This window comes from Amycolatopsis sp. NPDC043889, assembly GCF_056435645.1.
The window spans coordinates 1-54,691 of record NZ_JBWKEC010000039.1 but is presented as its reverse complement, the minus strand read 5'-3'; the positions used below and the strand labels follow the sequence as shown (position 1 = coordinate 54,691).

General features: G+C 68.9%; 60 protein-coding genes and 1 pseudogene (1 of these 61 cut by a window edge). 32 read left to right on the top strand and 29 right to left on the bottom strand.

Going from position 1 to position 54,691, the window contains the following annotated elements; translation table 11 throughout:
• The 3 genes from AC0685_RS39020 to AC0685_RS39010 form a co-directional block, all read left to right on the top strand.
• On the top strand, window positions 1–206 hold the 3' portion of the coding sequence (locus tag AC0685_RS39020) for a plasmid stabilization protein (protein ID WP_478230088.1). The gene continues 127 nt to the left of window position 1, outside the view; the window shows 206 of its 333 coding nt (coding positions 128–333); the start codon falls outside the window, past its left edge; its stop codon occupies window positions 204–206.
• 64 nt (window positions 207–270) lie between these two features.
• Window positions 271–723 carry an ATP-binding protein gene (locus AC0685_RS39015; protein ID WP_478230087.1) on the top strand — a complete coding sequence of 151 codons (453 nt, stop codon included), beginning with the start codon at window positions 271–273 and terminating at the stop codon, window positions 721–723.
• Window positions 720–1,508 (top strand): SigB/SigF/SigG family RNA polymerase sigma factor, encoded by a 789-nt coding sequence (locus AC0685_RS39010; protein ID WP_478230086.1) that lies wholly within the window; start codon window positions 720–722, stop codon window positions 1,506–1,508. The genes AC0685_RS39015 and AC0685_RS39010 overlap by 4 nt, the downstream gene beginning before the upstream one ends.
• 885 nt (window positions 1,509–2,393) lie before the next feature.
• Here the strand turns inward: AC0685_RS39010 and AC0685_RS39005 are convergent.
• The 3 genes from AC0685_RS39005 to AC0685_RS38995 form a co-directional block, all read right to left on the bottom strand.
• The gene (locus AC0685_RS39005; RefSeq protein WP_478230085.1) at window positions 2,394–2,723 is read right to left on the bottom strand and encodes a DUF3140 domain-containing protein; all 330 of its coding nucleotides are present in this window, start codon (window positions 2,721–2,723) and stop codon (window positions 2,394–2,396) included.
• A 30-nt stretch (window positions 2,724–2,753) separates the two neighbouring features.
• Window positions 2,754–3,215: a hypothetical protein gene (locus tag AC0685_RS39000; RefSeq protein ID WP_125674604.1), complete on the bottom strand. Its 462-nt coding sequence runs from the start codon at window positions 3,213–3,215 to the stop codon at window positions 2,754–2,756.
• A 95-nt stretch (window positions 3,216–3,310) separates the two neighbouring features.
• The gene (locus AC0685_RS38995; RefSeq protein ID WP_478230084.1) at window positions 3,311–3,772 is read right to left on the bottom strand and encodes an SRPBCC family protein; all 462 of its coding nucleotides are present in this window, start codon (window positions 3,770–3,772) and stop codon (window positions 3,311–3,313) included.
• Between the two features lie 136 nt (window positions 3,773–3,908).
• Between AC0685_RS38995 and AC0685_RS38990 the strand changes: the two genes are divergently transcribed.
• From AC0685_RS38990 to AC0685_RS38965, 6 genes are read left to right on the top strand one after another with little or no spacing between them, the layout of a single operon-like run.
• Window positions 3,909–4,322 (top strand): phage holin family protein, encoded by a 414-nt coding sequence (locus AC0685_RS38990; RefSeq protein ID WP_478230083.1) that lies wholly within the window; start codon window positions 3,909–3,911, stop codon window positions 4,320–4,322.
• Window positions 4,319–4,624 carry a DUF3618 domain-containing protein gene (locus AC0685_RS38985; protein ID WP_478230082.1) on the top strand — a complete coding sequence of 102 codons (306 nt, stop codon included), beginning with the start codon at window positions 4,319–4,321 and terminating at the stop codon, window positions 4,622–4,624. The genes AC0685_RS38990 and AC0685_RS38985 overlap by 4 nt, the downstream gene beginning before the upstream one ends.
• The gene (locus tag AC0685_RS38980) at window positions 4,621–4,887 is read left to right on the top strand and encodes a DUF4235 domain-containing protein (protein WP_478230081.1); all 267 of its coding nucleotides are present in this window, start codon (window positions 4,621–4,623) and stop codon (window positions 4,885–4,887) included. Before AC0685_RS38985 ends, AC0685_RS38980 begins: the two co-directional genes overlap by 4 nt.
• A 2-nt stretch (window positions 4,888–4,889) precedes the next feature.
• Window positions 4,890–6,185 carry an NAD(P)/FAD-dependent oxidoreductase gene (locus AC0685_RS38975; protein WP_478230080.1) on the top strand — a complete coding sequence of 432 codons (1,296 nt, stop codon included), beginning with the start codon at window positions 4,890–4,892 and terminating at the stop codon, window positions 6,183–6,185.
• Between the two features lie 13 nt (window positions 6,186–6,198).
• Entirely contained in the window at window positions 6,199–6,702 is a 504-nt protein-coding gene (locus AC0685_RS38970; protein WP_478230079.1) for a hypothetical protein, read from the top strand.
• A 29-nt stretch (window positions 6,703–6,731) separates the two neighbouring features.
• Complete coding sequence (locus tag AC0685_RS38965) at window positions 6,732–8,522, top strand: thiamine pyrophosphate-requiring protein (RefSeq protein WP_478230078.1); 1,791 nt, start codon at window positions 6,732–6,734, stop codon at window positions 8,520–8,522.
• A gap of 3 nt (window positions 8,523–8,525) precedes the next feature.
• On the opposite strand, the gene AC0685_RS38960 is transcribed toward AC0685_RS38965, so the two are convergent.
• From AC0685_RS38960 to AC0685_RS38950, 3 genes are all read right to left on the bottom strand, one after another.
• A complete protein-coding gene (locus AC0685_RS38960) occupies window positions 8,526–9,287 on the bottom strand; it encodes an SDR family NAD(P)-dependent oxidoreductase (RefSeq protein WP_478230077.1) in 762 nt (253 codons plus the stop codon).
• A 35-nt stretch (window positions 9,288–9,322) separates the two neighbouring features.
• A complete protein-coding gene (locus AC0685_RS38955) occupies window positions 9,323–9,919 on the bottom strand; it encodes a TetR/AcrR family transcriptional regulator (protein ID WP_478230075.1) in 597 nt (198 codons plus the stop codon).
• 94 nt (window positions 9,920–10,013) lie between these two features.
• Entirely contained in the window at window positions 10,014–10,382 is a 369-nt protein-coding gene (locus AC0685_RS38950; protein WP_125674622.1) for a winged helix-turn-helix transcriptional regulator, read from the bottom strand.
• Window positions 10,383–10,461: 79 nt separating this feature from the next.
• Between AC0685_RS38950 and AC0685_RS38945 the strand changes: the two genes are divergently transcribed.
• Window positions 10,462–10,986: a GNAT family N-acetyltransferase gene (locus AC0685_RS38945; protein ID WP_478230074.1), complete on the top strand. Its 525-nt coding sequence runs from the start codon at window positions 10,462–10,464 to the stop codon at window positions 10,984–10,986.
• Here AC0685_RS38945 and AC0685_RS38940 read toward each other — a convergent pair.
• Window positions 10,983–12,059 (bottom strand): TetR/AcrR family transcriptional regulator, encoded by a 1,077-nt coding sequence (locus AC0685_RS38940; RefSeq protein ID WP_478230073.1) that lies wholly within the window; start codon window positions 12,057–12,059, stop codon window positions 10,983–10,985. The two genes, AC0685_RS38945 and AC0685_RS38940, sit on opposite strands and share 4 nt — an antisense overlap.
• Window positions 12,060–12,165: 106 nt before the next feature.
• Between AC0685_RS38940 and AC0685_RS38935 the strand changes: the two genes are divergently transcribed.
• Both AC0685_RS38935 and AC0685_RS38930 read left to right on the top strand, forming a co-directional pair.
• Window positions 12,166–13,356, top strand: coding sequence for a cytochrome P450 family protein (locus tag AC0685_RS38935; protein ID WP_478230072.1), 1,191 nt, complete (start codon window positions 12,166–12,168; stop codon window positions 13,354–13,356).
• 26 nt (window positions 13,357–13,382) lie between these two features.
• Window positions 13,383–14,240: an LLM class F420-dependent oxidoreductase gene (locus AC0685_RS38930; protein WP_478230071.1), complete on the top strand. Its 858-nt coding sequence runs from the start codon at window positions 13,383–13,385 to the stop codon at window positions 14,238–14,240.
• Here AC0685_RS38930 and AC0685_RS38925 read toward each other — a convergent pair.
• On the bottom strand, window positions 14,215–15,609 hold the full coding sequence (locus AC0685_RS38925; protein ID WP_478230070.1) for a serine/threonine-protein kinase: 1,395 nt from the start codon (window positions 15,607–15,609) through the stop codon (window positions 14,215–14,217). The two genes, AC0685_RS38930 and AC0685_RS38925, sit on opposite strands and share 26 nt — an antisense overlap.
• Window positions 15,610–15,838: 229 nt before the next feature.
• Here AC0685_RS38925 and AC0685_RS38920 point away from each other — a divergent pair, with 229 nt between their 5' ends.
• Window positions 15,839–16,531, top strand: coding sequence for an IclR family transcriptional regulator (locus AC0685_RS38920; protein WP_478230069.1), 693 nt, complete (start codon window positions 15,839–15,841; stop codon window positions 16,529–16,531).
• A gap of 346 nt (window positions 16,532–16,877) precedes the next feature.
• Complete coding sequence (locus AC0685_RS38915) at window positions 16,878–18,440, top strand: amidase (RefSeq protein WP_478230113.1); 1,563 nt, start codon at window positions 16,878–16,880, stop codon at window positions 18,438–18,440.
• A 227-nt stretch (window positions 18,441–18,667) separates the two neighbouring features.
• Here the strand turns inward: AC0685_RS38915 and AC0685_RS38910 are convergent, their stop codons facing one another.
• Window positions 18,668–19,207 carry a TetR/AcrR family transcriptional regulator gene (locus AC0685_RS38910; protein ID WP_478230068.1) on the bottom strand — a complete coding sequence of 180 codons (540 nt, stop codon included), beginning with the start codon at window positions 19,205–19,207 and terminating at the stop codon, window positions 18,668–18,670.
• Window positions 19,208–19,297: 90 nt separating this feature from the next.
• A complete protein-coding gene (locus AC0685_RS38905) occupies window positions 19,298–19,897 on the bottom strand; it encodes a TetR/AcrR family transcriptional regulator (protein ID WP_478230067.1) in 600 nt (199 codons plus the stop codon).
• Window positions 19,898–19,934: 37 nt separating this feature from the next.
• Here AC0685_RS38905 and AC0685_RS38900 point away from each other — a divergent pair, with 37 nt between their 5' ends.
• Window positions 19,935–20,444: an anthrone oxygenase family protein gene (locus AC0685_RS38900; RefSeq protein ID WP_478230066.1), complete on the top strand. Its 510-nt coding sequence runs from the start codon at window positions 19,935–19,937 to the stop codon at window positions 20,442–20,444.
• 263 nt (window positions 20,445–20,707) lie between these two features.
• On the top strand, window positions 20,708–21,805 hold the full coding sequence (locus AC0685_RS38895; RefSeq protein ID WP_478230065.1) for a pentapeptide repeat-containing protein: 1,098 nt from the start codon (window positions 20,708–20,710) through the stop codon (window positions 21,803–21,805).
• A 4-nt stretch (window positions 21,806–21,809) separates the two neighbouring features.
• On the opposite strand, the gene kstD is transcribed toward AC0685_RS38895, so the two are convergent.
• The 5 genes from kstD to AC0685_RS38870 form a co-directional block, all read right to left on the bottom strand.
• Window positions 21,810–23,555 (bottom strand): 3-oxosteroid 1-dehydrogenase, encoded by a 1,746-nt coding sequence (gene kstD / locus AC0685_RS38890; protein ID WP_478230064.1) that lies wholly within the window; start codon window positions 23,553–23,555, stop codon window positions 21,810–21,812.
• A gap of 130 nt (window positions 23,556–23,685) precedes the next feature.
• Window positions 23,686–24,723, bottom strand: coding sequence for an LLM class flavin-dependent oxidoreductase (locus AC0685_RS38885; RefSeq protein ID WP_478230063.1), 1,038 nt, complete (start codon window positions 24,721–24,723; stop codon window positions 23,686–23,688).
• Window positions 24,723–25,241 (bottom strand): SRPBCC family protein, encoded by a 519-nt coding sequence (locus tag AC0685_RS38880; RefSeq protein ID WP_478230062.1) that lies wholly within the window; start codon window positions 25,239–25,241, stop codon window positions 24,723–24,725. The genes AC0685_RS38885 and AC0685_RS38880 overlap by 1 nt, the downstream gene beginning before the upstream one ends.
• Before the next feature lie 48 nt (window positions 25,242–25,289).
• Complete coding sequence (locus AC0685_RS38875) at window positions 25,290–25,805, bottom strand: winged helix-turn-helix transcriptional regulator (RefSeq protein ID WP_478230061.1); 516 nt, start codon at window positions 25,803–25,805, stop codon at window positions 25,290–25,292.
• Between the two features lie 60 nt (window positions 25,806–25,865).
• Window positions 25,866–26,789, bottom strand: a complete 924-nt coding sequence (locus AC0685_RS38870) for a tetratricopeptide repeat protein (protein WP_478230112.1) — start codon at window positions 26,787–26,789, stop codon at window positions 25,866–25,868.
• Window positions 26,790–27,327: 538 nt separating this feature from the next.
• Here AC0685_RS38870 and AC0685_RS38865 point away from each other — a divergent pair.
• Window positions 27,328–27,741 carry an SsgA family sporulation/cell division regulator gene (locus tag AC0685_RS38865; RefSeq protein WP_478230060.1) on the top strand — a complete coding sequence of 138 codons (414 nt, stop codon included), beginning with the start codon at window positions 27,328–27,330 and terminating at the stop codon, window positions 27,739–27,741.
• 55 nt (window positions 27,742–27,796) lie between these two features.
• Here the strand turns inward: AC0685_RS38865 and fgd are convergent, their stop codons facing one another.
• The 5 genes from fgd to AC0685_RS38840 form a co-directional block, all read right to left on the bottom strand.
• Window positions 27,797–28,801, bottom strand: a complete 1,005-nt coding sequence (fgd, locus tag AC0685_RS38860) for a glucose-6-phosphate dehydrogenase (coenzyme-F420) (protein ID WP_126730730.1) — start codon at window positions 28,799–28,801, stop codon at window positions 27,797–27,799.
• Window positions 28,802–29,131: 330 nt separating this feature from the next.
• On the bottom strand, window positions 29,132–29,608 hold the full coding sequence (locus tag AC0685_RS38855; RefSeq protein WP_395875435.1) for a DIP1984 family protein: 477 nt from the start codon (window positions 29,606–29,608) through the stop codon (window positions 29,132–29,134).
• Between the two features lie 43 nt (window positions 29,609–29,651).
• Window positions 29,652–30,179, bottom strand: a complete 528-nt coding sequence (locus tag AC0685_RS38850; protein WP_478230059.1) for a hypothetical protein — start codon at window positions 30,177–30,179, stop codon at window positions 29,652–29,654.
• A 17-nt stretch (window positions 30,180–30,196) separates the two neighbouring features.
• Window positions 30,197–30,613, bottom strand: a complete 417-nt coding sequence (locus AC0685_RS38845) for a CBS domain-containing protein (protein WP_478230058.1) — start codon at window positions 30,611–30,613, stop codon at window positions 30,197–30,199.
• Between the two features lie 60 nt (window positions 30,614–30,673).
• Entirely contained in the window at window positions 30,674–31,867 is a 1,194-nt protein-coding gene (locus AC0685_RS38840; RefSeq protein ID WP_478230111.1) for a zinc-dependent alcohol dehydrogenase, read from the bottom strand.
• 90 nt (window positions 31,868–31,957) lie between these two features.
• Between AC0685_RS38840 and AC0685_RS38835 the strand changes: the two genes are divergently transcribed.
• Window positions 31,958–32,317: a VOC family protein gene (locus AC0685_RS38835; RefSeq protein WP_478230057.1), complete on the top strand. Its 360-nt coding sequence runs from the start codon at window positions 31,958–31,960 to the stop codon at window positions 32,315–32,317.
• A 266-nt stretch (window positions 32,318–32,583) separates the two neighbouring features.
• Here AC0685_RS38835 and AC0685_RS38830 read toward each other — a convergent pair whose 3' ends face one another.
• On the bottom strand, window positions 32,584–32,784 hold the full coding sequence (locus tag AC0685_RS38830; RefSeq protein WP_340682925.1) for a hypothetical protein: 201 nt from the start codon (window positions 32,782–32,784) through the stop codon (window positions 32,584–32,586).
• A 134-nt stretch (window positions 32,785–32,918) separates the two neighbouring features.
• Between AC0685_RS38830 and AC0685_RS38825 the strand changes: the two genes are divergently transcribed.
• Entirely contained in the window at window positions 32,919–33,425 is a 507-nt protein-coding gene (locus tag AC0685_RS38825; RefSeq protein WP_478230110.1) for a GNAT family N-acetyltransferase, read from the top strand.
• Here AC0685_RS38825 and AC0685_RS38820 read toward each other — a convergent pair.
• Complete coding sequence (locus AC0685_RS38820; protein WP_478230056.1) at window positions 33,350–34,285, bottom strand: DMT family transporter; 936 nt, start codon at window positions 34,283–34,285, stop codon at window positions 33,350–33,352. The two genes, AC0685_RS38825 and AC0685_RS38820, sit on opposite strands and share 76 nt — an antisense overlap.
• Before the next feature lie 387 nt (window positions 34,286–34,672).
• On the opposite strand from AC0685_RS38820, the gene AC0685_RS38815 reads away from it, so the two are divergent.
• Entirely contained in the window at window positions 34,673–36,943 is a 2,271-nt protein-coding gene (locus tag AC0685_RS38815) for a tetratricopeptide repeat protein (RefSeq protein ID WP_478230055.1), read from the top strand.
• Between the two features lie 338 nt (window positions 36,944–37,281).
• Here AC0685_RS38815 and AC0685_RS38810 read toward each other — a convergent pair whose 3' ends face one another.
• On the bottom strand, window positions 37,282–38,505 hold the full coding sequence (locus AC0685_RS38810; protein WP_478230054.1) for a cytochrome P450 family protein: 1,224 nt from the start codon (window positions 38,503–38,505) through the stop codon (window positions 37,282–37,284).
• A gap of 147 nt (window positions 38,506–38,652) precedes the next feature.
• Between AC0685_RS38810 and AC0685_RS38805 the strand changes: the two genes are divergently transcribed.
• Window positions 38,653–40,134, top strand: a complete 1,482-nt coding sequence (locus AC0685_RS38805) for a GGDEF domain-containing protein (protein WP_478230053.1) — start codon at window positions 38,653–38,655, stop codon at window positions 40,132–40,134.
• Window positions 40,135–40,150: 16 nt separating this feature from the next.
• Here AC0685_RS38805 and AC0685_RS38800 read toward each other — a convergent pair whose 3' ends face one another.
• Window positions 40,151–41,098, bottom strand: a complete 948-nt coding sequence (locus AC0685_RS38800) for a phosphatase PAP2 family protein (protein WP_478230052.1) — start codon at window positions 41,096–41,098, stop codon at window positions 40,151–40,153.
• Window positions 41,099–41,208: 110 nt separating this feature from the next.
• Here AC0685_RS38800 and AC0685_RS38795 point away from each other — a divergent pair, with 110 nt between their 5' ends.
• The 4 genes from AC0685_RS38795 (at window position 41,209) to AC0685_RS38780 (ending at window position 44,681) form a co-directional block, all read left to right on the top strand.
• Complete coding sequence (locus tag AC0685_RS38795) at window positions 41,209–41,898, top strand: response regulator (RefSeq protein WP_478230051.1); 690 nt, start codon at window positions 41,209–41,211, stop codon at window positions 41,896–41,898.
• Window positions 41,895–43,307: an ATP-binding protein gene (locus tag AC0685_RS38790; protein ID WP_478230050.1), complete on the top strand. Its 1,413-nt coding sequence runs from the start codon at window positions 41,895–41,897 to the stop codon at window positions 43,305–43,307. Before AC0685_RS38795 ends, AC0685_RS38790 begins: the two co-directional genes overlap by 4 nt.
• Complete coding sequence (locus AC0685_RS38785; RefSeq protein ID WP_478230049.1) at window positions 43,304–43,801, top strand: hypothetical protein; 498 nt, start codon at window positions 43,304–43,306, stop codon at window positions 43,799–43,801. Before AC0685_RS38790 ends, AC0685_RS38785 begins: the two co-directional genes overlap by 4 nt.
• 196 nt (window positions 43,802–43,997) lie before the next feature.
• Complete coding sequence (locus tag AC0685_RS38780; protein WP_478230048.1) at window positions 43,998–44,681, top strand: VldE C-terminal domain-containing protein; 684 nt, start codon at window positions 43,998–44,000, stop codon at window positions 44,679–44,681.
• Here AC0685_RS38780 and rnhA read toward each other — a convergent pair.
• Together rnhA and dinB are read right to left on the bottom strand one after the other, a co-directional pair.
• On the bottom strand, window positions 44,678–45,160 hold the full coding sequence (gene rnhA / locus AC0685_RS38775; protein ID WP_478230047.1) for a ribonuclease HI: 483 nt from the start codon (window positions 45,158–45,160) through the stop codon (window positions 44,678–44,680). The two genes, AC0685_RS38780 and rnhA, sit on opposite strands and share 4 nt — an antisense overlap.
• A 21-nt stretch (window positions 45,161–45,181) precedes the next feature.
• Window positions 45,182–46,372, bottom strand: coding sequence for a DNA polymerase IV (gene dinB, locus AC0685_RS38770; RefSeq protein ID WP_257487584.1), 1,191 nt, complete (start codon window positions 46,370–46,372; stop codon window positions 45,182–45,184).
• Window positions 46,373–46,457: 85 nt separating this feature from the next.
• Here dinB and AC0685_RS38765 point away from each other — a divergent pair, with 85 nt between their 5' ends.
• Window positions 46,458–46,580, top strand: a complete 123-nt coding sequence (locus AC0685_RS38765; protein WP_478230046.1) for a hypothetical protein — start codon at window positions 46,458–46,460, stop codon at window positions 46,578–46,580.
• Window positions 46,577–47,233: a hypothetical protein gene (locus tag AC0685_RS38760; RefSeq protein ID WP_478230045.1), complete on the top strand. Its 657-nt coding sequence runs from the start codon at window positions 46,577–46,579 to the stop codon at window positions 47,231–47,233. The genes AC0685_RS38765 and AC0685_RS38760 overlap by 4 nt, the downstream gene beginning before the upstream one ends.
• Here the strand turns inward: AC0685_RS38760 and AC0685_RS38755 are convergent.
• Both AC0685_RS38755 and AC0685_RS38750 read right to left on the bottom strand, forming a co-directional pair.
• Window positions 47,193–47,486 carry a putative quinol monooxygenase gene (locus AC0685_RS38755; RefSeq protein ID WP_478230044.1) on the bottom strand — a complete coding sequence of 98 codons (294 nt, stop codon included), beginning with the start codon at window positions 47,484–47,486 and terminating at the stop codon, window positions 47,193–47,195. The two genes, AC0685_RS38760 and AC0685_RS38755, sit on opposite strands and share 41 nt — an antisense overlap.
• Before the next feature lie 25 nt (window positions 47,487–47,511).
• Entirely contained in the window at window positions 47,512–47,931 is a 420-nt protein-coding gene (locus tag AC0685_RS38750; RefSeq protein WP_478230043.1) for a DUF6010 family protein, read from the bottom strand.
• Between the two features lie 92 nt (window positions 47,932–48,023).
• On the opposite strand from AC0685_RS38750, the gene AC0685_RS38745 reads away from it, so the two are divergent.
• Window positions 48,024–48,962: a GlxA family transcriptional regulator gene (locus AC0685_RS38745; RefSeq protein WP_478230042.1), complete on the top strand. Its 939-nt coding sequence runs from the start codon at window positions 48,024–48,026 to the stop codon at window positions 48,960–48,962.
• On the opposite strand, the gene AC0685_RS38740 is transcribed toward AC0685_RS38745, so the two are convergent.
• Window positions 48,959–49,249, bottom strand: a complete 291-nt coding sequence (locus AC0685_RS38740; protein WP_478230041.1) for a hypothetical protein — start codon at window positions 49,247–49,249, stop codon at window positions 48,959–48,961. The two genes, AC0685_RS38745 and AC0685_RS38740, sit on opposite strands and share 4 nt — an antisense overlap.
• A 118-nt stretch (window positions 49,250–49,367) precedes the next feature.
• Between AC0685_RS38740 and AC0685_RS38735 the strand changes: the two genes are divergently transcribed.
• From AC0685_RS38735 to AC0685_RS38720, 4 genes and pseudogenes are all read left to right on the top strand, one after another.
• Window positions 49,368–50,627, top strand: coding sequence for an MFS transporter (locus AC0685_RS38735; RefSeq protein WP_478230040.1), 1,260 nt, complete (start codon window positions 49,368–49,370; stop codon window positions 50,625–50,627).
• 316 nt (window positions 50,628–50,943) lie between these two features.
• Window positions 50,944–52,242, top strand: a complete 1,299-nt coding sequence (locus AC0685_RS38730) for a GGDEF domain-containing protein (RefSeq protein ID WP_478230039.1) — start codon at window positions 50,944–50,946, stop codon at window positions 52,240–52,242.
• Between the two features lie 133 nt (window positions 52,243–52,375).
• On the top strand, window positions 52,376–53,074 hold the full coding sequence (locus tag AC0685_RS38725; protein WP_478230038.1) for a hypothetical protein: 699 nt from the start codon (window positions 52,376–52,378) through the stop codon (window positions 53,072–53,074).
• Between the two features lie 344 nt (window positions 53,075–53,418).
• Window positions 53,419–54,629: pseudogene (locus AC0685_RS38720) on the top strand (HNH endonuclease signature motif containing protein).
• Window positions 54,630–54,691 lie beyond the last annotated feature (62 nt).

Below are 54,691 nucleotides of genomic sequence, written 5' to 3'. Positions count from 1 at the left end.
GTGCGCAGGCAGGCGAGTCACACGAGGCCAGCCGCACGTCCCTCCAGGACATGTCACCTCAGCGGCGGGGTGGCAAGCGCTCCGGGAACCGGTTGGGGCCGAACGGCCCGACCAAGGACCAGCTCTACAACGAAGCGAAACAGCGCAACGTCGAGGGCAGGTCGAAGATGTCCAAAAAGGAGCTTCAGCGAGCCCTGGGCCGTTGATCACGCGTCACGCGGCGGAGCACCGCCGCGGTCACCCCACGGCCACGGACGGATGGGTTTCGTAATGGATGCACACGGACGGGGCGGCCTCACCCCCCAGACCCGATCCGGATCGGACGGTCTGTCCGACCGGGTCGAACTCCGCCTTCCCGCCGAGGCGGAGCAGATCCCTCTCGTCCGCACGCTCACCCATGGTGTGGTGGCCCGTGCGGACTTCGGCTTGGACGCCATTTCAGACGCGAAGATGGCCGTCGACGAAGCCTGTTCCCAACTTGTCCAGCCCGCTGAACTGGGAGCCGTTCTTTGTTGTGTCTTTCACGAGATACCGGAAGGAATCGCCGTCTCGATCTCGACCCGGACGAACAGGCCCTACCTGCCGAGCGAGACGACTTTCGGCTGGCACGTCTTGACGACGTTGACCCACTCGGTGCGGGCGCGGTGCGAACCGATTCCCGGCGAAACAGGGGGCACGACGACGATCGACCTCGTCCTGGCCCCGGGAACGAGCGACGGGTGAGTGGCGAGCGCAAGACACTCACCCGGCAGGCGGACGACTACGCCCATTGCGAACCGCTCTTCGAGGAGATGACCTCCCTGCCGGAGGATTCCCGGCGCCGCCGGGAGCTGCGTGCCCACCTCGTCACCGAACTGCTGCCGCTCGCCGAGCACATCGCCACCAGGTTCTCCGGCCGCGGCGAGCCTCGCGAAGACCTGGTCCAGGTGGCGCGGATCGGCCTGATCAACGCGGTCGACCGGTTCGACCCCGGCCGTGGGCACGACTTCCTCTCGTTCGCCGTGCCCACGATCATGGGCGAGGTCCGGCGGCATTTCCGGGACACCGGCTGGTCGGTCCGGGTGCCGAGGCGGCTCAAGGAGCTCCACGTCTCGCTCAGCCAGGGCACGGCCGCGTTGTCCCAGCGTCTCGGCCGCGCGCCGACTCCCACCGAACTCGCCGAATACCTCGGGCTCGAGGTCAACGACGTGCGGGAAGGATTGCTCGCCGGCCAGGCGTACCAGACGTTGTCGGTCGACAAACCGGTCCACGACAACGCCACCGAGGCCCTCTCGCTCGCCGACACGATCGGCGAGGAAGACCACGAGATGGCGCTGGTGGAAAACCACGAGGCGCTGCAACCGCTGCTGCGGGAGCTCCCCAAGCGGGAACGCGCGATCCTCGTGATGCGCTTCTTCGGGGGCTATACCCAGACGCAGATCGCGGAACGGATCGGCATCTCACAGATGCACGTTTCACGGCTCCTGTCGCAGACGCTGGACCAGCTGCGCGGGAAGCTCTCCGAGTAACACCGGCCTCTCCAGGCGGAACACGCGTGATCGAAGGCGGAACTCTCTCATCCGTCCCGAAGCACGCGTGATCCGCCTGGACGCACGCGTGATCCGCCTCCAGACACAGGACCGGAAAGTACGTGAAGGCCCCTTCGCTGCGTCCAGCGCCAGGTCCCGGCGGCCGGTGTCGCTCTTGGTGATTCGAACCGGACTCCGAACGGGACAGATGACAGAGGACCTGAACGAACGATGTCCATAAAGGACACCAGAAGACAGGTGAATGTCCGTTTTGATGCTTATCTGTACGGTTTTGGCTGAGGTCGTGAGTGATAAAGAAGGTTAGGACCCAATGCCACGTAGCTTAAGTTGATCTTGAATGAGGGTCTTGATCGTAAGCGGCGAGGGTTGCCACAGGTCACGCGCCCGGTTGCCCTGGCCGGCGATTTCACGAGGGGGTCGTGGGGGGGGGTTTTGGGTGGGGACCCAAAAAACACCCCCCCCCCCCCCCCCCCCCCCCCCCGCCCCAAAACGCCCCCCCCCCCCCCCCCGCCCCAAAAAGAACCCGAAACGCCACTCACGACCCCCTCGACCCACGACCAGGCCGAAGGCGCCCCCTTCGTCGCATCAGACGCAGCGAAGGGAGCCTTCACCCCGCCCGCCAACCCCGCCCAAGATCAACTTAAGCTACGTGACATTGGGCTCTAACCTTCTTTATCACTCACGACCTCTCCGCAAAACGCCCGAATCGGGCACGACCACTCGGAAAGTGTCCCCTGTGGACAGTCGAGTAGGTGTCAGGCCACAGTGACGAGCCCCTCCACCACCCACATGACCAGCGGATAGACGACTTCGCCGAGACCCTGGCGTCCAGCGCGGTGAAGGGGCCCTTCACGTACTTCTGAGTTACACAGGTTTCAGTGGGTCATGCCCCATCGACATCAGCTTGTGCCGCCAGTGCGCCTCGCCCGCGACCGGTTCGAGGTCGTCACGCCGCTGGTCCTCGACCCGCCAGACGACCGAGCGCATCACCCGCTCGTCCTCGGCGGTGAGGTCGGTCCGGCGCTTGCCGAGGATGCCGAGCACGTGCCGTCCAGTCGGCGTGCCCGCCTGGTCCGGCAGCGCTTCATCCTCGTCGTCGGCCGACCTCGTGCGCAGCCAGTCGGCCAGTTCCCGCGAGGTCATGTTGACCACGCGATGGAATTCGTCCCACAGTTCGTCATCGATCTCGTGCACGGCGAAAACCTCCTGCCAGCACTCGACTTCTTACGGCGTCGTGTACGGCGCCTGCTGTTCGATGGACGGGCTCGCGGCCGGGTAACGGCCGTCCTGCCCGGGAACCGGCGTCACCGTCGTGCCCTGTTGCTCGGGCTCGACGCGCCTCGGCCGGTTGATGACCGCTTCGGCCTCCTGCTCACCACGGATCCGCGAGAGCACGCTGAGCGTGATCGCGTGGGCGATGGCCAGAACCAGCAGCAGGACACCCAGCCTGCCCACCACACCAGGAAGGTCGCTGCCCCCGATGTCGACGGTCGACAGCAGCGCCAAGACGCCCAGCGTCGCGAGATGGAACAGCACCGTGACGAGCCACGTCATGGAAGCGCCCGCGGCCGGATCGCCGTGTGAACCGCGCAGGTAGCGCTTACCGCTCTGGTAGATGATCAGACCGTCGAGCATGACCAGCGCCACCCCGATGACGAGGAAGGCCACGTATGCGTTGGTAGTCATGCCGGAACGCTCCCTTCGTAATGGACCTCACCCCAGGAGATACCCGGGACCTCCCCCAGGAAAACGCGTCTTCCAGGGGAGGTCCCGGGTACCGGTCAGCTGCCGGGGCGGTCCACGTCACCGCGCCAGGCGCCGGACTCGTGGCCCCGGCTCTCGATGAACTCCTTGAACCGCTTCATGTCGCCCTTGACCCGGCGGTCGAGCACACCGAGTTTGTCGGCGACGTTCTCGGCGAAACCTTCCGGATCGATCTCCATCTGCGCCGTGACCCGGGTCTTGTTGTCGCCCAGGCGATGGAACGTGATGACACCCGCGTGGTCGGGGCCGGAGTCCGACGTCCACGCGACGCGCTCGTCGGGATGTTGTTCGGTGATCGTCGCGTCGAATTCCCGGCTCACCCCACCGAATTCGGTCACCCAGTGGGTGTGCGTCGCGTCAATCTGGCGGATCTCTTCGACACCTTCCATGAACTGCGGGAAGCTCTCGAACTGAGTCCACTGGTTGTACGCGGTCGTCACCGGGACTTCGACGTCCACCATTTCGGTGATCGTGCTCATGCATCCTCCTGTCGGTTGGGTGCTTTTCGAGCCGGCACTCCCCGGCTACCCGGCGCTCAGCGGGGCGAAACACGCTGTGATTGACCGGCCGGGCCGCCGGGTACCCGGCGGGCAGAACGCTCCGAGGAGGTGCCCCATGATCGAAGAGACCCACCGGAAGCCGTCCGCAGAGAAGTCGGTCGGCGAACTGGTTTCCGATCTCAGCGACGAGGTCAAACACCTCGTCCGCGACGAGATGCGGCTGGCCGTGTTCGAGTTGCAGCGCAAAGGGAAGAAGATGGGCCTCGGTGCCGGTTTGTTCGGCGCCGCGGGCGTATTCGCGCTTTTCGGGCTGGCGACCCTGATCGCGGCGGTGGTGCTGGCACTCGCGCTGGTGATGCCCGCGTGGCTGGCGGCCGTGGTGACGGGCGCGGCGCTGCTGCTGATCGGCGGCCTTTCGGCCGTCGTCGGCAAGAAGGAGGTCACGAACGCGACCCCGCCGGTGCCGGAAGAGGCCATCGAAGGTGTCCGTGAGGACGTCGACACCGTCAAGCAAGGAGTGCGGTCATGACCGATTTCCCCAAGAACGCCGAAGAAGCCCGCGCGGATCGCGACTTGACGCGAGAGGAACTCACCGAGACCCTCGACGCGCTGGGCAAGAAGATGGACGTCAAGGCGAGGGTCAACGACAACCTCGATACCAAGGTCGACGAGGCGAGCGCCAAGATCGCCGAGAAGGTCTCCGAGCCCGCGGCGGAGAAGTTCCGTCAGGGCACCGAAGTCGTCCGCGCGAATCCCCTGCCGATCTTCGCCGGTGTCCTGGCGTTGCTCTTCACCATCCGGCTGATCATGCGAAAGAGGTCTTCGTCGTGAACAAGGTTCTCTACAAGCCGCTCAACATGGTCGTGAGCGCCGCGGGCGGTGTGCTCGCCGGGATCGCGTTCAAGCAGATCTGGAAGCGCGTGAGCGGTGAGGAAGACGCGCCGGACGCCACCGACCGGGACTTCACCTGGACCCAGGTGATCGTCGCGGCCGCCGCGCAGGGCGCGATCTTCGGCGCGGTGAAGGCCGCCACCGAACGGGCGGGCGCGGTCGGCTACCGCAAGGCGACCGGCGACTGGCCCACGGAGGACTGACGATGCGCGTGGTGATCATCGGAGGCGGGTTCGCCGGCTACAACGCGGCCAAGACCCTCCTCAAATCGGTCGGCGACGATACGGAAGTCGTCGTGCTGAACCCGACCGACTACTTCCTCTATCTCCCCCTGCTGCCCGAAGTCGCCGCCGGGATCCTCGAACCGCGGCGGATTTCGGTGTCCATCCCCGGCACGTTGCGCGGTGTGCGCCTGGTGCTCGGGACCGCCAAATCGGTCGACTTCGACGATCGCAGCGTCAGCTACACCGACCCCGAGGGCCGCGAACACTCGCTCGGCTACGACCGTCTCGTGCTCGCCGCGGGCAGCGTCAACAAGCTGCTGCCGATCCCCGGCGTTCCCGAGTACGCCCGCGGTTTCCGCGGTCTGCCCGAGGCCCTCTACCTGCGCGACCACGTCACCCGGCAGATAGAACTCGCCGCCTCGGCGCAGGATCCGGCCGAACGCGACGCGCGCTGCACGTTCGTCGTGGTCGGCGCCGGCTACACCGGCACGGAGGTCGCCGCGCAGGGGCCGGCGTTCACCGCCGCGCTCGCCGCCCGGCATCCCGAACTGAAGGATCAGAAGATCCGGTGGCTGCTGCTGGACGTGGCCGAGCGGGTACTGCCGGAACTCGACCGGCGGCTCGGCGCCACGGCGGACGAGGTGCTGCGCGAACGCGGCGTCGAGGTCCTGATGAAGACGTCGATCGACAACGCCGGCGAGAAGGGGGTCACGCTGACCTCTGGTGAATCCGTGCCGACCCACACCCTCGTGTGGTGCGTCGGGGTCCGGCCGGACCCGCTCATCGAGGACCTGGGGCTGAAGACGGCCAAGGGCAGGCTCGTCGTGACAGCGCAATTGAACGTCCCCGGACGGCGCGACGTCTACGCGTGCGGGGACGCGGCGGCCGTCCCGGATCTGACCAGGCCCGGCGAATACACGCCGATGACGGCCCAGCACGCCGAACGCCAGGGCAAACTCGCCGGGCGGAACGTGGCCGCGTCGCTCGGGTACGGCTCGCACGGCACCTACCGGCACCACGATCTCGGCTTCGTCGTCGACCTCGGCGCGCACCAGGCCGCGGCGAATCCCTTGCACATCCCGCTTTCCGGATTCGCCGCCAAGGCGGTGACCCGTGGCTACCACCTGCTGGCCATGCCGGGCAACCGGCTGCGCACCGCCACCGACTGGGCGCTGGAAGCGGTGACGAAGCGGCAGACAGTCCAATTAGGACTCGTCCGCTCGGGTTCGGTGCCGCTGGACACGGATTCCCCCGAACTCCCCCGCACCGACTGCTAGAGGAGAGACGCCCATGACCACCGAATCCGATCCTGTCCGCGCCGAAGGCCCCTCGGTCGTCACCGACGGCGGCGTCGAAGGGGCGAAACTGCTGGTCCTCGACCCTGCGGGCGAGGGCAAGCACGGTGAACTCCCGGCGACGTGGCGGCCGCTCGCGGCCCAGCGTCAGATCATCTGGTGCAGGCTGCCGGTGGATGGCGCGCTCAGCCAGGCCGAAGACGTGCTCGGCGACGCGGAACCCGGTGGCCCGCCGATCGACGTCGTGGCCGCCGGCGACTCGGCCGAGGACGCGCTGCGGCTGGCCGAACGCCATCCCGGCGCCGCGTCCCATGTCCTCCTGATCGACCCGGTGCCGGACGAGTCGTCCGACCTCGCCGAACGGGTGCGCTCGTCCGGGACCGCGGTGGACGTGCTCCCCCACAGCACCGGTGAGCCGTACAACCGGGTCCCGCCGCCGCTGCCGCTCGGGCATCCGGACGTCGTCGCGGGGATCACCAAGATCCTCGAGGACGTTTAGCCGCCGGAGGGCGGCGGTATCCGGCGACCATGAGCGAAACCGTTGCGGACCATGTTCTGACCAGGCTGCGCGAATGGGACGTGGAGCAGGTCTTCGCCTATCCCGGCGACGGGATCAACGGGCTGGTGAGCGCGTTCGGCGCGGCGGAGAACAAGCCCCGTTTCGTGCAGACGCGACACGAGGAGATGGCGGCGTTCGCGGCCGTGGGCTACGCGAAACTCAGCGGACGGCCCGGGGTCTGCATGGCGACATCCGGCCCGGGGGCGATCCACCTGCTCAACGGTCTCTACGACGCCAAACTCGACCACGTGCCGGTGGTGGCGATCGTCGGGCAGACGGCGCGCAGCGCGATGGGCGGCAGCTACCAGCAGGAGGTGGATCTGCAGGCGTTGTTCAAGGACGTCGCGAGCGAGTACCTCGTCGAGGTGAACGTCCCCGAACAACTGCCGAACGCGCTCGACCGCGCCCTCCGCACGGCCATCGCGCAGCGCGCGCCGACGGCGGTGATCATCCCGGCTGATCTGCAGGAGGAGACCTACCAGCCGCCGCGGCACGAGTTCAAGCACGTTCCGTCCTCCCCGCCCGATCATCCGCGGGCCAGTGTCATCCCGCCCTCGGAGGAAGTCGCTCGCGCCGCGGAGGTGCTGAACGCGGGCGAAAAGGTCGCGATCCTGATCGGACAGGGCGCGCGCAACGCCGTCACCGAGCTGCGCGAGGTCGCCGATCTCACCGGCGCCGGAGTGGCGAAGGCGTTGCTGGGCAAGGATGTCCTGCCCGACGACCTGCCGTACGTCACCGGCTCCATCGGCCTGCTCGGCACGCGGCCGACGTACGAGATGATGCGGGACTGCGACGTGTTCCTGATCGTCGGCTCGAATATGCCGTACGCGCAGTTCCTGCCGGAATTCGGTCAGGCCCGTGCGGTCCAGATCGACATCGATCCCCGGTTCCTCGGGCTGCGGTATCCGACCGAAGTCAACCTGCTCGGTGACGCGAAGGGCACGTTGCAACAGCTGATTCCGTTGCTGGAGCGCAAAACCGACCGCCGCTGGCGGGAAAAGATCGAGAAGAACACCGGCGAGTGGCAGGAGACGCTGACCCGCCAGGCGATGCTGGAGGCATCTCCGGTCAACCCGATGCGGATCGTGCACGAACTGTCCGAGCGGATCCCCGAAGACGCCATCGTCACCGCGGACTCCGGTTCGGCCACCAACTGGTACGCCAGGAATCTCCGGATGCGCGGCCGGATGCGGGGCACGCTCTCCGGCACCCTCGCGACGATGGGCTCCGGCGTCCCGTACGCGATCGGCGCGAAGTTCGCCCACCCCGACCGGCCGGTGATCGCCCTGGTCGGCGACGGCGCGATGCAGATGAACGGGATGGCGGAACTGCTGACCATCGCCCGGTACCGCGAACTGTGGGCCGATCAGCGATGCGTCGTCTGTGTGTTCCACAACGGCGATCTGAACCAGGTCACGTGGGAACTGCGCGCCATGGGCGGCTCGCCGAAGTTCGAGCCGTCGCAGACCCTGCCGGAAGTGTCCTATGCGGACTTCGCGCTGGAGATCGGCCTCGGCGGGATCGCCGTCGACGATCCCGCCCGGCTCGGTGAAGCGTGGGACGTCGCGCTGTCGACCAACGTGCCGACCGTGCTCGACGTCCGCTGCGATCCCGAAGTGCCGCCGATTCCGCCGCACGCCACCTTCGAGCAGGTGAAGGCCATGACCGAAGCCGTCCTGAAGGGCGAGCCCGACGCCTGGCACCTGGTGACGCAGGGGCTCAAGACGAAGATGCAGGAACTGCTGCCCTCGCGCCGCTGATCCTCAGGCGCTGGCGCCGCCGTCGAGGACGATGTCGTGCCCCACGACGTACGCGGACTCGTCCGAAGCCAGCCAGAGGACCGCCGCGGCGATCTCCTCGACCGCGCCGATCCGGCCGAGCGGAATGACCGAACCGAGCCGTTCCGCGCGGTCGGCCTCGGATTCGCCGGGCCGGAACGACATCCCGGTGTCGGTGGCGCCGGGGCTGACCGCGTTGATCCGGATCCCCTCGCCGATGTGATCGCGGGCGGCGGTGCGCGTCAGCACGTCCACGGCGGCCTTCGAAGCGGCGTAGGCGGCCATTCCCGGCAGGCGGGTGTGCGAGCCGATGTTGGACGACATGTTGACGATGACTCCCCCACCGCCCGCCCGCATCTGAGCGATCTCGTGCTTCATCGACAGCCACGTGCCCGTGAGATTCGTCCGCACGACGGCCTCGAAGCCCTCTTCGTCCAGATCCGCCGTCGGCGCGGGACTGCCGAGGATGCCCGCGTTGTTGAAGGCGATGTCGAGTTTGCCGTGCCGGCGCACGGTCTCGGCGACGAGACGCTCGACTTCGGGACCGGCGCTCACGTCGGCGGTCACCGCGTCGGCGGTTCCGCCGTCGGCCTCGATCTCCTTCACCGTCTGACGGAGCTTTTCGCCGTCCCGCCCGGAAACGACGACCTGAGCGCCTTCACGCGCGAACGCCGCCGCCGTGGCGCGGCCGATCCCGGAGCCTCCTCCGGTGACCAGGACGACCTTGCCGCTGAATCGCTTCCCCACAGTAGTAACCACTTTCTGGTCCGATCGTTCCATTATTAGTGTTTGCGAGCGGCGTCGAGTACCGCGATGGCCTGCTTCGCGGTAGCCCTGACCCGCGCCGCGGGATCCGGCCCCTTGCCCAGCACCCGCATGCCCTGCAGGACGGTGAGCAGGAAACCGGCGAGCTCTTCCGGATCCGCGGCGGCGTCGAGTTCGCCCTGCGCCTTCGCGCGGCTCAACGCCATCCGCACGGCCAGTTCGAGCGCGTCCCAGCTGCGTTCGACCACCCGCGCGACCTCGGGATCCTTCGGCATCATCTCCATGGCGGCGTTGACCACGAAACAGCCTTTACGACCCGATTCGCCCAGTATCTCGGCGAGATACCGGTCGATGAGCCGTCGCACGCCCGCGAGCGCCGGGCCCGGCCCGGCGAAGTCCTCGACGAACCGCTCGTTACCCCTGGCGATGTAGCGGTTCAAGGCCGTCAGGTACAGCTCGTGCTTGGTGCCGAACGTGGCGTAGAGGCTCGCCTTGCCGATGCCGAGTTCGGCGACCAAGTCGCTGATCGAGGTGGCCTCGTACCCCTGCCGCCAGAACAGTTCCAGCGCGGCTTCGCAGGCCGCGTCGACATCGAATTCCTTTACTCGGGACACGAGAGAAGCCTAGCCACATCTGGACCGATCGGTCAAGAAAGCGCCCGCCGCAACTAGTCACCTACTTGCGGGGGTTGGAAGCGACAGAGCCGGCTCAGGAGGCGGAATCGTAGGCCGACCGGGCCTCTTCCACCTTCGGCAGGTTCTCCGTCGACCAGTCCGCGAGGGTCGCGAAAAGCGGCGCCAGGCTCCGGCCGAGGTCGCTGATCTCGTACTCGACCCGGGGCGGCACCTCGGCGTGATAGGTCCGGGTCAGCAGGCCGTCGCGTTCCAGTTGCCGCAGCCGTTGCGTCAGCACCTTCGGCGTGATCGAACCGATGCGCCGCTCGAGTTCGACGAACCGCTGCCTGCCGAATTCGTTGAGCGCCCACAGGATCGGCGTGGTCCAGCGGCTGAAGACGAGGTCGACCACCGGGGCGATCGGGCAGGCCTGTTCGGGGGTCGTCGAGGCGTCGGCACGCATGAGGCCAAGGTACGCCGGGTTGCCGAGTTGTCATGATCCGGACGCCCCACGGCCCCGCCGGTGCGCGTAACGTTCTGTCATGGACTTGACCACCGAAAGGCTCGTCGTCCGTGATTGGTCCGAGGACGACGCCGGAGCCGCGCTGGCGATCTACGGCACCACCGACGTGACCCGGTGGCTCACCCCTGCGATGGACCGGGTGACCGACGCCGCCGCAATGCGTTCGGTTCTGCAGGCCTGGCAACAGGCGCAGCCGAATCTCGTGCCGCCGCGCGGGAGATGGGCGGTGCAGCGCAAGGAGGACGGCCTGGTCGTCGGCGGGCTGAGCATCCATCTGCTGCCACCGTACGAAGAGGACCTGGAGATCAGCTGGCAGCTGCATCCGGACGCCTGGGGCGAGGGTTACGCCTCCGAGGGCGCCCGCGCGCTGATCGGCTGGGCGTTCACTCAGGACACGGACGAACTCTTCGCCGTCGCGCGGCCGAACAACGTGCGTGCCATCGCGACCGCGAAACGGCTCGGGATGATCTGGGTCGGGGAAACCGACAAGTACTACGGGCTTCGCCTGCAGGTGTACCGGATCCGGCACACCGACATCGTCTAGGCGCTGTCCACACGGGACACTTCGCCCGAGACGGCGTGACCCGCGCCGCGCCCGTCCGCCGTGGCGACGATCCGACCTCGTTCGACGCGGATCGCGACCTCGGTCTCGTCGCTGACCGCGAGCACCCCCGCGGCCGCCGCCAGCGTCCCGGTCGCGTCGCACACCACGCGCAGTCGCGGCCGGAATGGTTCCGGGAAGGCTTGCCGCAGACCGCCGCACACTTCCGCGACGATCAGCCGGGTCAGCGGCACCAGCTCGGCGGGCTCACTGGTCACGACGACGACGGTGACTTCGCCGCCGGAGGCCCGGACGGCCTCTTCCGCGGCGGCCAGCCGGTGCGTGCCCAGAACCACGACCACGCCGTCGGCGGGTACGAAGGATTCGGCGCGCACGAGATCGACGGCCCCGGACGGTGACCAAGGCCGGTCGGCCGCCTGTGCCGCGGGCGCGATCACCGGCGGCGCCCACCAATCGTTGAAGGCCAGCCCCGCCAGCCGTTCGCAGGCGCTCACGACATCGAAGGGTTCGACGAGCCCCGGCGCGGCGGCCGCCAGCTGGCCGGCGCCGTGCAGGGTGGTCAGCACGGTCTCCGCGAGCCGGACCCGGCGCGGAATCGGCGACCCCGGCGGCCGCTCCGGCGGGTCGAGCCGCTCCAGCGCGAGCCCCAGCAGGAGGCCGTTGAGCTTCACCAGCTGAGCGAACGGCCGCCGGACGCGCTCGTCCGCGAGTACTTCCGGCATCAGGTCGCGCGCGAGGCCGGCCTGATCGTCGTCCAGGGGAAATGCGGCCACTCTCGACCTGGCCAGTGCGCCCAGCGCGCCCTCGAGCGTCTCGCCGGGCACCGCGTGCGGCGCCCCCGCGGCCTGTTCGGCCAGCTCGGCCAGAACGGCGAAGTACAGCGCACGTTTTCCGGGGAAGTTCGAGTAGACCGCGCCGCGGGTGAGCTCCGCCCGCTCGGCGATGACGTCGATCTTGGCGTCCCGGAAGCCCTGTTCCGCGAACTCGTCACGCGCGGCGGCCAGCACCTTCGCGCGATTGCGCTCCTGCGTCTCCGCCCTGCTCAGCCGGACCATCGGCCTCCCGTCTGCCGGCACGTTGCCCTCGGACCCGGATCAAGATACCTTGACCATTCAGATGATGAGAACATCTGTTTTGAACATCCGAATTGGGAGAGCCACCTTGACCGACGTTCCCGAGATCCTCCTGACCGACCCCGAGGTCCTGCGCGACCCGTTCACCGCCTACGGACCGGTCCGTGAGCGCTCCCCGATCGCCAAACTCAGCGCACCCGGGTTCTCGATGTGGGCGGTGCTGCGCCACGAAGAGGCGCGGAAAATGCTGAGCGACCCGCGGTTCGCCCTGAGCGCGAACAGCTACCAGCGGATGGACATCCCCGACCACTGCCGCCCGTACATGCGGACGATGCAGGAGGTCGAGGGCCCGGAACACCTCCGGCTCCGGCGGCTCGTCGCCCCCGCGTTCACCCCGCGCAAGGCCGCCGCCCTCCGCCCGGGGATCGAGCGGCTCGTGGACGACCTCCTCGACGAACTCGCCGGGCAAGACCGGATCGACCTGGTCACCGCCTTCGCGCATCCACTGCCGGTCGACGTGATCTGCGCACTGGTCGGCATCCCCGCGGCCGACCGCCCGCGGTGGCGCGAATACGGCGCCCTGGTCTCGGCAGGCGACGGCGCGGGACTCGCGAAAGCGGTCCCCGGGATCGTCGAGGGCGCGCTCGCCGCCATCGCGGACCGGAAACTCGACGCGGGCGAGGACGTCGTCTCGCAACTGCTCCGGATCCAGGCCGAAGACGGCGACCGGCTCAGCGAAACCGAACTGGTCGCCCTGGTCTGGCAACTCGTGCTGGGTGGCCAGGTGCCCGGCAACCTCATCGCCAACGCCGTCGAAATCCTGCTCTCCCATCCCACACAGCTGGCCGAGCTCCGCGAGGACCCGGCGCTCATGCCCGGCGCGGTCGAGGAAGTGATGCGCTGGCAGAGCCCGCAGCTGCTGACGATCCCCCGGTTCGCCGCCACGGACGTCCGGATCGGCGATGTCGTCATCCCCGAAGGAGAACCTGTTACCGTCGCGATCGCGGCGGCGAACCGGGACCCGAGAGCCTTCCCGGACCCGGACGTCTTCGACATCCGGCGCGCGGCGGGGCCCGCCTGGCATCTCGCCTTCGCCCATGGGCCGCACTTCTGTCTCGGCGCTTCCCTGGCCAGGGTTCAGGCCGAGGTCGCGCTGACCGCCCTGCTGCGCAGATTCCCCGATCTCGCCCTCGCCGACGGCCTGCTGCGGATCCCGGACCCGGGTACCTGGCGGCTGAACGCCTTGCCGGTCACCCTGCACACCACGGTTGCGAACTGAAACACGTTCTAATAGCGTGACCGGATGTGAGACACGGGATAGTGCTGTTCACCAGTGACCGGGGTATCAGCCCGGCGGCCGCCGCGCGGGCGGCCGAAGCCGCGGGCTTCGACACCTTCCACGTGCCGGAACACACGCATATCCCGGTCAAACGGGAGGCACCACATCCGCGCACCGGCGACTCGTCGCTGCCCGACGACCGCTACCTGCGGACGCTGGACCCGTGGGTCGCGCTGGCGACCGCGGCCTCGGTGACCACCCGGATCCGGCTCGCGACGGCGGTGGCCCTCCCGGTCGAGAGTGATCCGATCACGCTGGCGAAGACGATCGCCAGTCTCGATCACCTCTCGGCCGGGCGGGTCATCCTCGGCGTCGGCTTCGGCTGGAACGTCGACGAACTGGCCGATCACGGCGTCCCCGGCGGCAAACGGCGAACGGTCCTGCGCGAGTACCTGGAAGCGATGCGCGCGCTCTGGACACAGGACGAAGCCTCGTACGAGGGAGAGTTCGTCTCGTTCGGCGCCAGCTGGGCGTGGCCGAAACCGGCTCAAGCGCATATCCCCGTGATCGTCGGCGCCGGCGGCACGGAGAAGACGTTCCGCTGGATCGCGAAGTCGGCCGACGGCTGGCTCACCACGCCCGGCGACACGGACATCGAGGACAAAGCCCGGCGGCTGCGCGAGATCTGGCGCGAGGCGGGCCGCGCCGGCGAACCGGAGATCTCGGCGCTCGGCGTCCGTCCGGATCCGGAGAACCTGGCCAAGCTGGAGGCGGCCGGGGTCACCGAGACGATCTTCGGCCTCCCGGACCGCTCCCCCGACGAGGTCGAGGCATGGCTTCAGCGCCTCGCCGGGAAACTCAGCCTGCCCGCTGGGAGTCGATGAGGTACCGGCCGCCCTGCTGGACCAGGACGAAGGTCTCCCGCTCCGTCGTGGTCCCGCCGGAGGCCCGCACGTAGGTGAGCGTCGCCGTCACCGTGTTGCCGGATTCGGTCACGTTCGACACGGTCACCGCGCTGAACTGCTTCCAGTAGTTCGAATACCGCTCGAAGCTCTGGTTCCTTTTCTGCTTGAAGTTGTCGCTCAACGTCGCGAACCCCGCCTGGAGGTTCCCCGGGATGAGCGCGTAGTACGCCGTGAGCGCCTGACCCGGCGTCTGCGCCGGAGGCGGCGCGGACGAAGACGACGAAGACGGTGTCGAGGTCGGCGCGGACGACGGCGATGGCGGCGGCGCGACCGGCTCCGACGTGGTCGGGACGGCCGACTGCGACAGGGAGGGCGGCGGCGCCTGGCCGGACGGGGTCTCCTCGTCGCGGCTGAGCACCACGACCACGGCCGCGGCGGCGGCCGCCGCGAGCACGAGGAACACGGCGATCACGCCGATCAGCATTCCCTTGCGCGCCTTCGGCGGCGGTTCTTCGGCGACGAGCGTCGTCGGTTCCCCCGCCGCGAGCGCCCGCAACTCCCGCTCGGTCTCGGCCATCGTCGGCCTGCTGTCCGGCCGGACGTCGAGGAGCCGGTTCAGCAGCGGCGTCAGGATCCCCGATCTGGTCGGCGGGGTGATCTCGCCGCTCGACGCGCGGTACAGCAACGCGATCGGGTTCTCGGCCGTGCCGTACGGCGTGCCGCCTTCGAGGGCGGTGTAAAGCGTCGCGCCGAGCGAGAACACGTCGGAGGCGGACGTGGCGTCCTCGCCGCGGGCCACCTCCGGCGCCAGGAACGCCGGTGTCCCGGAGATCTCGCCGGTCGCGGTGAGCTGGACGTCGCCCATCGCCCGCGAGATCCCGAAGTCGGTGATCTTGACGGTGTCGTCGTGGCCGAGCAGGACGTTGCCAGGCTTGATGTCGCGGTGGACGATGCCCGCCCGGTGCGCGGCCGCCAGCGCCGAGCACAGCTGGATGCCGAGGCGGATGACGTCGTCGACCTCCATCGGCCCTTCGCGCAGTTTGTCCGCGAGACTGGTCGAAGGCAGGTACTCCATGATGATCCACGGGCGGTCCTGCTCGTCGATCACGCCGAAGACGGTGATGGCGTGCGGATGCACCAGCCGCGCGGCGATCCGCGCCTCGCGCAGCGCGCGGTTCTTGGCCTCGTCGGCCTTCTGCTCACCGGCTCCGTGCGGCAGAAGGAGTTCCTTGACCGCGACCGTGCGCTCCAGGTTCTCGTCGCGCGCCCGCCACACGGTGCCCATGGAGCCACCGCCGACGGGCTCGATGAGATCGAACCGGTCGGCGAGGCGGCGGATCTCCTCCATTATCGACGTCCCCCTGGAGCTGTGGTGTTCGCGCGAACCTTGCCAGCATGCCAGGAACGCGCCGAGAGGCAGGACCCGGCAGGGTGGTTCGCGGCGCGGTGTCGGTCACGTCGACGGAGGGGCCGTTCAGCGGAACACCACCCCATCGGCTGCCCGAAAGTTCGTATCCCGGCCTGTCGGGGGCGCACTTTACTTCTCCGGTGTGACCTTTTTCCGGGAAAGGTGGGCGATGCGGGAACCCATCGGCGGACGCGGCGTGCTCGAAGGCGCGTTCGCGTTGCTCGAAGCGCTCGACGAACACGGCGGGCAGGCCGGGCTGACCCAGCTCGTACGGGCCACCGGGCTGCCGAAGACCACCGTGCACCGGCTTCTGGACCAGCTGGCCGACCTGGGCGCGGTCGAGCGGGCGGGCCGCGGCTACCGGATCGGTTCGCGGGTGTTCCGTCTCGGGCGGTTCTGGCTGCCCGAACTCCGGGGTCTGGCCAAGGAGCGGCTGCCGTCGCTTTCGGCGCGGATGCGCGCGAGCCTGGTGCTCGTGGTCCCCAGGGAAGGTCGCGCGCTGGTCGCCGCGGGCGCCGTCCTCCCTGCCGACGACGTCCCCGTGTGGCCGGGCCGCCCGCTTCCGCCGGGGACCGCCGCCGGACGGCTCCTCGCGGCTCATCACCCCGCGCTCGCCGAACCGGACACGGACACGCTGGAGATCCGCGCGGCCGGGTACGCGGCCGAATCGGAGACGATCACGGAAGGACTCTGCTGCGCGGCCGTCGGCATCAGGACCCCGGACGGCCGGGTCGGGGCGGCACTCGCCGCCGTCCTGCCCGCCCGCCGCGACCCGGTTTCCGCGGTGGCCGGGCTGACGAGCACCGCACGCTCCTTCGGCGCCGCGCTCGCGGAATGTTCACGACCGGACCGGGCCGGATGATCGGCGAACCGCGAACAATCCGCGATCAACACGGAACCGGATGCCGCGCCGAAAGCAGACGGAATATTTCCGACGAAATCACCGATATCCCCTCACCGTGCGTCCGCGACCGGCGCCACCCAGTGCCGAAATCATGATCACCCTTGCCCAGCAGGCTGTTTGCGTGACCGATCGCGTACCGGATCGGCGGCCGCGCGGCGATCAATTCACCGTTCCCCGCTTTTCGGGGCCGGTTCCGAACCGGTGCCGCGCACGTACTGTTCAGGAATTCTTTCGAACAGGAGGGAATTCCTTGACAAGACATTCCTGGAAAAAACGTGGCGCGGCCGTGGCCACGTTTCTCGTCATGGCGTCGGCGGCGTCGGCCACCACGGCCGTCCCGGCGTGGGCCACGGGACCTTCCGGCCGCCCCGTGGTGGCCGGGATCGACCTGGAGCGGGCGACGATCCCCGATCTGCAGCGGGCGATGCGCTCCGGACGGCTGTCCTCGGTCCAGCTGACCGCCTTCTATCTGCAGCGGATCCGCAAACTGAACCCGACGCTCCACGCGGTGCTCACCACGAACCCGGATGCGCTGCGGCTCGCCGCGGAGAGTGACGTGCGACGGCACCGGCACCGGTCGAAGGGCCCCATGGACGGTATTCCGGTGCTGCTCAAGGACAACATCGACACCGCGGACCGCCAGCCGACCACGGCGGGCTCGACGGCACTGCTGGAATCCCGCCCCTACCGCGACGCCGGAGTGGTCGAAAACCTGCGCGAGGCCGGAGCGGTCATCCTCGGCAAGGCCAACCTGTCGGAGTGGTCGAGTTACCGCTCCACGAGCTCGTCGAACGGCTGGAGCCCGCTCGCCGGGCAGACCGCCAACCCCTACGTTCTCGACCGCAACCCGTGCGGCTCCTCGTCCGGCTCGGGTGTGGCCGTCGCCGCGCACCTGGCGACCGTCGCCGTCGGGACCGAGACGGACGGTTCGATCTCCTGCCCGTCCGGCGCCAACGGCATCGTCGGGGTCAAGCCGAGCCTTGGGCTCGTCAGCCGCAGCGGGATCGTGCCGGTGTCGAAACAGCAGGACACGGCGGGTCCGATGGCACGCAACGTGGTCGACGCCGCGATCCTGCTCGCGGCGCTCAACGGGGCCGACCGTCGTGACCCGATCACCGTCGACGCCGCCCGGCAGTCACTCGACGACTACACGCGATTCCTGCGCCCCAACGCTTTGCGCGGAAAACGCATCGGAGTCTGGCGTGAGGTCTACACGCCGGACGACACGACGAAGGCGGCGTTCGAGCAGGCGCTGAGCAGGCTCCGGAAGCTCGGCGCGACCACGGTCGAGATCACCATCCCCTATCTGGACGTCATCGCGGCCAACGAGTTCCCCGCGATCAGGACCGAGTTCAAGCACGACATCAACGCCTACCTCGCTTCCACCGGCGGCAAGCACCCCGCCGACCTGGCGGGGCTGATCCAGTACAACCTGGACCACGCGGCGGTCGAAATGCCGTACTGGACCCACAACCTGTGGGACCGGTCCCAGGCGACCACCGGCGATCTCACCGATCCGGCGTATCGCGCGATGCGGGAAGCCGCGACGAGCGCTGCCCGGCGGGGCCTCGACGAAACACTGCGCGGCGAGAAGCTCGACGCGATCGTGGCACCGACGAACAACGCCGCGTGGAAGACACAGCTCGGTGTCGGTGACGGCGCGCTGTTGATCGACTCGTCCGGCCCGGCGGCCGTGTCGGGCTACGCCAACATGACCGTTCCGATGGCGTACGCCGGACCGTTGCCGCTGGGTCTGTCGATCATGGGCGGGCGGTTCAGCGAACCGTCGCTGCTGGCCATCGCCTACGCCTTCGAGCAGGACACTAAGGTCCGGCGGCTGCCGACCTTCATCCCGTCCATCGGCTGAACCGTGGGTCGTGGGTGATCCAGGGCGCGGATCACCCACGACGCCCTTGTCGAGGGGTAGCGCAAAGGGGTGGCGTGGTCCCCATGTGGTCACTCGGCGTGGCCGGTGGGCGCGTGGGTGTGACCGTCGTGACCGGACCGGTCACGCGGGCACTGTGTGGATTTCTGGTCATCCAACGCCCCGAAATCCACACAGTGCCCCCTGAGGCAGACGCACCACGCCCCCGTCTAGTGGACCAGGAGCCCGAGGCTGCGCTCGGCCTCGGCGACCGCGGCGTCGCGCTCGACGTGGCCGTCGATCACGAGCGTGGCCAGCCCGTGGAGCAGGCACCAGAGCGTGACCGCGAAACCATCCGGATCGTTCCGCTCCCCCACCCGGTCGGCCAGCAACGCACAGGTCACCCGGTGCGCCTCGGCCAGTTCCGGGTACGCGGCACGGTCACCGATCCCGGCGCCCGCCATCAGGCGGTACAGCGCCGGATTATCCAGGGCGAAGCCGAGGTAGGACCGGCCGAGCGCGGTCACCGTCCCGGGGCCGCAGGCCCGCAGGCGGCCCTGCACTTCGGCGTGCCCCTCCAACGCGACCGCCACCAGCAGCGCGTCCTTGTCGCGGAAATGCCGGTACGGCGCCGCGGTGGACGCACCCACCTTGGCGACCGCGGCGCGCAGACTCACCCCCTCCGGACCTCGTTCGACGAGGAGCTCCCGTGCGGCGAGGACGAGCGCACGACGAAGATCCCCGTGGTGATAGGCACGTTTGATGATCATGGCGGACCCCCCAGCCCTTGATGCCACGCGAACGCCCCACCTTAACGGGTGCGGAACCGGCCGTGAGCGCTTCGGGGCGTTCCGTGTCCGTCAGTCCCGCCGAGCGGCACCACAAAGCCGCAGGACGCTCTCGGCGAGCGCGTCGACGCCGTCTTCGAGCGTCAGCTGCTGCGCGTCGACGGCGTGGCCGGCGGCGTGGCCGAGCGCCACGATCGCGTTGACGAGCCAGGGATTCGCGAGGTCCTGGTCGAACTCCCCCGACGCCTTGCCCCTGGTGAGCAGCCGGTCCAGATGATCGGCCACCGCCGAATGCCGGTCCCGGTCGGCTTCGGGATCGTTCTCTTCGGCGGCGCCCGCGGGCAGCAGCGGGTAGCGCCGGAACATCCTCCAGCCGACGTCGAGCAGGCGCAGCATGGCATCGGCGGCGGGACCCTCGTCGAGCCGCGCGGCGTCCATCTCGTTCGCGGCCTCCTCGGACACCGCGTCGATCACCGCGCTCAGGAGCGCCTCGCGGGTCTTGAAGTGCGCATAGACGGTCTGCCTGCTCACCCCAGCCGCTCTCGCGATGTCCTCGACGCTCGCATGGGCTTGTGTGCCAAGGACTTCCTTGGCCGCGGCGAGGATCGAAGCGACACTGCGATCGGCGTCGGTCCGCCGCCGCCTCTGCCGCCCCTCGGCTAGCTCGGACATGTTGTCAACCCTAACTCAGGTCACTATGTTTGACAGCATGTCAAAGATAAAGTCGGGTCTCGTCACCGGTGTCGCCCTTTTGTCGACAGGTCTGCTCGCGGGGGCGTTCGGCTACGGCGCGGTCAACGTCGCCGCCACGTTCGACGTCGTCCCGCTCGACGTGCGGCTGACCTTCCACACCGCGCTGATGCAGCGGAACGGCGTCGTCATGCAGACCGCGATGGCGCTCGCGGCGATCAGCTCCCTCGCGCTCGCCTTCCTGAGCCGAGGACGGCCGCGACAGCTGGCCGGCGTGGCCGCGGCACTGGTCGTGACGTCGTTCCTGGTCACCCGTTTCGGGAACGTGCCCATCAACGGCCGGATCAAGGTCTGGGCGACCACCTCGGCACCGGCCGACCACGCGGCGATCCTCGATCAGTGGGAGACCTACAACGTCGTCCGGACCGTCGCCGCGCTCATCGCTTTCGTGCTCGTCATCGCCGTTTCACGGCTCAAGCTCGCCGACCGCGTCCTCACTCCGGCGCGAGAAACGTCCCGACCAGTCTGAACACGCCCGGACGTATCACGTATTCGCCAGATTCGAAACCGGCCTCGCGCTGCGATCATGGTCCGATGGCCGATGATTCCCACGCTCCGGAGAAGTCGCGAACCCGACCGACCGGCGCCTCCGAAGGGAAACATCGAACCCTGTCGAATCGCACCATCACCCTGTGCGCCGGACTTCTCCTGATCTTCGCCGTCGCCGCTTGCTGGGTGCTGTTCTTTCTCTACGGAAAAGGGACAGACGCCGACAAGGCCCGATTGGAGGGTGTGCGCACCGTCGGCACGATCGTGCTCGGAGCGGGCGGCGCCATCGCGCTGCTCCTGGCCGCTCGACGCCAGCAGACCGCGGAACAGGACCTCATTACCAAACGCCATGACCTCCAGCTGCGAGAACAGGCCAACGACGACGCTCGCCACGATGCCGCGGAGCGGCGGATCAGCGACCTCTACCTCAAAGCAGTCGAGCAGCTGGGAGCCGACAAGGCGCCCGTTCGGCTCGCCGGGCTGTACGCCCTCGATCGCCTGGCGCAGGACAATCCTTCACAACGTCAGACGATCGTCAATGTGATCAGTGCCTATCTGCGCATGCCTTACGAACTACCTGACAAGCCTCCCGATCCCACCGCAGAGAAGGAGATCCACGACGAATACCGAAGTGAACTTCAAGAACGCGAAGTACAAACGACCGCCCAACGCATCCTGGCCGACCATCTCGACCCGAACTACCAGGACGGGAAACGGTTCTGGCCGGACATCGACCTGGATCTCAGCGGCGCGCTGCTGATCGACGTCATGCTCCGCGACTGCCGGCTCAACAACGCCCGCTTCTCGAACGCCCGGTTCTGCGGTGACACCTTGCTCATGGGCATCCACTTCGATGGGGAAACCAGGTTCGACGGCGTCACGTTCACCGGCGACTCCTGGTTCTCGGAAGCACGGTTCACCGGCAACGTACGATTCGATCAAGCGACCTTCGAAGCCATGGCCAGATTCGACGCGGCCACCTTCAAAGGGACCGCCACATTTCGCTCCGCCTCGTTCCTGCGCAAGGCTCGCTTCACGAACACGACGTTCACCGGCAGCGTGGTGTTCAGCAAGGCCACCTTCGCCGACAGTGCGACCTTCGATGACGCCACGTTCTTCGAAGACGCTTACCTTCCCGGTGTGACGTTCGCGCATCGGTCCTATTTCACCGAAGCCGCGTTCGCGGGTGACGCCTGGTTCAACCAGGTAACCTTCAGCAGCTACACCACGTTCGACGGAACGACGTTCAGCGGTGACATCAGGTTCACCGACTCCACCTTGGACGGCGTTCCCTTCGTCCCATCACAACTTCGACCGCACAAGGCACTCGAAGACGAATGAAGCCTCAGCCCGGCTGATCCGCGAGATCGTTCGCCGCGACATACCCGAAGGTCATCGCCGGGCCGATCGTCGACCCCGCCCCCGCGTAACTGTTGCCCATCACCGCCGCGCTGGCGTTCCCGGCGGCGTACAGGCCGGGGATGACCGAGCCGTCCGCCCGCAGGACCCGCGCCCGCGCGTCGGTGCGCATCCCGCCCTTGGTCCCGAGGTCGCCCGGGACGATCTTGAAGGCGTAGAAGGGCGGCTCCCAGAGCGGCGCGAGGCACGAGTTCGGCAGGACGTACGGATCGGTGTAGTAGTGGTCGTAAGCGCTGGCGCCCCTGCGGAAGTCACTGTCCACACCGGACAGCGCCTGCCCGTTGAACCGGTTGACCGTGGCGCGCAACGCCTGCGGCGGAACGCCGATCGCGCTGCCGAGCGACTCCACGGTCCACGCCTTCTTGACCGCCCCCGCCGAGTACCACTCGCCGGGAAACGGCAACAGCGGCGCGATGTCGCGGAAGAGATACCGGTTGCGGTAGTGCTGGTCGACGACCAGCCACGCGGGGATGGTGGGCGACGTCGGGTTCCGGTCGTACATCGTGTGCACGACGTCGCTGTAGGGCGCCGCTTCGTTGACGAATCGCTTGCCGGCCGCGTCCACCATCAGCCCGCCGGGCAGGGTCCGCTCGGCGAGGCAGAAGTACGGTTCGCCGGGGAGCGGGATCGCCGGTCCCCACCAGGCGTCGTCCATCAGGTCCAGCGCCGCTCCAGCACGCTTACCCGCCAGGATCCCGTCCCCGGTGTTCGACCGGGCGCCGACAGTCCATTGTGTACCGATCGGCTGGCGCTGGTATTCCGCCCGCATGGCGGCGTTGTGCTCGAACCCGCCGGAGCCGACGATGACGCCGCGCCGGGCTTTCACCACGCCCGCCGCGACGGTCACGCCGGTGACCTTCCCGTTCTCGATGACGAGATCGGTCAGGGGCGTGTTCAGCCAGACCGGGACCCCGGCGCGCTGCAATCCGGCCCGCAGTCCCGCGGCCAGCGACTGGCCCATGGTGAGCGGTTTCTGCCCGGCCAGCGCGGCGGCCGTGCCGCGCGCGAGGCAGGCGGCCGCCACCGCGGCGCCCTTCGGGTTGACTGCGGCCAACGCGAGCCACTTGTAGTCGGCGCTGAAGACGACCATCCCCGCGGGCGTGGCGAGGTAGGGCGGGTTCAGATTGGCCAGTTCGGCGCCGAGGATGTTCCCGTCGAGCTGGTCAGGCTCGATCGAGCGGCCGCCGGGCATCCCGCCGGGCAGCTCCGGGTAGTAGTCGCTGTAGCCCTCCATCCAGCGGAACCGCAGCGGGCTGTTGGCCATCACGAACGACAGCATCGCCGGACCGTTGGCGAGGAACGCCTGCTGACGCGAGGCGGGGATCGACGGGCCGACCACGGCGGCCAAGTACCGGGCGGCCTGTTCCGGGGTGTCGCGGACGCCGGCCTCGGCCAGCACCGAATTGCACGGAATCCAGATCCCCGCCCCGGACCGGGCGGCCGAACCACCGAACTTCGCCGCCTTCTCCAGCACCACGCAGCTGAGGCCGCGTTTCGCCGCGGTCAGCGCGGCAGTCATCCCCGCCGCGCCCGCCCCGACCACGACGACGTCGTACTCACCGAGCACCGTGGAGGCGGCCGAAGCCGTCCCGGCGAACGGCAGTCCCGAAGCGAGCGCGAGCCCGGTGCCGAGCAGGACCTGGCGCCGGGACAGACCGGAATCGGGACCCATGAATCCTCCTCGCGTGGGGATCGAGCGAGGTCATGTTCTCCAGCCGGCCGGAAAAGTGAAACAAGTTCTACCCGCTTGGAGCAGGCGGGAGCCGCCGCGCTCGGCCGGTCACCTCAACCGGCGCGGACATTCAGCCCAACGCACGGACCAGATCCAGCGCCCGGCCGAGAGTGGTGAGCCGGTCGGCGACCGTCTCCCCCGCCGGGTACAGCCGGACCGTGTCGACCCCGGCGTCCCGCCAGACGCGCAGCCGGTCGGCGACCATCGGTTCGGTGCCGATCAGTGTCGTGCCGAGCACCATCTCGTCGGTCACCAGTGCGGCGGCGCCTTCCCGGTCGCCCGCCTGCCATCGCTCCCGCACCGCCGCGGCCGCCTCGGCCCAGCCTTGCCTGCCGTAGGCGTTGTTGTAGAAGTTCGTCTTCGCCGAACCCATCCCGCCGAGGCTGAACGCGAGTTCGGCCTTGCGGGCCGCGACCGTCCCGCGCAACTCGTCCTCGTCCGCGGCGAAGGCGACCTCGGCACCTTGGCAGACTTCGAGGTCCGCGCGCGATCGGCCCGCCTTCGCGAGGCCGGCGTCGAGATGCGAGAAATAGGCCTGTGCCCCCTCGGGGACGAAACTGGTGCCCAGCCAGCCGTCCGCGATCTCGCCGGTCAGCTCCAGCAGCTTCGGCGAGAGCGTGGCCAGATGGATCGGGATATCCGGATTCGGCGCCGTCGACAGCCGCATCGGCTTGCTCTCCCCCGGCAGCGGGATCTCGAATACCTTGCCGGAGAACGAGATCTTCTCCCCCGCGAACGCCTGGCGGATGATCGCGACCGTTTCCCGCATCCGCGTCAGCGGCCGCGCGAACGGAACCCCGTGGAGCCCCTCGATCACCTGCGGTCCCGACGCGCCGAGCCCGAGGGCGAACCGGCCGCCGGAAAGCTCCGAGAGGGTCAGCGCGGTCTGCGCGATCGCCACCGGGGTCCGGGTGCCGAGCTGGATGATGCCCGAGCCGAGCCGGATCCGCTCGGTCCGCGCGGCGAGATAGCCGAGCACGGACGGCGCGTCCGAACCCCAGGCCTCGGCGACCCAGCACTCGTCGAGACCGAGCTTCTCGGCCTCCAGCACGAAATCCAGCGTCTCCCGCCAGCCGCGGGACGCCTCGACCGTGGTCGCCGTCCGCATCACGCGCCGTCCGCCTCGGCGCGCTCCTTGATCGCGGCGAGGGTCCCGGTCATCGCGTTCTCGAACTCGCGCAGCCGGACGAAGACGATCTTCTCCTCCTTGTCCGGCATCTGGTCGATGGCCAGCGAAAGACCGGACCGTCCCGGCCCCATCTGCATCCATTGCCGGAGCTTCGTCCCGCCGTTCTCGGGCTCCAGCGTGAAGCGCCACACCGCGGTCGGCGTTTCGGGGTCCTGCACCGCCCAGGCGAAGACACGCGGCGCCTCACATTCGACGACATACGACGTCGTCTCCCATTCGCCGAACGCGTCGTGCCTGCTGTGGCCGACGAACCGCCTGCCGACCGCGGCTTCGCCGGCCGCGCCGTCGCACCATTCGGCCGATTGGAGTTCCCGGCTCATTTCGGGCATAAGCCGTACATCGGACACGATCGACCAGACCCGCTCCGGAACGGCGTCGACCCACGCCTGCACCTCGACCGTCGGCTTGTCGGCGTACTTCGCACCCGTCCACTCCATCGTGGTCACCCTCCCATGCCCGTGACCTCGATAGTTGCGTAGATGAACTTACGTTGTCAAACCCTCTTGTGTGGCGAATCGGCGTACGACGTCGGGGCGGCTCGCGAGCTTCGGCGGGTAGCCGCTACCGAGCCGGGCCCGCGTGTTCTCGGCGGTGAGCGGCCGGGCGCAGTGCGCGCAGACGACCTCCGCGTGAGTCTCGTGCCCGCAGGTCTCGTGGTGGAGCGTGATCGGCGGCCCGTCGTCCCCGGAGAGCCAGCGGTCGCCCCAGCGCGACATGGCGGCGAGCACCCCGTAGAAATCCGAGCCCTTCTCGGTCAGCACGTAGTCGTAACGGACGGGGTCGGCCTGGTAGGCGCGCTTTTCCAGCAACCCTTCCGCGACCAGGCGGCGCAGCCGGTCGGCGAGGGTGTTCCGCGCGATACCGAGCTGCTGCTGGAACTCGTCGAACCTGCGGATCCCGTAGAACGCCTCCCGCAGGACCAGCGGCGTCCACCAGTCGCCGAGCAGGTCCATGGTGCGCGCGATCGAACACGGCCACTGCGCGAACGAAGTCCGTTTCATACCCGCGAGCCTACGCCCGGCGGAATTGATCCGGCCGTTCCCACACTCATTCTCCGGCACTCAGGCACTGGCACGAAATGTTGCGATCCGGTCAAGGATATCTCGCGCGTCAATATCGCCCACCCGCTTCCGCAGGCTTTCCGACAGTGGCCGTAAACGATCTCGCGTCCGCGCGGAACGGATTCCGTCCGCGATGTCCATCGCGGCGAGACCGACCTCCGCCGCCCGGTCGAGATCACCCTCCAGCGCGTGGTCGACCGCGAGCCAGATCATCGTCAGCGACCGGCTGCGCACCATGTCCGGCCCATAGCCCTCGATGGCTTCGGTGAGCGCGGGAATGGCCTTCCGGCTGTGGCGGACGTCGACGAGCCTGGCGAGTTCGGTGCGCACCGTGCCGATCATCGCGGCCAGGTCGTTGGCCGTGAAGAAGGCCGACCACGACGGGACGGCGTCGCCTGCGGAGTCCGCGAATTGTTCCGGGGCAAGGGAAATCTTGTCGAGCGCCTGGCGGACGTCCCCGAGCAGCGCATAGGCCCACGCCTCGTTCGCCGACAGGATCGCCTGCGACAACGGCCGTCCGGCGCGGCGTGCCGCGACCTGTCCCTGACCGAACTGCTCGAGCGCCTCCGTCGGCGACCGATGATGCAGGTACATCCGGCCGAGCCGGTAGCGGATGTTGGCGAGGAGGTCGTCGTCACCCGCCTCCGCCGCGAGGTCGAGCGCGCGACGGAAGTGCCGCTCCGCCCGCACCGGGCGACCCGAGTCGAACTCAGTCCAGCCCTTCAGGTTGTGCAGGTCCGCGACCACGCCTGCCAGCCGCCGGGCCAGCGGGTCGGACATCATCCCTCGCCGCAGCGCGGCACCGTACGGCTCCAGCACGCGCAGCAGCTCCCGGCAGGACCCGCCGCCTTCCCGGTAGTCACGCGCCCGGAGCGCGGCGATGACGCTCTCCAGCCGGTCGATGTCGGCCTGCCCGACGCGCATCGGGAGCCGGTCAATCACGGCGACACCCCTGGACGCAGGGCACCGACGGCGCGGTCCCGAAACCCGGCGAAGAAGAAACACGTCCGGGTATCGTCCGCCCACCTGGCCCTTGATTCGTTTCCCGCCGCGCGAGGTCTTCCCTGGGAATTACGACGGCGATCCGTACGCCCATTACCGCTCCCTCCCGATCCGCAACGATCACGCTCGCCGAGGTCCAGGACTGAGCCGCGCCGGTCTCATGGAAACATTTGAACGACGCGTGCCGATGTTAAACCGCCAAGAATATGGATTCACTCCGCCAAATGGCTGCCCATATTTCCTTCATCGGAATATGCACGTGCGAAGTCTCTTTCTTTTGCACGACTGGTCGCCTTTCCGCTTGCTCACCGCACGTGCCCACCGAAGACGGTGAGTGAGCACATGAGACGCAGCTCTCAGCCGAACGTGTGAACCTTGTCAACTCGGGTCACGAAAAGGCTTCACATTGCGTTATCCATAGCTGAAGATCAACAGCAACCGAACGTAAGGGGCTGAAGCATTGGACAGGGAAAGCGACCTCATCCGGGGGACGATCGTCTTCGGCCTGCGCACTTTCGGTGCGGACCCGCTCCCCGTGCGGGCCGACCTCGAATACGACCCCCAAGACCCCTACGCCGTCGTGGTGGCCTACCACTCGGGCGGCGGGACGGTGCGTTGGATGTTCGGCCGTGACCTCCTCGCGGACGGACTCCTCACCCCATCGGGTGAGGGCGACGTGATCATCAGCCCGGCCGACGACACCTCGATCGTGATCTTCGCGCTCAGCGCGCCCGACGGCTGTGCTGTCCTCGAAGCTCCGGCGCAGGAGCTGGCCGAGTTCCTCGACCGCACCTACGACCTCGTGCCCGCCGGCTCCGAGCCGGAATGGTTCGACTTCGACCAGGAGATCGGCAAGCTCGTCACCGAGTCCTGACACGCCTGACCCCAGTGGCGGCACCGCCTCCCGCGATGCCGCCGTCCGCGCCGGGTCAGCCGAGTTCGCGGAGCCCCGGGACGACCTGTTCGGAGAACGAGCGCAGGAACCGCTCCTGGTCGTGGCCGGGACCGTGGAAGACGAGGTGGTTGAAGCCCGCCTCGACGTACGGCTTGATCTGCTCGACCGCGTCCGCCGGGTCGGAAGTGACGATCCAGCGGCGGGCGACCTGCTCGATCGGCAGCGCGTCCGCGGCCTTTTCCATTTCCGCCGGGTCCTCGATACCGGCCTTCTGCTCCGGCGTCAGCGAGAGCGGCGCCCAGAACCGGGTGTTCTCCAGCGCCTGCGCCGGGTCCGGGTCGTAGGACAGCTTGATCTCGATCATCTTGTCGATGTCGCCGGTGCTGCGGCCCACCTGCTCCGCGCCTTCCGCGACCGCGGGCAGCAGCTTGTCGGTGTAGAGCTCCATACCCTTGCCGCTGGTGCAGATGAAGCCGTCACCCTGCTTGCCGACATACTTCGCCATCACCGGGCCACCGGCCGCGATGTAGATCGGCACGCCGCCCTCGGGGCGGTCGTACACGGTGGCGTCCGTGGTCTGGAAGTACTCGCCCTCGAACGTGACACGCTCCTCGGACCACAGCTTGCGCATCAGCTCGATCGCCTCGCGCAGCCTCGCGAACCGCTCCTTGAACGCAGGCCACTCGATCCGGGCGACCGCGACCTCGTTGAGGGCCTCGCCGCTGCCGACGCCGAGCAGCACCCGGCCCGGGTACAGGCTGCCGAGGGTGCCGAACGCCTGTGCCACCACGGCCGGGTTGTAGCGGAAGGTCGCCGTCAGCACGCTGGTGCCGAGCACGACCCGCTCGGTGCGCTCACCGACCGCCGCCATCCACGCGAAGGAGAACGGCGCGTGCCCGCCCTGGTGCCGCCAGGGCTGGAAATGGTCGCTGACCATCACGCTGTCCAGCCCGACTTGCTCGGCGAGCACGGAGTACTCGACGAGGTCGCGCGGGCCGAACTGCTCGGCCGACGCCTTGTAACCGATCTTCAGTGCCATCCGGGGTCACCACCTGGGCTCTTGGGTTGTTCCGCTCTTCACCTTGGCACAGAGTCGATCAGCTCCGCCCATGCCTCGACGGGGTGAAGAGTGTCGGGAAGACCACTGTGTCACCGGGAATGCGTGGAAAGACCCCGTACCCGCCCTCACCTTCCGGGACCGGCACGTGGTGATGAACTGTGCCGTTTGCGCCGTCACCTGTGCGTCGTGCTGGGCGGAGTTGTGATCGGGGAGTCGAACCCCACGCTGCCCGCCACGTACCAGGCGAGCCGGAATACCGCCGGCCCTCGGCTTGTGCCCGCTTCCCGGAGGGCTACCTGCTTTCCACGTTCAGTCCAGGAGGTCGGTCTCCCAGTTGGTGCGCTGGATCTCGACGTCGACCGCCCGGATCTCCCCCGCGACCCGGTCCGCGCGGGACCGCAGTTCCGCGACCGGGAGCGCCGAGAGGTACCGCAGCTCCGACCGGAGCTGGCGACCGTAGCCGCCCTGGTTACGGCCGGCCGCGGCGTCGGCGGCCGCGGTGAGGACGCCGTGCCTGAGCCGGAGGACGTCGCGGCGCGCGATCGCGTCGGTGATCGTGCCTTCCCCCAGCGGGGTCGCGGCGTTGGTCCGGTTGATCCGCTGGATCAGCGATTCCAGTTCGTCCAGCGCGGTTTCGGCCTCGACGAGCAAGGCGGACGCGTCTTCCGACGGTTCCTCGCCCTCCTGGTGCCGCGCGTTGTCGACGATCCGGGAGCGCAGCGCCTCCACCTTCTTGGTCGCGTCGGCGCGCGAGACGAGCGCTTCGGCCAGCTTGATCCGGGACATGCCGGGAAGTATCACCAAGATCGAAGACCGACGCATCCGGTTTTCAGCCCGCCAGGGAATGCTTCTGATAGGAGCAGTCCGGCTCGGTGAACTCGATTCCGTTCTCGTCCAAGGCGTTGAAGACGGTGAACCGGCCTCGCGGGAAGACGAAACCGAGCGCCACCATGCCGTTCGCCATGTCCCGCGTCGCGCAGTCGAGCAGCTCGACGTCCTGGAGCACCTGACCCTCCAAAGCGGACAGTTCCGGAAAGACGTCCTGTCGCCACCGGAGCGGGCTGGGCTCGGCCGGATCACCCCAGTCCCATGAGGACTTCCCGTACGGGTCGATCGTGTTCCAGGTCAGGGAGAGCTCGTCGAACTTCCAGTGCGTGATCTCCAGCCGTTCGGCACCGAAGTCCACCACCACGGGCGCCTCCGAGAGCCACTCGGCGTACTCGACGAACCACGTGAGGTGGACATGCCGCAGCCGTTTGCCCACCAAAGCACGCAAACGATCCCCGTGGGCTCTCCGGATCGTGTCGAGTCCGGAGAGCCACACGGGTGCATAGCCTTCGATGTCGAAGAACGCCACCGAAGGAGTATGGCGGGTCAGTCGTGGGACAGCGCTTCCACCAGCTCGCCGCTGTCCGGGTTGGGCAGGGCCCTCGCCACGTCTGCCTGTGCCACGATGCCGACGAGCTTGTGGCCGTCGATCACCGGCAGGCGCCGGACCTTGTGGTTCGCCATGGTGCGCATGATCTCCTCGGCGTCGTCGTCCGCGCCGATCGTCACCGCCTCGCCCTGGGCGAGTTCCGAGGCGTGCAGTGCCCTGGGATCCTTGCCCTCGGCCAGCACCTTCACCACGATGTCGCGGTCGGTCAACATGCCCTTGAGCTTGCCGTCCTCACCGCAGATCGGGACCGCGCCGACCGACTCGGCGGCCATCTTCTTCGCCGCGTCTAGCACGGTTTCGGACGCGGACACGCAGGTCGCGCCCGCGGTCATGATCTCTCGTGCCGTGGTCATCGCATCGCTCCTTTCATCAGGATCCGCGTACCGGATACCCGGCATGCGCGTGCCGACACCTCAAGCCGCCGACGGCTCCAGCAGGATCTTGACCGCGCCGTCCTGTTTCTTCTGGAAGATCTCGTAGGCGTGCGGTGCCTCCGCCAGCGGGAGCTTGTGCGTCGCGAAACCCTCGACGCCGAGCGGGTCGGCGGGGTCGGTGATCAGCGGCATGATGTCGTCGATCCAGCGCCGGACGTTGGCCTGCCCCATCCGCAAGGTGATCTGCTTGTCGAACAGCTCCATCATCGGCAGCGGGTCGATCATGCCGCCGTAGACGCCGCTCAGCGAGATCGTCCCGCCGCGCCGCACGCAGTCGATGGCCGCGTACAGCACGCTGAGCCGGTCGATCGCGGCCTTCTCGGTGATCTTCGCCCCGATCGGATCGGGCAGGAGTCCGACGAGATTCTGCGCCAGCCGCCCGATCGGGGCACCGTGCGCCTCCATCCCGACGGCGTCGACCACCGAATCCGCGCCCCGGCCGCCGGTCGCCTCGCGGATGACCTCACCGAGGTACTTGTGTTCCCGCGTGTCGTAGGTGACGACGCCGGCCGCGGCGGCCTTCGCGAGCCGTTCCGGCACCAGGTCGATGCCGATCACCTTGCCCGCGCCCCGGTGTTTCGCGATCCGGCAGCAGAACTGGCCGATCGGGCCCAGCCCGAAGACCACGACCGTGCCGCCCTCGGGGATGTTCGCGTAGTCGACGGCCTGCCAAGCCGTGGGCACGACGTCGGAGAGGTACACGAAACGCTCGTCCGGCGGGCCGTCCGGCACCTTGATCGGGCCGTAGTGGGCCTGCGGGACGCGCAGGTATTCGGCCTGGCCGCCCGGGACCTGGCCGTAGAGCTTGGTGTAGCCGAGCAGCGCGGCGCCCTTTCCGCGGTCGGTGACCTGCGTGGTCTCGCATTGCGACTGAAGGCCGCGGTCGCACATGAAGCAGTGGCCGCAGGAGATGTTGAAGGGGATCACGACGCGATCGCCGGGCTTCAGGTCCGTCACCCCGGACCCGACCTCTTCGACGACACCCATGGGCTCGTGACCGAGGATGTCTCCCTCGTCGATGAAGGCGCCGAGTACCTCGTAAAGGTGCAGGTCGGAACCGCAGATCCCGGTCGAGGTGATCCGCACGACGGCGTCGGTCGGTTCGACCAGTTTCGGATCCGGGACGGTGTCGACCCGGACATCGCGTTTCCCGTGCCAGGTGACGGCCTTCATGGTGCTCCCTTCGGCGGGTGTTTTCCGTTGCCCGCCGGATGCCCGTCCGCGCATCCGGCAAACCTCGCCGTTCCGTGCCACCGTGGAGCCATGCGAACCCGGATGCTCGCCGTCACCGTCGACTGCCGTGAGGCCGAAGCGCTGGCCGCGTTCTGGAAGGAAGCACTCGGCTACCCCGAGACCGACCGGTGGACCGACGGTCACGGGGTGACCTATGTCGAACTGAAGAGCCCCGATGTGCCGAGCCTGCTCTTCCAGCCGGTCCCCGAGGGGAAGTCGGGCAAGAACCGGCTGCACCTCGACATCGCGCCCACCGAACTCGAGCAGCGCGAGGAGGTCGCCCGGCTCGTGGCACTCGGCGCGAAGATCCTCGAAGACCCCGAGTCGGACCACTGGGTGGTCATGGCCGACCCGGAAGAGAACGAATTCTGCGTGCTGCCGCGGCGCTGAAGCCGCCCCGGTACCGCTTTAAGGGTGACTTCTTCGGCGCGCGCTGGCCCGCCTCGGAAACCCCACGCCCTGAGGGCCTCCTTCGAGACATCCAGCGTCTCAAAGGGGCCTTCAGGGCATGCTCGGCGACTCACAGCCCGCTGACCTGGCGACGTGGTCGCCTTCCCAGTCCGTGAAGGCCTCCTTCACTACCTTCAGGGTAGGGAAGGAGGCCTTCACGGACTACGAGCAACTGCCGCCACATTCAGTTACTTCCGGACCGCGGCTCAGGCGGCCTCGTCGTCGCTTCGCGCCGACCGGTCGGAATGCAGCCCCAGCATCTCCAGCAGCATCCGGCAATCCGTCGCGTCGCGGGCGTTCGCGACCACTGCTTCGGTCGCCTTGCGCAGCACCGCCGCGCGCACCGCGGTCGCCCCACCGTCGACCAGTTCCTCCACCGGACGCATTTCCTCGAACGGGTTCCCCATGACCCACCTCCATCGTCCCTTTCGTTGATACCCGATTCCGGCGGCGAAAGCCCCCGCGTTCTTGCGGTTCCGGCGGCGCCCCAGCCGGTTTCTCCCTAGACTGGCGCCATTCGGACGAGTGGACGGAGCGGGAACTGACCACCGAGTTGCGCGGGGACTTCGTGACCCTGACCCCGGTCACCGAGGCCCATGTCCCGGACTTGCGGCGGATCCGCGGCACGGCCGAGGTCGGGGCGCGCTGGGGTTCGGTCGACGGCTCCCCCACCTGGCCGTTCGACGACCCCACGACGGCCTGCTTCACGGTCCTGGAAGGGGGCGTCGTCCGGGGCTTCGTCCAGTACGGCGAAGAGGAGGACCCGATGTACCGGCACGCGTCGGTCGACCTCTTCCTCGACCCGGCGGCCCACGGCCGCGGGCTGGGCACGGACACCGTCCGCACGATGGCGCGGTATCTCCTGCACGATCGTGGGCACCATCGGCTCGTGATCGACCCCGCCGTGGACAACGAAGCCGCCATCCGCTGCTACAAGGCCGTGGGCTTCCGCGAGGTCGGGGTGATGCGCGGCTACGAACGCGACACCGACGGCGAAGGCTGGCACGACGGACTGCTGATGGACTTGCTCGCCGAAGACCTCACGTAGCGGGTCAGGGCGACTCCGAGCAGCACCACGACCATCCCGGCGAGCACCCGCGGGCCGAGTTCCTCGCCGAGCACGAGCGCGCCCAGCGCGACCGAGACGACCGGCAGCAGGTAGCCGACGGTCGCCGCGGAGGTCGCGCCTTCGTCGGCGATGAGCCGGTAGTTGAGGTGGAAGGTGACGCCGGTGCCGAAGATCCCGAGGACGACGACGGCGACCACCGCGGTCACGTTCAGCGGTCCCGACGGTGCGGCGTCGAACGGCAACGCGAGCGCGCTCAGCCCGGTAGCGGTCAGCAGTTGCGCGGCGGAGATCGCGATCGGACCGCCCTCGCCGACGAGTTTCCTTCCCATATAAGCGAAAGCGATCGCGTAGCTGATACCGGCGCCGAGCAGAGCCAGTGTCCCCCAGCCCAGCAGGCCGCTCTTCTGCCAGGGCGCGAAGATCAGCAGGATGCCGGCGAAACCGAGGATCAGGCCGCCGACGCGGATCACGGTGATCCGGCGTTCCGTGCCGATCCCGATGCCGATCAGCAGCGACCACAGCGGGGTCGTCGCGTTCATCACCCCGGCGACACCGGAGTCGACGGTCAGTTCGCCGATGCTGAACAACACGAACGGCAAGGCGTTGCAGAAGAAGGCGGCGACGAGGAGCCTGCCCCAGATCCGCCGTCCGCGCGGGAGACGTTGCCCGGCCCAGCGGCTCAGCACGAGAAGGACGGCCGCGCCGAGCGCGCAGCGGATGACGGTCACCTGAACGGGTGGCAACCCGGTCAGGGCGAGCTTGATCCACAGGAATCCCGATCCCCACAACAGGGCGAGAACTCCCATCCGGATCAGGGTTCCCGGCGCGCCGATGCTCACTTCGTTCCTTTCGCCGGACCGCTCGATACGTCTCCAAGCTGCCTCGGACGACTCGTCAGGACAAGTGAAAAGATCTACACCGACGTTAAGCGGTCCTACATGCTCCGAAGTCCCGGCCGTGGCCGCCGGGAAAGGCGGCCACGGCCGGCTTCCGAGGAGATCAGCACTCGCCCGGTAGCTCGCAAGGCGGAACAGGGCCTGCTCACATTTCGCGGTCGCGCATGATCCACCTCCCTTTCGGCCGGCGCACCGGTGGGGAACGGGCGCGTTCTCGCACAGTTTGCGGGCTGTCTTCGCACCTGCGCATACCCGGTGGCCGTGTTGTGACCCGGGTAATGGGAAGGTTGTGGCACCATCTGCCGCGCAGCGGGAAGAAAGGTGCTTCTGGTGACCGAGAATTCCGGCTCGGCCAGATCGGGGGAGACCGGTAGAGCACGCCCGGTTTCGACGGCCGCGCTGACCTTCGGGCGCGCATTGCGGCAACGACGGCAGGCGCGCGGGCTGGCCTTGCGGGAACTCCAGAAACTCGCCTATGTCGACAAAAGCCTCATCAGCCGGGTCGAACGCGGGCTCACCCCGCCGAGCGCGGAATTCGCCGAAGCCTGCGATCGCGCGCTTTGCGCGGGCGGCACCCTGATCGTGCTCGCCGAAGCCGCCCGCGCGGAACCCTATGTGCATCTTCCCCCGCCGCCGCATCATTTCGTCGGCCGTGCGGAACACTTGGCGCTGCTGGACGAAAAAGTGTTCACCGAAGCGGCCAAAGTGGTCTTCGTGGCCGGTCCGCCGGGGGTCGGGAAGACCGCGCTCGTGCTGAATTGGGCGAACCGGCGGCAAGAGGAGTTCGACTGTGTCCTCTGGTCGGATCTTCGCGGCTATGCGGCAGGTTCTCCGGCGCAACCCGCGGACATCCTCGACGATCTTCTGCGCTGCGTCGGTGTCCGCCCCGACCGTGTCCCCGCCGAGGAACACATGCGGCTCGCGCTCCTGCGGGGCCTGTTGCGCGGCCAGCGCACGCTCGTCGTGCTGGACAACGCCCTCGACTCGCACCAGGTGCGGCCGGTGCTGCCGGGCACCCCGGACACCACCGTGCTGATCACCAGCAGGCGACGGTTGTCCGGGCTGGTCGTCGGCACCGGCGCGGTCCAGGTTTCCTTGGAGCCGCTGCAAGATCTCGAAGCGGCGCGGCTCATGGCCGATCTCATCGGCGACGAACGCGCGGCAGGCGATCCCGAAGGCGTCGGCAGGCTCGTCCGGCTGTGCGCGGCGCTGCCGCTCGCGGTGAACATCGCCGCCGAACGGGTCGCCACGCATCCCCATCAGAGCGTCGGCGACCTCGCCCGTGAACTCGTCGCCGAGGGACGAAGGCTGGAACTGCTCGCGGTCGACGACGACGCCGTCGGGGTCCGGGCCGCGTTCAGCTGGTCGTACCGCGCGCTGGAGGCCGACACCGCCCGGATGTTCCGGCTGCTCGGCCTCCATCCCGGGCCGCGGTTCCCCGCGGGCGCGGCGGCCGCGCTCGCCGGTCTGCCGGAACACGACGCGCGACAGCTGCTCGACAAGCTCGTGCAAGCGCATCTCGTCCAGCAGGTCGGCGCGCGGTACTACCGGTTCCATGACCTGCTCCGCGTCTACGCCGCCGGAGAGGCCGCCGCCGCGCGATGGCGGGAGGAGCGGCAGGCGGCGGTCTCCCGGCTGACCCACTGGTACCTCTACGCCGCCAACGCGGCGAGCTGGACGCTGACCCCGGCGCGCGACCACCACATCGACCTGGGCCCCGCGCCCGAAGGCGTCGAGCCGCTCCGGTTCGCCACGTTCGACGATGCCTATATCTGGTGCGCGTCGGAGATGCCGAGTATCACCGGTGTCGCCCGGCTGGCGCTGGACCACGGGCTGTACGAGGTCGGCTGGCGGCTGCCGGTGGAACTGTTCGACTACCACCTGCTCGGCAGGCCGTGGCAGACGTGGATCTCCAGCCACGAGGTGGCGATCGAGTCCGCGGAGGCGGGCGGCGACCTCGGCGGGCTGGCGTGGTCGGCGATCAACCTCGCCGAGGCGCACCGGCGGCGCGGCGACCTCGACCGCGCGCGCGACCTGTTCGGCCGGGCCGTCGAGCTCTCGGAAGAGATCGGCGAGAACCCGAGCCTCGGCTGGGCGCTGGTCGGGCTCGGCAACATCGCGCACGAGCGGGAGGACTACGTCGAAGCCGTTCGGCTCGCCGGGCAGAGCGTGGAGGTGAACGCCCGGATCGGCTACCGGATCGGCGAAGCGACCGCGCGGGTCCACCTCGGCCGCGCGTACCGCGACCTCGGCGAACGAGACCAGGCTCTCGACCACGGACTGCGCGCCTTCGAGGCCTACGCGAAGGACGCCGACCAGCACGGCATGGGGTTCGCCTTGGTGCCGCTGGCCAGGACCTGCCGCCGGTTCGGCGATCTCGAGCAGGCGCTCGAGTACTGCGAGCAGGCGCTGACCGCCTACCGGAACTGCGGCGACGTCTGGGGGCAGGCCGACGCGCTCGACGAACGCGGCTGCGCGCTGGCCGCGCGGGGACAGGCCGACGAGGCCATGGCGGGCTGGCGCGACGCGCTCCAGCTCGTCATGGATCTCGACGACCGGAAGGCGAGCGTGCTGCGGGGCCGTCTCGAAGGCGCGGTCTAGGGACGCTGGCCGGTCGCGGCTGATCCGGGCGCGCCGCACCCGGCGCGAGTAAGCGACGCGCCGTGACGGGCTCGTCGATGAACCTGGCGCGCTTGACCGTCCACAAGGGACACCGGTTCAGGTCGCAGCGTCCCTTATGGGCGCTTTGCGCGGGGTCGTGAGTGGCAATGATCGTTCTAACCCTCTTTGCCACTCACGACCTCCGCCCTGAACTGTACGAACAGACATCAACCGGTCATTTCGTCGCCCAAAGTATCCTTTGTGGACACTCCAGGTGCGGCCTGCTCCCGTACTCGTCCAGCACCACGCCACGAAGCGCTCCTCACCACTCACGACCCTCACGAAAGCCGCACCGGCAGGTTGTGCAGGCCCCGGGTGATCGCGCTCGGCCACCACACAAGCCGGTCCTCCGGCACGGTCAACGTCATCGACGGCGCGCGGCCGAACAACGTCTCCAGCGCCGCGGACGCCTGCATCCGCGCGAGCGCGGCGCCGATGCAGATATGCGGGCCGACACCGAAGGCCACGTGCCGCACCGGCCGCTCGCCCGGCCGGAAGGCGAGCGGTTCGGGGTGCACCTCCGGATCGCGATTGGCCGCCAGCAACGACAACAGGATCGGATCGCCCGCCTCCATCCGCTGCCCGGCGAGTTCCATCGGTTCGGTGACGAATCGCCAGCTCGTGTTCTGCAGCGGGGTGTCGCGGCGCAGGACCTCCTCGATGACGAGCGTCAGGTGCGCGCCGTCGGCGCGGGCGCGGGCCGCCTCCTCCGGATGCGTGATGAGGGTCAGCGCGGTGGACACGATGAGGCTGATCGTCGTCTCGTGCCCGGCGATCAGGGAGAGGAACGCCGTCGCGGCGACCTCTTCGGTGGTCAGTTTCCCGGCGGCCTCCTGTGCGAGGAGGTCGCTGATCAGGTCCGCACCCGGTTCGGCGCGTTTGCGGGCGACGACGTCGGCGAGCAACGCGTCCAGGTCATCGGTCGCCTTGAGCATCGACGCCATGTCCGTGACGTCGCCGGCGGCGACCACCAGCGCGGGCGGGCGGACCTCGTCCAGCAGGCTGTCCGGGATACCGATCAGCTCGCAGATCGACCGGATTCCCAGTGGATAGGCGAAATCCTCGACGAGGTCGCCTTCGCCCCTGTCCAGTATCGGGTCGAGCAGTTCGTTCGCGAGCCGATGCGTGCGGTCGCGCATGTGCCGCAGCCGCCGCGGGCCGAACGCACCGGCACAGGCCTTGCGCAGCCGTGCGTGTTCTTCGCCCTCGAAGTTGTTCATATGCCCGATGAGCGTCGGCCGGTGATCGGCGGGCAGCCCGAGATTGGCCTTGCGCCAGTGGTCCGCCGCGACGGACGGGCATTTGGACAAACGCGGGTCGGCCATCGCGGAAACGACGTCCGCGTGCCGGGTCAGCAGCCAGGCCCAGGTGTCGCCGGGAAGCGGAAGCCGGAACGCGGGGGCGTTCGCCCGGAGCCATTCGTAAGCGGGTGAGGGATCCCTGTCGAATTCCGGGCCGGACAGCATGGGAACCGCGGCGGCGTCGTATGCGGCATCAGGCATACGAGCCACGATGCCAGCTCGTGGCGGAAGAGCGTCCGGCGAACGCGGGTATCGGCCTGTCTCACGCGATCGTCAACGCGGTCCCCCTGTCACCCCCTTGTGGTGACCCAGCAAGATCGAAGCGGGTGCGGTGCGTAGCGGTGGGAGGTGACCCTCGTCAGCGAGTTCGGCAAGCACGACCCTGACGCGGTTTCGGTGCGGCCGCGCGGTTCGCTCCGGAGTTTCGCCGACACCGTCGGCCTCGCCGCCGCCCGCGTCTGGCGGCTGCGTGGCCGTGCCTGGAACACCCTGCGGCATCCGGCGGGGTGGGAACTGTGGCGGCTGCCGCCCGCGGCGGTCTTCTGGATGCTCGGCACCGAGATCGCGGTCGCGGCCTGGGCGCTGTACAGCGGTTTCAAGGCCTCCACCACGACCACCGATCTCGTCCGCTTCGGCGTGATCGCGTGTTGCGCGGTCTGGTATGTCGTCCAGACGCAGCATCCCGAGGAGCAGCGCCGAGCCGACGACCGGCGCGGCGAACACATCGACCAGACCGCCGTCTGGCTGGGCGGCGGGGCCGTCCTGCTGCCGCCCGCGTTGTCACTCGCGCTGCTGCTGATGGTGCGCGTGCAGCGCTACTCCATCGCGCACAAGGCGATGACGACGTTCCTCTTCACCACCGCCGCGCACGCCGCCTCCATTCTCGGCGTGCACACGATCACCGAACTGACGGCACTGCACACCTGGCTCGAATCGGGCACGCTCCCCCAGCGACCGGGTGACATCGCGGTCGCCGCCGTCGCGCTGGTGGGTGCCGCGCTCTGGTACTTCGCGTCGCAGACGCTCCTGATCAGCATCGCGCGCGGCCTCGCGTGGGGCGGCTGGCGGCGGCAGAAGCTGATCGGCAGCTGGGCCGACAACGCGGACTTCGTCTACGCGCTGCAACTCGCCGCGTGCACCACGATCCTCGGCGCGGTCAACATCGCGCTGGTGCCGCTCGTGATGATCGGGGTCGCGCTGCGGTCGACCCGGCTCTCGCAGGTGCTGGCGGACACGATCGCGCGCAGCCAGCGTGACCGGAAGACCGGACTGCTGACCGAGGATTCCTTCCACGCCCCCGCGGCCCTGCGGCTGCTCGAAGACCAGACCGGACGGCGGCCGACGGCGTTCCTGATGCTGGACCTCGACCATTTCAAGCAGTGGAACGACAAGTACGGGCATTCCGGCGGCGACATCGTGCTCGGGTGCGTCAGTGCCGTGCTGCGGCAGAACACCCGCTCCACCGACATCGTCGGGCGCTGGGGCGGCGAGGAGTTCTCGGTACTGCTGCCGGACACCACCCGCGAAGAGGCGATGCGGATCGCCGAGCGGATCCGGGCGGCCGTCGCGAAGACCGCCATCACCGGCCTGACCGAACTCGCCAGCGGGCACGCCACCAACGAGCCCCGCGCGGTGGGGCCGATCCACGGCTGCACCGTGTCGATCGGCGTCGGGCTCTCGCCCGAACACTCGACGGACTATGGCGAGCTCTTCCGCGCGGCCGACGCGGCCATGTACCAAGCGAAACGGAGCGGGCGGAACCGCGTGGTCGTGGCACCGTCCGCCGTCCCGCCTTCGCCCCGGACGACTGACACGCGTTTAGTCCTCTGAATGCGTTCGGCGAGCGTCAGCGGCGGGTCACGAGGCGGGTCTCGAGCAGATCACCGACCACGCGGGTCTCCACGCCGGTCCTCCGCTCGAACGCGGAGCCGCGCAACGGCCACAGCGCGACCAGCACGACACCCACCGCCGCGCAAGCGGCCAGCACCAGCGCGGCGACGAACTGGGCGGCTCCGGCGGTCGCCGTGCTCAGCACCGCGAAGCCGATCAGGACGATCACGGTGGGCAGCACCGCGGCCAGCGCGACCAGGAAAGCGGGGGTGCGGCGCAGGTCCCGGCGCCGGGTGGTCAGCCAGGCGGCGAGCAGGCAGGCGAACGACGCAGCCAGCAGGCAGGCACCCGCCGTGTCGCTGAGCCGATGCCAGCCCAGCGCGATGGTCGACGACGCGACCCAGGCGACGGCGACGCCGCCGATCCCGATGATCGCCGGGCGGAATCGTTGCGGCAGAACGAAAGCGAGCGCCATCAGAATGGCCATGGCGGCGCTGACGTGCCCGCTGGGGAAGCTGTTGTGCCCCGGCCCGCGGCCGCCGTCGGGCAGTTCGGGGCGGACGAGGATGTAGAGCTTGAGCAACTGCGCGGCGACGAGCGGGAGCACGAGGACGCTCAGCGCGGGGACCAGGAGGCCGGGTTTGCGCCGGAGCAGCGCCAGGACGACCAGCCCGATCCCGGCGGCGCCGATCACGAGCACCATGTCCTGGTCACGCAGCGGCCCCGCCCAGTCCATTGTGGACCACTGGCCGGACTGGGCGCTGCGGACGACACCGTTCTCCGCGAGCTGCCCGGCCGACGTGTACACGAAGAGCACATAGGTGACGAGGAACGCGACGGCCAGTCCCAGTCCGGTGGCGAGCTGGAACACGGCCCTGGAGAGGGTCCGCCTGGTCTCGGCGTGCCGTCCCGGCAGCGGACGGCGGGCGGGGGTCGGCTTCGCTTCGTGGATGAGTAGGGCCATGCGTCTCACTGTCCCCACGGCGTTTAGCCATGAGGTCCGGACAATGTCATGGTTCTGCTACAAGATCGAGCCGAGTCGCACACGCGCGGCGACATCCGAATAATGGCGGCGTGGCAAGTGTCCTTTTGATCGAAGACGACGCGTCCGTGCGGGAGGGGCTGGAACTCGCGCTGCGCCGGCAGGCGCACACCGTCCACACCGCCGAGAGCGGTGAGCTCGGGCTGGAGAAACTGCGGGTGTTCCAGCCCGACATCGTCGTGCTGGACCTGATGCTGCCCGGCATCGACGGCTTCGAGACCTGCCGCCGCATCCGCTCGGCGGGCGAGGTGCCGATCATCATGCTCACCGCCCGCAGCGACGACTTCGACATCGTGGCCGGGCTGGAGGCAGGCGCCGACGACTACGTGACCAAGCCGATCGAACCCCGCGTGCTCGACGCCCGGATCCGGGCGGTGCTGCGGCGCGCGGTGAGCGAGAAGCCCGCGAACGACGACGCCGCCGGGGAGCGGCACGGCGGCCTGGTCATCGACCGGGCGGGCCTGGTGGTCACGAAGAACGGCGAGCCGGTCTCGCTCACCCCGACCGAGCTGAAACTGCTGCTGGAGCTGTCGCGCACGCCAGGACAGGTCTACAGCCGCCAGCAGATCCTCTCCGCCGTCTGGGACCACGACTACCTCGGCGACTCCCGGCTGGTCGACGCCTGTATCCAGCGGCTGCGCGCGAAGATCGAAGACGTCCCCGCGAAGCCCGAACACGTCCAGACCGTCCGCGGCTTCGGGTACCGGTTCGGCCGTTCATGAGGCTGCTCTCCGGGCTGCGGCCCCGGCTCATCCTGGCCTTCGCCGCGATGACGATCATCGGGGCGGCGGCCGCGGCGGGGGCCAGTTACGTGTCGGCGAGGAACGCGATCCTCAAGTCCGTCCAGGACGCGGCGATGGATCAGCTGAAGGACCGGGTCGGCGCCTACGACCGCCCGCTGTCCACGCCACCGACCCAGGACGAGCTCAACGACTTCGCGGGCAGCCTGCGGTTGAACGCCGTCGCGGTCCACGGGACCCTGCGGTCGGTCAACGGCCCCGACCTGACCCGGTTCTCGACCGAACTGCGGCGGACGGTCGCGGGCGACATCCGGATCCAGTTCCAGCGGCTGGACCGCGACACCGGCCCCGAACTCCAGGTCGGCCTGCCGGTGCTGACGCGGCAGCCCGACGGGTCGCTGGGGGCCAGCGGCATCGAGGTGTACTCGCTCACCTCGCTCGTCCAGCAGCAACAGGCCATCGACGAACTCGCGAAATCGGCCTGGCAGATGGCCGCGCTCGTCCTTCCGCTGGCCGCGGCGCTCGCCCTGCTCGCGGCGAGACAGGTGCTGAGACCGGTACGCGCGCTCAACACCGCCGCCGCCCAGCTCGGTGAGGGCAGGCTCGACGTCCGGCTGCCCGCCAAGGGGTCCGACGAGCTGGCCGAACTGGTCACGACCTTCAACAACACCGCCGCCGAATTGGAACGCACGGTCGGCGAGGTGAGAGCCATGGAGGCCGACGCCCGCCGGTTCGTCGCCGACGTCTCGCACGAGCTCCGCACGCCACTCGCGGCGATGAACGCGGTCACCGACGTCCTCGACGAGGACGCGGACACCCTGCCGCCCGACACCGCCGTCGCGGCACGGCTGGTCTCGGGCGAGACCCGGAGGCTGACCCGGCTGGTCCAGGACCTGGTCGAGATCTCCCGGTTCGACGCGGGCCGCGCCGAACTCGTGCTCGACGAATGGGATCTCGCGACGGCGATCCGGGACAGTCTCGACGCCCGCGGCTGGCGCGAGGGCGAAGACCTGGTCACGGACCTGCCGGAAGGCGTCCTCGCCCGCGTCGACCGGCGGCGGCTCGACCTGATCGTGGCCAATCTCGTCGGCAACGCGTTCCGGCACGGCGCGGCCCCGGTCGAAGTCCGTCTGCGCGCCGGTGACGACGGCGTCACCCTGGCGGTCGAGGATCACGGGCCCGGTATCGATCCCGAGGTCCTGCCGCATGTGTTCGACCGGTTCACCAAGGCCGACACCGCCCGTGCCCGCTCCGAGGGCAGCGGGCTCGGCTTGGCGATCGCACTGGAGAACGCTCGCCTGCACGGTGGCGACATCACCGCCACCGACACCGGGCACGGCGCCCGGTTCATCCTGCGCCTGCCGCACCGCACCGAAGGAGGGACGCGATGAGAAGGACCAGGGTATTGCCCGCTCTCGCGGCCGCGACGCTGGTGGCGGCCTGCGGCGTCCAGCCGACCGGCGTCGTCCCGGCCGGGCCCGGCCCGTCGATCCGCGCGACCACGGGGACCTACGTTCGCGCCGGTCTGACGCTGTACTTCGTCTCCGACGGCCGTGTCATCCCGGTGACCCGGCCAACCGAAGGCTTCATCTCCCCCGAAGGCGCGATCACGCTGCTGTTGAAGGGGCCGACGGAGCGGGAAGCCGCACAGGGGCTCACCACGTTCGTCCCGCCGGAGATCGGGCGGGTCGAGGTGTATTCGGGCAACCCGACGTCCATCGTGCTGCCGTTCTCCGTCCGCAAATTGTCCAACCAGGCCATCAACCAGCTGGTCTGCACGACGATCGCGGCCTCGGCGGACACCGGACGGGCTCCGGTCATCCCGGGCGTGAACGTGTCCTCACCGGACGACAAGATGTACTTCCAATCCTGCAAAGCGGACTGAATTCGTCACTCACAGTGCTCACATAAAAGCACTTCTTGTGTCTGTACGGACATGAGCCCCTTTTGGTTCAACGATCAAGGTAACTGTGGGCGAACACACTCGGGCGTGACATTGCCGTGTCCTTTTCGTAATGTTGCCCGGAGCTCGCGGCCCCCGACGCGAGTTCCCGTCCCCGAAGTGGTGAGTGATCAGAGAAATGGCCGGCAGACATCGCAAGAACAAGGCTCCGCAGTGGAAGCTCCCCGCGGGTATCGCGGCAGCGGTCGCCACGGCGCTCCCGGCGTCGATGTGGCTGACCACCGCAGGTTCCCCCGACGTCGAAGCGGCCAGTGCCGCACTCGCGGTGAAGGCTCCCCCGGCCTCCAGCGTGACGCCCCCGCCGTCGACCAGCAGCACCCCGCCCTCCAGCACAAGCCCTACCCCCTCAACGGCCCCCTCCCCCGCGACCTCCTCGGCTCCCCCGAAGCCGACGACGTCGACCAAGGCCCCCGCCCCGGTCAAGAAGACCGTGCCCGCCGCGACGGCGTGTTCCACCGACCTCGCCGGCACCAAACCGCACGTGGCCCAGGTCGGTAACCACGTCAAGGCGAAGTTCGGCGTCAAGAACGTCGGCGGTGTCGCCGGCCGGGCGAACGCCAGCGACCACCCCTCCGGCCTCGCGCTGGACTTCATGGTGGACACCGCCACCGGCAACGCCATCGCCGAGTACCTCCTGGCCAACCAGAAGGACTTCGGTGTCACCTACGTCATCTGGCGTCAGCGCTACAACGACGGCAGCGGCTGGGACACCATGGAGGACCGCGGCGGCGCGACCGCCAACCACATGGACCACGTCCACGTCTCCTTCGCCAAGAGCGCGAAGGTGAACGTCAGCTGCTAACGATTCCGGGCGGGCCGCTCGCCGGGCTGGATCACCGGTCGTCCGACGACCTCTTCCACGCCTTTGACGGCGAGCCGGTCCGCCCGCTCGTTCTCCGGATGCCCGGCGTGGCCCTTGACCCAATGCCATGCGACGTCGTGCCGTGAGGCGGCTTCGTCGAGACGGCGCCACAGGTCGGCGTTCTTGACCGGTGTCTTGGCCGAGGTCATCCAGCCGTTGTTCTTCCAGTTCCGCACCCAGCTGGTGATGCCGTTCCGGACGTAGGTGCTGTCGGTGTAGATGTCGACGGTCACCCGGCGCTTCAGGCTTTCCAGCGCCTCGATGGGCGCGGTCAGTTCCATCCGGTTGTTCGTGGTGGGCCCGGGATCCCCGCCGTAGATCTCCTTCTCGACGGTGCCGTACCGCAGCACCGCGCCCCAGCCGCCGGGACCGGGATTCCCGCTGCACGCGCCATCGGTGTAGATCTCGACTTCCGCCACCGGGACACCCTAGCGACGGGGTCAGTCCGGCAGCAGCGGCACCCACGGCCGCTCAGCCTGCCCGAGATGCACCGCACGCGTGATGGATTTCGACCCGAACCGGTCCCGGACGGTGTCGAGCGTCGAATCGAGCGCGTCCCTCGGCTTCGCCCCGAACGGCAAGGCCAGCTGGATCGCGTCGTCCTTCGACAGATTCGTGAGCGCGAGCCCGATCAGCGTGAGCCCGCGTTCGTCGATCAGCGGTCTCGCCGCCGCGAGCAGGTCACGGGCCGCCGCGACGATCGCGCCGGTCTGTTCCGTCGCCTCCATGAGGGTGTGCGAACGCGTCGCCTTCGTGAAGTCGGCGAACCGCATCCGCAGCACGACGGTGCGGCACACCCGGTGCGCCGCCCGCAGACGGCGGGCGAGGCGATCGGCAAGGGTCAGCAGCATCGCGTCGAGTTCGGCGGGTGACCGCGGCCTGCTCCCGAGCGCGTGCTGCGCCCCGATCGACCGGCGGCGACGGCCCGTCTGCACGCGGCGAGGGTCGTCGTTGTGGGACAGGGCGTGCAGATGGGCGCCGACGCCGCGGCCGAGCATCCGGACGAGTTCCTTCTCCCCGAACCCCTCCATCTGCCCGACCGTCGTCACGCCGCGCTCGCGCAGCTTCCGCGCCGTCACCTTGCCGACACCCCACAACCGCTCGACCGGGAGCGGGTGCAGGAACTCCAGCTCCTTGTCGTGCGGCACGACGAGGAGGCCGTCGGGTTTCGCGACGCCACTGGCCACCTTCGCGAGGAACTTCGTCCTGGCCACGCCCACGGTGATCGGCAGGCCGACCTGCTCCAGGACGTCCTTGCGCAGCTTCGCCGCGATCCGGCTCGGTGTGCCCGCGATCTTCAGCAGCCCGCCGACGTCGAGGAAGGCCTCGTCGATCGAGATGCCTTCCACGAGTGGCGTCGTGTTGCCGAAGACCTCGAAGACCGCCTTGCTCGCCGCCGAATACGCGTGCATCCGGGGCGGAACCACGATCGCGTCCGGGCACAACCGCCGCGCCTGGCCGCCGCCCATCGCCGTGCGGACGCCGAACGCCTTGGCCTCGTAACTGGCCGCCAGCACCACACCGCCGCCGACGATGACCGGCCGCCCGCGCAGTTTGGGGTCGTCACGCTGCTCGACCGACGCGTAGAACGAGTCCAGGTCGGCATGCAGGATGGGCCCCTCGGTCGTCATAGAACATATGTTCGCATCAAACGGCCCAACGACCAAGCGCCCCGCTAACCTGGCCCTGGTCGACGCAGTGAAAAAAGGGGGCCACATGCGGCGACTCTCACCAGGGGCGACAGCGGCGGCCGCGGGAGTGGCCGCCCTGACCTCGATCGCGGCCGGCGTGGTGGGAAACCTGGCGACCGGCACCGTCGGTGAGATCAGCGCCGGATGAAACCGGTCATCTGGACGGGGCTCGGCCTCTTGGCGGCCGCACTGACGTTCTCGGCGATCCAGAACGCCTTGAGATCCGCGCGCGATCCGGCGTCCGCCACCGATGTCCCGGACGCCGGATCAGCCGAGCACGGCGAACGCGATCGCCGGGCGACGCCGTGGCAGGTCAAGGCGGTGCTCACGGTTTGGGCCCTGATCGTCATCGTCGGTCTTGCCGGTACCGCGCTCGCGTTCACCTCGCCGGGTTTCTTGGACATCGGCGAGATCTACCTCTCGTCCTTCCAGCTCCAGCCCAATACAAGGGGCGGCTGGGAGGTCACCGCTCCCGCCGGCATCGCGATAGGCGTCGCAATATTCGCGTGGTGTATCCCCCCGTTCCTCGCTGGCGCGCACGCCTACCGCGCCGTTCCTGTTTCCGTCGGCGAAACAACTCGCACACTCGCCGCGGGCGTCGCGTTCGCCGGCGCCGGCTGGTCCGTCTTCGCCGGAACCCTCGCCGTCGCGGCGGCACTCCGGCAGCTGGTGTCGCCGGCGGCCGCCCTTTACGTGGCGCTGATCGGTCTCCTGGCCCTGATCTTCACCGCGTGGGGTTGGGCCAAGGAAGCGGAAACGCTCAGTCGAACGGCGGCCCAGAACAGGAAACCCGGTGCTTGAAGACCTCTCCGTCCCGGATCTCGGCGGAGTACGTCGGCCTCGGCGAGATCGCGCGCCAGGCGTTCAGCACCTCCTCCGACTCCCAGTACTCGAAGATGTTCACCCGGCCCGGCTCGAGCGTGTCCGCCGCGATCACCACGTCGAGACACCCGGGGTGGGCCCGCGCCTTCTCGACGATCACCTGGTGCCCGGCCACGTACCGGTCCCTCTCCTCCGGATCGACGTACACCTTGCCCGCCACGATCACGGTCATCTCCACATCCCTTCGTCCGGTCGGTTCACCCCACCGACGAACGCGGACGCCGGGAACCGACACGGGCGCGGACGAAATCCGTCACCGATCGTCCGCCGGCGAAACACCAGATCGCGATCACCGGGTCGCAGATCGCGCAGCCGAACGACGAATGCTCGGCGAACGGGATGATCGGGGCACCCTTGAGGTGGTGGACGACGTCCCAGCCGGTGTGCAGCAGCCAGGCGATACCGATGAACGTCCAGGATTCGAGGCCGAGGTAAGCCACATAGGTCACGAGCGCGGTGAACGCGAACTCCCAGATCCCGAGGCCGCCACCGCTCAGATAGGCGGCGCCCGCCCCCGCCACCATGACCGCGTTGAAGCGGCGGCGGTGCGGTTCGTGGATCAGCGACATCAGCACGACGTAGACGAGGCCGACGAGAATCGGCGCGATGATCATCATGGCTTGACGCTAGAACCGGCCGGGGTCCGCTCCCAGTGGCGTGAACGACGCCTTCCAACGGGATCTCGCCATCGGGTGGATACGGTGCGGTCATGCACACCGTCGCGGTCCTCGCCCTGGACAAGGTGATCCCGTTCGACCTCTCGACGCCGATCGAGGTCTTCACCCGGACCCGGCTCGCCGACGGCAGCGCCGGTTACCGGCTGCTCGTCTGCGCCGAACACCCGGACGTCGACGCCGGGCACTTCACCCTGCGCGCGCCGTGGGGACTCGAGGTGCTGCGCGAGGCCGGCACGATCATCGTCCCCGGCACCGCGGATCCGACCGGACCGTTGCCGGAAACCGTCCGCGACGCGCTCACGTCGGCCGCCGCGAGAGGCACGCGGATGGCCTCGATCTGTTCCGGCACCTTCGTTCTCGCCGCCGCGGGCCTGCTCGACGGCCTCCGCGCCACCACGCACTGGGTCGCCGCCGAAGCGCTGGCCGCGGCGTACCCCGGAATCGAGGTCGACCCGGACGTACTCTATGTCGACAACGGGCAGATCCTGACGTCCGCGGGCGCCGCCGCCGGCCTGGATCTGTGCCTGCACCTGATCCGGCGGGACCACGGCTCCGCGATCGCCGCCGACGCGGCCCGCCTTTCGGTCATGGCGCTGGAACGTGAGGGCGGCCAGGCGCAGTTCATCGCGTTGCGGCATCCGCCCGCTCCCCGCGGCGCGGCCTTGGAACCCACCCTCCTCTGGATGCAGGAGAATCTCGCGCGCGAACTCACCTTGGCCGACATCGCCGCACGCGCCGGGATGAGCACGCGCACGCTGATCCGCCACTTCCGCGAGCAGACCGGGACGACACCACTGCAGTGGCTGCACCGGGCGAGAGTCCGGCAGGCGCAGCATCTGCTGGAGACCACTCAGTACGCCGTCGAACGGATCGGCACCGAAGTCGGTTTCGGTTCGCCCACAGCGTTCCGCGACCGGTTCAAGCGCACGACGGGCGTCAGCCCCGGCACCTATCGACGCGCTTTCCGTTAAGCGGCGCGGGCCAGAGCGGTGTCCGAGGCCCGCGCCCGGGCCTGTTCCGCGAATCGCTTCCGGGCGGCGACGACTCTGAGCCAGCGTTCCGAGCGCTCGGCGTCCAGATCGGAGGTGGCGCGGGCGAGCACTTCGGCGGCGCGTGCGGCGGAATCGATCTCGGCGGCGGCGCCGAGGTAGTCGCCCGCGTCGATCAGCTTGCAGGCGTGACGCATCTCGGTTTGCGCGGTCGAGTAGATGGCGTAGGCGGCGAGGTTGTTCGCCAGCGGGCCCAGTGAATGCGACATCGGATTCTCCGTTCCTTCTCTTACTCACACGTCGAACGGGCACGCGCCGGTTCGACACGGCGGACGGATTTTTCTCGAGGGTTGCGCCGGGTGGCCGATTCACGACAGCCTGAAGCGCATGCCAGCCCGAGCGGCGTCGTTCCGCAGTGTCTTCGCGGTCGCCGGATTCCGCCGGATCTGGCTCGCGCATCTGCTCTCGGTCGCCGGCGACCAGCTGGCCAGGGTCGCGCTCACGGTGCTGGTGTTCGACCGGACGTCGTCGGCCGGGTGGGCCTCGGCGGCGTACGCGCTGACCTTCGTGCCCGATCTCCTCGGTGGCGCACTGGGCGGCATCGCGGACCGGTTCTCACGACGCACCGTGATGGTGGTGACCGACGTCGGCCGCGCCGTCCTGATCGCGCTGATGGCGGTGCCCGGGCTCCCGCTGCCCGTCGCGGCCGCGCTGTTGTTCCTCGTGCAGCTCATGGCCGGGCCGTTTCACGCGGCCCGGCAGGCGATGCTGCCGGATCTGCTCGATCCGGACCGGCTGGTCGTCGGCCAGGCCGTCATCTCGTCCACGTACCAGGCCGGGCTCGTGGTGGGCTTCGGCGCGGGGGCCGCCGTCGTCACCGGCCTCGGCGTGCCGGGTGCGCTGCTGATCGACGCGGGAACGTTCGCGCTGTCGGCGCTCATGCTCCGCTTCGGGCTCGAACGATTCCCACCCTCGGCACCCGCCCACCACGAACGCCCGTCCCTGATCGCGGGCTGCCGTCTGGTGGCACGCGACCGCAAGCTGCGCTGGCTGCTGCTCATCGCCTGCTGCTGCGGTTTCTACGTCGTGCCCGAGGGCCTCGCCGTCCCGGTCGCCGCCGAACTGGGCGGCGCGGGCGCGTTGCCGTGGTTGCTGGCCGCGAACCCGGTCGGTTCGGTGCTCGGCGGCATCCTGCTGAGCCGCGTCCCGCGCGAACGGCAGCTCCGGGTGCTGGGCGCGTTGGCGGTGGCGAGCAGCCTGGTGCTGATCCCGACCGGCTGGGCGCCGGGCCTGGTCACCATCGTCGTGCTGTGGACGATCTCGGGTGTGTTCTCCGCGCACGACATGATCACGCAGACGCAGTACAGCCTGGCCGCGCCGCCTGCCCATCGCGGTCAGGTGATCGGGGTCGCGATCGCGGCGTTGCGGACGGCTCAGGCGGCGGGGATCGCGGCGGCCGGGCTGCTGGCCCAGGTCGTCGCGCCGACCACCGTGGTCACCGTCGCGGCGGCCGCGGGTGTGGTGGTCGCCGCTGTCGCCGGGGTGGGCTGGTCACGGGCGGTGTCGTCCCGCCGCGGCCTGGCGGAATCCGAAGATCCCGTGGGGCCGGTCGGCGGGACGACACCCGTTGGCGAGCACGGTTCCTGACACATCACGTCCAGTTGTTGTCACGACGGGTCGTCCAGTTGTTGTCACGCACTACGTTCACCTCCCTTCGCGAAGCCGCGCGCCCGTGGGCGAGATCACTCACGTCCAGTTGTTGTCCCGCATGTCGTTCACCTCCCTCGAAATAGCGATCTATCCGGCAAAACGCTCACCAGTTGTTGTCCTGCATCGGTGCACCTCCCTCGTTTCGGTTGGGCTGTCCGGGGGAATTCGGCGCCGCCGGTCTTATCGTCCGGACAACGAGGGTCGTCGCCGTCCCGGTTCGATTACGGTGTAGATCACCGACGGAAGAGGGTGCGTGGACGGACGACTCGGCGGCGCGCGGCGGCGGCTCAGGGCCTGGCACCTGTGGAGCCTGCCGCGACCTGTGCGGTCCTACGTCCTGGTCGTGAATCTCATCGCAATCCTCTCGACCGCCGCCACGGCTTGGCTGATCCCGGTGACCGGTACCGACCTGGTCCGGTTCGGCGTCTTGACCCTGTGCGCGGCCATCGCGATCGAGGGCACCCGGCAGATCGAACGCCAACGGGAGTACGACAGAGCACCGTCGGTCGCCTACGTCGACACCAAGGCGGTGTGGAGCGTCGCCGCCGTCATCGCGCTGCCGCCGGTGCTCGCCGCCGCGATGGTCGTGGTGACCTACACCATCGCATGGCTGCGGATCTGGCCACGTCAACGGCCGGTTCTCCCCCATCGGTGGATCTTCTCCGCCGCGACGGTCCTCTGTGGCACGCAAGCCGCCGTCGTCGTCCTCAGCCTCGGCATGCGCCACTACCCCGGTGCGCCCGATTCCGGGCTGCTCGCCGGACTGGGCGACCTCGCCGTCATCATCGTGGCCGCGGCCTTGCGGTGGGCGATCAACACCGCGCTGGTGATGATCGCGATCGCGCTCTCGTCGCCGCCGAAGTCGATCAGCGAACTGTTCTCCGGGTTCGGCGACCAGATCCTCGAGGCGGGCGCGCTCGGCCTCGGTCTCGTGACGGCCGTCGTCCTCGTACAGGCCAACCCGCTCGTGCTGGTCGGGGTCGTCATCGCGCTGGTCGCGCTGCACCGCGGGCTCCTGCTGACGCAGTACCGGCGCGACGCGCACACCGACGCCACCACCGGTCTCGTCACGAAACGCCGCTGGCGTCAACTGGCCGAAGAGCAGCTGGGCCGGACGCGTGCCGGACGCAAACTCGGCGTGCTGTTCCTCGACCTCGACAATTTCAAGACGATCAACGACACCTACGGCCATCCCAACGGCGACCTCGTCCTGCGCGCCGTCGGCGACGCGCTGCGCGCCGAGATCCGCGAACAGGACGTCTGCGGGCGGTGGGGCGGCGAGGAGTTCGCGATCGTCATCCCGGACATCCACGGCGAGGAGACGCTGCTCCACGTGGCCGAACGGATCCGGCACCAGGTGGCGGTGGTGTCGGTCGCGCTGCCCGATCGCGACACTGTACTGACCGATCTGACGGTGTCGATCGGCGGGGCGCTGTATCCGGCGGCCGACATCACCAGCGTCGACGACCTGCTCGTCGCCACCGACATGGCGCTCTACCGAGCGAAACAAGGCGGCCGCAACAGGGTCGAATTGGCTCCGCCCGCGCAGTAGTCTCCCCTCGTCCGGGGAGGCGATTCGCTCGGGGTCCGGTCGGTCTGGTGGTCGCTATCCAGATCCTGGTGCTGACCTCGCCGCGGGGGAACGGCTCGACTGGGGTTATGTCGATCAGCCGCCGCTGACGCCCTTGCTCGCGAGGATCTCCACCGACGTCTTCGGCGCCACTCCCGCCGGCCTGCGCGTGGTCGCGACGCTGTGCGCCGCCGCGACGGTGATCCTGCTGGCACTGGTCGCCCGCGAGTTCGGCGGGGGTCGCGGCGCAAAGGTCCTCACCGCCGCGATGACCGCGCTGGCGGCGTTCGTCGTGGTGGACGGGCACGTGCTGGTCTGGAGCGCGCTGGGCCTGGCGGTTCTGCGTCTGTTCCGCACCGGCTGGCTCCCCGCTGGGATCCTGCTCGCGCTCGCGGTGGCCGCGCCGGCACTGATCTGGCAGGCTGCGCACGATTTCACTTTGCTGACCGTGGCTTCCGGCATCAGCGAGGACGACGGCGCGGAGAACCGGATCCTGTTCGTGCCGATGCAGTTGCTCTATCTCTCCCCTCTGGTCGTGCCGGTCTGGATCGCCGGAGGACTCAGGCTGTGGCGCGATCCTGAGCTGCGCTGGGCCCGCTCACTGGTGCTGGGCGGAAAACCGTACTACTCGGCGCCCTTCCTGTTGCTGCTCGCGGCCGCCGGCGCCGAACCCTGTCTGCGCGGGCTCGACCGTGCTTGGCGCCGCGCTCTCGCCGTCGGCCTCGCTTTCATGGGCGCGGCCGTGTCGCTACGGGCTTCCCGCGGTGCACTCGGGGCATATGTCCTATGCGGACCGGGGCCCTCCGCCCGCTGACGCTGTCGGCCCGGTGGTCGCCGTGGGGCCGTACCTTCAGGCGTGGTTCATCGGATGCCGCGAGGCGGCCGTGCACGACAACGGGCTCGGAGTGGAGAACGAGGAGCAGGGAGTGCGAATTTCCTTTTGTGCGGGGACTTCCCGGCCTGGGTCTTCGCTGTGGGGCGAGTTGCGGAATTACTGCTGATCGGGCCGTTGCCGGAAACGGCGATTGGAGAATAGCGTTGCCGTGTAACGGAAACCTCTTGGAGCCGGAAACTGTCGGTGGTCGGTTGTAGCTTCTGCGTGTGGACACACACAACGCCACTGTGGCGCTACTCAAGGAAATCACCTCATCCGATCTGCTGCGGGAGGTCAACGCCGCACTGGATTCATTGGAGGACAAGGATGCTGTCGACGCCGCCGTCGCGGCCTCGGAAGGAATCGCACGATTGGAGGCGGTCCGGTTCCGCGCGCTCGCGCAGCTGAACCGGCACCGCGACGGGGCGTCGAGTGTGGTGCAGGAGGTCGCGTTCGCCCTGTCCGTTGTGGACGGTCACGCAGGCGCCTTGGTGTCCACGGCGGCGGCGTTGACCACCCGCCTGCCCCGAACACTCGGACTACTGGACCGGGGACAAGTGGGGGGCTACGGGGCGATGAAGGTCGCGACCGCGACCGCGTGGCTGTCGGACGACGACGCCCGCGCGGTGGACGAGGTACTGGAAGACCGGCTGCCCGGCCGGAATTCCGAGCAGATCCGGAAGGCGGCGAACCACGCGGCGATGCTGGCCGACCGTGACGGCGCCGCCCGACGCGCGGAACGCCACCGTGCCGGGCGCCGGTTGTCGATCCGGCACGGCGAGACCGGGGTCGCCTCGATCGAGGTCGACGACGGCCCGGTGGAGAAAGTCGCCGCCGCCTACACCCGGATCGATCGCGAGGCACGCGCGCTCAAGGCCGGCGGGGAGACCCGCACCCTGGATCAGCTCCGCGCCGACGTGGCCCTCGATCTGCTGTTGGGTGGCCAAGGCGGCAAGAGTGAACGGTGCGAGGTGTTCCTCTACCTGGACCTCAACACCTACCTCGGGATCAACGAGGATCCCGCCGAACTGGCCGGACACGGCCACATCCCGGCGTCGTTGGCGCGGCAGATCGCGTCCGGGCCGGACACGGTCCTGCGGCGGATCATCACCGACCCACTCTCCGGGCAGGTCCTGGATTTGGGTCGGGACCGGTATCGGCCTACGGCGGGGTTGGGCGAGTTCGTACGGGTACGGGACCGGGAATGCCGAAGACCCGGCGTATCTGCCACCGCCCCGCCCAAACCTGCGACCTCGACCACTCCCTGCCCTGGCAACACGGCGGCCACACCGCCGACACCGAACTGATCGACCTGTGCCGCCGCGACCACCGCCTGAAAGACGAACCCGGCTGGATCTATCGACTGGGTTCGGACGGCACCCTCACCATCACCACACCCACCGGACACAGCTACGACAGCACACCACCACCACTACACGAACCCCGCACTGAGGTTCCCCCCAAACCGTGGAGGCATGGACTTAGAGGATCATGAGTTGTGCCTGAGAAGCGAAGGAAGTTCGATGCGGAGTTCCGTGAGGGAGCGGTCCGGATCGT

Excerpts from the sequence above, each read along its gene's own strand:
- AC0685_RS38920 (WP_478230069.1), top strand. The coding sequence starts at position 15,839 with ATGCGGGAACCCATCGGCGGACGCGGCGTGCTCGAAGGCGCGTTCGCG.
- AC0685_RS38975 (WP_478230080.1), top strand. The coding sequence starts at position 4,890 with ATGCGCGTGGTGATCATCGGAGGCGGGTTCGCCGGCTACAACGCGGCC.
- AC0685_RS38990 (WP_478230083.1), top strand. The coding sequence starts at position 3,909 with ATGATCGAAGAGACCCACCGGAAGCCGTCCGCAGAGAAGTCGGTCGGC.
- AC0685_RS38910 (WP_478230068.1), bottom strand. The coding sequence starts at position 19,207 with ATGATCATCAAACGTGCCTATCACCACGGGGATCTTCGTCGTGCGCTC.
- AC0685_RS39015 (WP_478230087.1), top strand. The coding sequence starts at position 271 with ATGGATGCACACGGACGGGGCGGCCTCACCCCCCAGACCCGATCCGGA.
- AC0685_RS38885 (WP_478230063.1), bottom strand. The coding sequence starts at position 24,723 with ATGCGGACGGCGACCACGGTCGAGGCGTCCCGCGGCTGGCGGGAGACG.
- AC0685_RS38945 (WP_478230074.1), top strand. The coding sequence starts at position 10,462 with ATGGACTTGACCACCGAAAGGCTCGTCGTCCGTGATTGGTCCGAGGAC.
- AC0685_RS38790 (WP_478230050.1), top strand. The coding sequence starts at position 41,895 with ATGAGGCTGCTCTCCGGGCTGCGGCCCCGGCTCATCCTGGCCTTCGCC.
- AC0685_RS38925 (WP_478230070.1), bottom strand. The coding sequence starts at position 15,609 with ATGGAGGAGATCCGCCGCCTCGCCGACCGGTTCGATCTCATCGAGCCC.
- AC0685_RS38830 (WP_340682925.1), bottom strand. The coding sequence starts at position 32,784 with ATGGGGAACCCGTTCGAGGAAATGCGTCCGGTGGAGGAACTGGTCGAC.
- AC0685_RS38940 (WP_478230073.1), bottom strand. The coding sequence starts at position 12,059 with ATGGTCCGGCTGAGCAGGGCGGAGACGCAGGAGCGCAATCGCGCGAAG.
- AC0685_RS38835 (WP_478230057.1), top strand. The coding sequence starts at position 31,958 with ATGCGAACCCGGATGCTCGCCGTCACCGTCGACTGCCGTGAGGCCGAA.
- kstD (WP_478230064.1), bottom strand. The coding sequence starts at position 23,555 with ATGGGTCCCGATTCCGGTCTGTCCCGGCGCCAGGTCCTGCTCGGCACC.
- AC0685_RS38760 (WP_478230045.1), top strand. The coding sequence starts at position 46,577 with ATGAAACCGGTCATCTGGACGGGGCTCGGCCTCTTGGCGGCCGCACTG.
- AC0685_RS38800 (WP_478230052.1), bottom strand. The coding sequence starts at position 41,098 with ATGGCCCTACTCATCCACGAAGCGAAGCCGACCCCCGCCCGCCGTCCG.
- AC0685_RS38970 (WP_478230079.1), top strand. The coding sequence starts at position 6,199 with ATGACCACCGAATCCGATCCTGTCCGCGCCGAAGGCCCCTCGGTCGTC.
- AC0685_RS38950 (WP_125674622.1), bottom strand. The coding sequence starts at position 10,382 with ATGCGTGCCGACGCCTCGACGACCCCCGAACAGGCCTGCCCGATCGCC.
- AC0685_RS38765 (WP_478230046.1), top strand. The coding sequence starts at position 46,458 with ATGCGGCGACTCTCACCAGGGGCGACAGCGGCGGCCGCGGGAGTGGCC.
- AC0685_RS38810 (WP_478230054.1), bottom strand. The coding sequence starts at position 38,505 with ATGCCTGATGCCGCATACGACGCCGCCGCGGTTCCCATGCTGTCCGGC.
- AC0685_RS38905 (WP_478230067.1), bottom strand. The coding sequence starts at position 19,897 with ATGTCCGAGCTAGCCGAGGGGCGGCAGAGGCGGCGGCGGACCGACGCC.
- AC0685_RS38900 (WP_478230066.1), top strand. The coding sequence starts at position 19,935 with ATGTCAAAGATAAAGTCGGGTCTCGTCACCGGTGTCGCCCTTTTGTCG.
- AC0685_RS38965 (WP_478230078.1), top strand. The coding sequence starts at position 6,732 with ATGAGCGAAACCGTTGCGGACCATGTTCTGACCAGGCTGCGCGAATGG.
- AC0685_RS38855 (WP_395875435.1), bottom strand. The coding sequence starts at position 29,608 with ATGTCCCGGATCAAGCTGGCCGAAGCGCTCGTCTCGCGCGCCGACGCG.
- AC0685_RS38880 (WP_478230062.1), bottom strand. The coding sequence starts at position 25,241 with ATGGAGTGGACGGGTGCGAAGTACGCCGACAAGCCGACGGTCGAGGTG.
- AC0685_RS38745 (WP_478230042.1), top strand. The coding sequence starts at position 48,024 with ATGCACACCGTCGCGGTCCTCGCCCTGGACAAGGTGATCCCGTTCGAC.
- AC0685_RS38840 (WP_478230111.1), bottom strand. The coding sequence starts at position 31,867 with ATGAAGGCCGTCACCTGGCACGGGAAACGCGATGTCCGGGTCGACACC.
- AC0685_RS38780 (WP_478230048.1), top strand. The coding sequence starts at position 43,998 with ATGGCCGGCAGACATCGCAAGAACAAGGCTCCGCAGTGGAAGCTCCCC.
- AC0685_RS38845 (WP_478230058.1), bottom strand. The coding sequence starts at position 30,613 with ATGACCACGGCACGAGAGATCATGACCGCGGGCGCGACCTGCGTGTCC.
- AC0685_RS39000 (WP_125674604.1), bottom strand. The coding sequence starts at position 3,215 with ATGACTACCAACGCATACGTGGCCTTCCTCGTCATCGGGGTGGCGCTG.
- AC0685_RS38740 (WP_478230041.1), bottom strand. The coding sequence starts at position 49,249 with ATGTCGCATTCACTGGGCCCGCTGGCGAACAACCTCGCCGCCTACGCC.
- AC0685_RS38750 (WP_478230043.1), bottom strand. The coding sequence starts at position 47,931 with ATGATGATCATCGCGCCGATTCTCGTCGGCCTCGTCTACGTCGTGCTG.
- AC0685_RS38755 (WP_478230044.1), bottom strand. The coding sequence starts at position 47,486 with ATGACCGTGATCGTGGCGGGCAAGGTGTACGTCGATCCGGAGGAGAGG.
- AC0685_RS38785 (WP_478230049.1), top strand. The coding sequence starts at position 43,304 with ATGAGAAGGACCAGGGTATTGCCCGCTCTCGCGGCCGCGACGCTGGTG.
- AC0685_RS38875 (WP_478230061.1), bottom strand. The coding sequence starts at position 25,805 with ATGAAACGGACTTCGTTCGCGCAGTGGCCGTGTTCGATCGCGCGCACC.
- dinB (WP_257487584.1), bottom strand. The coding sequence starts at position 46,372 with ATGACGACCGAGGGGCCCATCCTGCATGCCGACCTGGACTCGTTCTAC.
- AC0685_RS38985 (WP_478230082.1), top strand. The coding sequence starts at position 4,319 with ATGACCGATTTCCCCAAGAACGCCGAAGAAGCCCGCGCGGATCGCGAC.
- fgd (WP_126730730.1), bottom strand. The coding sequence starts at position 28,801 with ATGGCACTGAAGATCGGTTACAAGGCGTCGGCCGAGCAGTTCGGCCCG.
- AC0685_RS38915 (WP_478230113.1), top strand. The coding sequence starts at position 16,878 with ATGGCGTCGGCGGCGTCGGCCACCACGGCCGTCCCGGCGTGGGCCACG.
- AC0685_RS38870 (WP_478230112.1), bottom strand. The coding sequence starts at position 26,789 with ATGCGCGTCGGGCAGGCCGACATCGACCGGCTGGAGAGCGTCATCGCC.
- AC0685_RS38995 (WP_478230084.1), bottom strand. The coding sequence starts at position 3,772 with ATGAGCACGATCACCGAAATGGTGGACGTCGAAGTCCCGGTGACGACC.
- AC0685_RS38735 (WP_478230040.1), top strand. The coding sequence starts at position 49,368 with ATGCCAGCCCGAGCGGCGTCGTTCCGCAGTGTCTTCGCGGTCGCCGGA.